We start from the raw sequence: 57671 nt of genomic DNA on the forward strand, positions 1-57671 counted from the left end.
CACAAGGTGCGCGACAATACCACCACCGCCCTGAGCCCTGCGGAGATTCACCGGATTGGCCTCGAGGAAGTGAAGCGCATCCGCGGTGAGATGGACAAGATCATCGCCAAGACCGGTTTCGAGGGCGACTTTGCCGCCTTCACCGACTTCCTGCGCAATGATCCGCAGTTCTACCACAATAGCCGCGAAGACCTGATGCGCGACTACCGGGATATCGCCAAGCGCATCGACGGCGAGCTGCCCAAGCTGTTCCGCACGCTGCCGCGCCTGCCCTACGGTGTTAAGCGCATCCCCAGCTACTCGGAAAAATCCCAGACCACCGCCTACTACCAGCCGGGCTCCATGGAAGCCGGCCGCGCGGGCATCTTCTACGCCAACACCTACAACCTGGCGAGCCGCCCCAAGTGGGAGATGGAAGCACTGACCGTGCATGAAGCCATGCCCGGCCACCACCTGCAGATCGCCCTGGCCCAGGAAATCGAGGACGTGCACCCGCTGCGCCGCCTGAGCATGTACACCGGCTTTGTCGAGGGCTGGGGACTCTACTCGGAGAGCCTTGGCTACGACCTGGGCCTGTATACCGATCCCTACAGCGAGTTCGGCGCCCTGACCTATGACATGTGGCGCGCGGTGCGCCTGGTGGTGGATACCGGTATGCACCAGCTGGGCTGGAGCCGCGAGCAGGCCATTGAGTACTTCATGAATAACAGTGCCAAGCCACGCCACGACATCACCGTGGAGATCGACCGCTACCTGGTGTGGCCCGGCCAGGCACTCGCCTACAAGCTGGGCCAGCTGAAGATCAAGGACCTGCGTGCCACTGCCGAGGAGCAGCTGGGCAACAACTTTGATGTCCGCAGCTTCCACGACCACCTGCTGGGTGCCGGCGCGCTGCCGCTCAACGTGCTCGAAAGCCGTATGAATGACTGGATCGTGGCCCAGGGCGGCGAGACGGCCGCCACGCCCAGCGAGCCGGCCCAGGCGGGCGAAGTGACGCCCAGCAACTGATCCTTTCTCATCTTTTCACTGCGTAGGGCGAACCTTGTGTTCGCCCTTTTTCGTTTTGCAGCTTTCCCGATCGCCGGTAGAGCTATATCCCCGATGCGAAGGCGCTGAAGCCGATAGGTGTTTGCCAGACCTTATGAGGCAGGGATGCCGATTAGAGCGCACAGGGACGTGTGTACAGCGTGTCTGGCAAACACCTATCGGCATCAGTGCCGCCACTGCTCCCACTGACGAGCCCCACGACCCGGAGCCAATCAAAAAAGTGTAAGGCTTCGCCTCTACATCGACAGCAGCTGCCCCACCATCGCCCCCAGTTGCATATCACTCAACGTACCGAAATGGCTGAAGCGGATATTGCCGGCGCGATCCACCAGTACCGTGGAGGGTGTGCCCTGCAGCCCCAGTTTGGCCATGGTGACCGGCACCGGGCCATTTTCTGCGGGCTGGTCGATCGCGATGGGGAACTGCAGACGGAACTCCGCCGCATAGACGCGCAGGGCATCAGGGGTCATGACGCTGTGATGTTCGAACACGGTATGCAGACCGATCAGCTGAAAGTCATCGCCGGCGAAGCATTCCGCAACCGCCGCAGCCTGTGGCGTGGCCTGGCTGACACAGGCCGGGCACAGCATCTGGAAGGCGTGCAGCATCACCACGTTGCCCTGCAACGCCTGCATGGAGAGCGGAACGTCGACGTTGAGCCAGGCAGCGGCGGTAATTTCGGGAGCGGCTGGGAAGTTCATCGCAAAGTGGCCTCCCGCACTAACGGAATGATGCATTCATCCCAATCAGTTTAGGCGGCCACGTTTGCCCGCTGCCTGTCAATCCCCGCCCTGCTTGCGCGACCTGGCGTGCCCCTGCACCTCCCGATAGAACTGCCCCAGGGCGCGATCGTCCGCGCGCTGTTCGGCCAGGGTCCGCTGGTTGCGGGCGATCTCCCGCAGCAGTTTGCGCCAGTTATTCAGGCGCCGTTCGTCCAGCTCACCACGCTCGAGGGCGGCCTGCACCGCGCAGCCGGGCTCTGCGCCGTGGGCGCAATCACTGAAGCGACACTGCTGTGCAAGCGCATCGATATCATCAAATGCCGCGGCAACCCCCTCTTCCCCGCTGGCCAGACCCAGCTCCCGCATACCGGGACTATCCAGCAGGAGGCCACCACCGGGGAGCACATAGAGTGCGCGTTGGCGGGTGGTATGGCGGCCCTTGCTGTCGTCCTCGCGAATGGCAGCGGTCTGTGCCTGCTCGGTGCCGGAAAGGGTATTCAGGAGTGAGGACTTGCCCACCCCGGAAGAACCCAGCATGGCCACGGTCTCACCGGGGGCCAGCCACTGGCGCAGGGAGGCAACACTGTCAGCCTGCAAAGCATTGACCGCCAGCACCGGCAGGTCGCGCAGACCGTGCAGTGCATCCAGGTATTGCCCGGTGTCGCCACAGAGATCGGCTTTGGTCAGCACCAGGTAGGCGCGGCTGCCCGCCGCACGGGTCAGCGCCAGGTAGCGTTCGATCCGCGACAAATTGAAATCCTGGTTGCAGGACGCGACGATCAGCACGCTATCCACATTGGCGGCGATCAACTGTACCCGCTCCGCACCCGGCGCCATCCGCTTGAACAGGCTGCTGCGTTCCAACAGCCGTACAAAGCCGCCACTCTCTTTTTCCAGCAGCAACCAGTCCGCCACCGTGGGGCGCAACTCCGCTGCCGCCGCCAAATTGACACCGTCCAGGGAAAGGGATTTCTCCCCACCTTCACCGGCGACTTCGAGACGGTTGCGATGCACAGCCATGACCCGCACCGGCTCACAGTGCTCGTATTCATGCAGGCTCAGCTGCTGCTGAAAGAAAGGTTTCCAGCCCAGTTTGCCCAGGGGGGACTGCTCGTGCGCTTCCGGGGTGCGCCCGGAAACAGTTTTGCCGCGCCCGAAGGGGGAGCGGCGAGAAATCGAAGATCGACTCACGGTACTTAACCTCATTGCGCTCACAGCGCACTGGTTGCCACTGTCCTGCTGACAATGGCAGAGGATAAATAGGATATAAGGCTTCCGGAGAGGGGAAACCCGACGTCAGGAAAAAACCGTAATGCCGGGCTCAGACGCAGTTCAGCGGGGAACCCGGCGAAGGTTACACACAATCATTTGCTGTCCTCCGCTGGTAATAAATTCTGGGGAGAATGTACCACCACCTTCGATGGTGGACAATTCTTCAAAAAGCGAAAAGCCGGCAAAAGCCGGCTTTCGTTATCCGACCTCCGCGAGTGCATCACCTTTCTCGACTCGCGACGATCTGATGGGTTTGAGTGTAGACGCTGGGAGAAGTTCCGTACGAGCTTCACTCGATACTCAGCATCACTCAGGCAGATTGCGACGCCGTGACGTTTTTATAAAAAATTTGTGACACACCTCAAACCTTCTGTGTGCCCCCGGCAAATTCTCGTCTCCCTCCCCCGGGGGTGGGAGGCCCGGTCATCACCAGTCGGGTTTCAATGGGCCGATAGGGAGAAATACGCGGTACCCCAATACCCGAACAGCAATAACGATAACCCCGGATTCCTATTATGCGATTGATGAAAACCCCGCTGGCAGCCGGCCGCCTGCCCTTTGCCCTGGGCGCGCTGGTGCTTGCCTTTCACCAGAGTGGTCATGCCGCCGACACGCCAGATCCCTCTGCCGTCAACATCCCCGGCACACTCCAGAGCCAGATCGGCTGCCTTCATAACTGGCAGCCGGAGTGCGCCGCCAGCATGCTCAGCTACGACAGCAATGACGACAAGTGGCAGGGCAGTTTTTTCATCCCCGCCGGCTACTGGGAGTACAAGGCGGCCTTGAACGGCAGCTGGGAAGAGAATTACGGCCTCGGCGGCTGGCGAGACGGCGCCAACATCCCGCTCAACCTGGATACGGGCCGTGAAGTGAAATTTATCTACGATCACGAAACTCACTGGATCACGGACAACGTCAACGCCACCATCGCCACCGTTGCCGGCAATTTCCAGGACCAGCTGGGCTGCCCCGGCGTCTGGCAGCCGGACTGCCTGCAGAGCTGGATGCAGGACGCGGACGGCGACGGTATTTACACATTTATCACCCGCGGCCTGAAAGCCGGTAATTACGAGTTCAAGGTAGCGCTGGATGAGGGATGGAGCGAAAGCTACGGCAGCAATGGCGGGAACGCGTCGTTCACCGTGGCCAATGACAACGACGAAATCTATTTCGCCTTCGACAGCATCAGTAAACAGGTCACCGTCAGCGCCGATGGCATCCCGCGCGGCGACCTAACCCTGGACAAGGCCCACTGGGTCGATGGCGACACCTTTGCCTGGAATATTCGCCTGCTAGAGGGCGAGACCGTCAAACTGCATTACAGTGCCGAAGCCGAGCTGCAACTCACTCCTGACGGTGTCAGCGGTGATGGCGAGGTAGTGCTGCAGTATCGCGCTGACAATCTGCCGGAAGAAGCCGCAGAGAAATTCCGGCACCTGAGCGACTTCACCAGCTTCGAGCTGCCGGCGGAAGCGCCTTCAGCGGCTGAGCTCGCCACCCAACAGCTGGCGCTCGCGGTTTACTCCGCCGACGGCAAGGTGCGCGACGCGACAGGTATCCAGATGGCGGGTGCACTGGATGACCGATTCTCCTACGACGGTGCATTGGGGGCCAGCGTTGGCGACGCCGATGTGGGCTTCAAACTGTGGGCGCCCACGGCCCGTTCAGTAAAACTGCACTTGTTCAGCGAAGCCGGGCAGGAAACCGCTGACATGGTTGTACCCATGTCTCGCGACGATGCCACCGGCACCTGGTCTGCCAGCGTCGGCAAGGACTGGGACCGCAAGTTCTACCTGTACGAGGTGGAAGTCTATTCCTACTTCAGCCGACAGCTCGAAACCAATCTGGTGACCGACCCCTACTCAATGAGCCTGTCCATGAACAGCGGCAAGAGCCAGGTGGTCAATCTCGATGACGCCGACCTGAAACCCGCGGGCTGGCAGCAGGTGAAAAAGCCGGCGCTCGCCAGTGCGGAAGACATTTCCATTTATGAGTTGCACGTGCGCGACTTCAGCATCGAGGATGAAACCGTCCCCGAAGATGCCCGCGGTACCTTTGCCGCCTTTGGCGAGCGTGACAGCCTCGGTATGCAACACCTGGGCAGCCTGGCCCGCGCCGGCCTGACGCACGTACACCTGCTGCCGGCCTTCGACTTCGCCACCGTCAACGAGGACCGCAAAGCCCAGGCGGAGACACCGGACTTATCCGCGTTCGCATCAGACAGCACCGAGCAACAGGCGGCGGTCAACGCCATCCGCGATGCAGACGGCTTCAACTGGGGCTACGACCCGTTGCACTTCACTGTGCCGGAGGGCAGCTACAGCACCGACCCTGACGGCGTTGCGCGCATCCGCGAGTTCCGCGAGATGGTGCAGTCCCTGAGCCGATCCGGCCTGCGCGTGGTGATGGACGTGGTCTACAACCACACCAGCTCCTTCGGCCAGTACCAGAACTCGGTGCTCGACAAGATCGTGCCCGGCTATTACCACCGCCGCAATCTGGAAGGCGGCGTGGAAATGAGTAGCTGCTGTGCCAATACCGCCAGTGAGCACATCATGATGGAAAAACTCATGGTGGATTCCATGGTGACCTGGGCCAAAGCTTATAAGGTGGACGGCTTCCGCTTCGACCTGATGGGGCATCACAGCCGCGACAATATCCTCAACACTCGCGCAGCCCTGCAAACGCTCACGCTGGAAGAGGACGGTGTCGACGGCGACAGCCTCTACCTGTACGGCGAGGGCTGGAATTTCGGTGAGGTAGCCGACGACGCGCGCTTTGACCAGGCGCGCCAATCCAACATGGCCGGCACCGGTGTGGGTACCTTCAATGACCGCCTGCGGGACAGTGTGCGCGGCGGCAATCCGTTTGGCGGCTTCGAGGAACAGGGCTTCGGCACCGGCCTCTTCACTGACTCCAATGGTAAGTTCGGAGGCTGGGATGAGCGCGGCACGCTGCTGACCCTGGCGGACAAGGTACGAGCCTCCCTGGCCGGCAACCTGCGCGACTATCCGTTGCAGGATTCCCTCGGCAACGTCATCACCGGCGAGCAGCTCATCTACAACGGCCAACCTACCGGCTACGTGGACGACCCGCAGGAATCCATCAACTACATCGCCGCCCACGACAACGAGACCCTGTTCGACGGCGTGCAGCTGAAAGCCAACAGCACGGCCTCGCTGAAAGAGCGGGTACGCATGCAGGTATTCAGCAATTCTCTGGTGCTGTTTGCGCAGGGCATTCCGTTTATTCACGCGGGCCAGGAATTTCTGCGCTCCAAGTCCATGGATCGCGACAGCTACAACTCCGGTGACTGGTTCAACGCGCTGGACTGGAGCTTCGAGAGCGGCAACTGGGGTGTGGGGTTGCCGGTCGCGGACAAAAACGAGGATAAGTGGCCACTGATGGCACCGCTGCTGGCGAACCCGGACATCGCGCCGCAGAAATCACACCGCCTGTGGACCAGCGCCATGTTCCGCGAGCACCTGGCAATCCGCAACAGCTCGCCGCTATTCCGCCTGCCCACAGGGATGGCCGTCATCGACCACGTCAGCTTCCTGAATACCGGACCGGAACAGATACCGGGGCTGATTGCCATGCAGCTGGACGACGCGGTGGGCACGTACGATGACAAGCATCGTCGCATTCTGGTCCTGTTTAACGGCGACGACGACCTGGTGGAATTCAGCCATGATGCCGTGGCCGGTCTAGCCTATCGCCTGCACCCGCTGCAACAGGACAGCGCTGATCCACGACTGGCTAATGTGGCCCTCGATAGCGAAACCGGCACCTTCTCCCTGCCGGGCCGCACCACGGCGGTGTTCGTACTGGGACGCAACCAGCGGGTGGAAAAGCTGCTGGCTGAGTAAACACTTCTCCCTGATGAGGAGGTATGGAGGGCGGCCCAGTGGCCGCCCTTTCTTATTATCGAAGCGCGAGTTTTGCTGTGAAGGCAGAGTGGCGGGGCAAGATTTTCGAAACCGTCGGCGACAGGGACGTCGTCGATGGAGCGTGCAGGGATGCATTCACAGCGTTTTCGAAAGTCTTGCCCCGGTGCTCTGCCGCCACCACACCGGTTCACAGCCAACCAACAAAAAAGGACGGCCATTGCCGTCCTTTTCTCTTACCCATCAAGACGCGAAGGCCTTACTCTTTCTTGCCGGCCTCGTCCTCATCCTCAAACAGGTGCCCCAGCTTGCCCTTCTTGGTGGACAGGTATTTCACATTGTGGGGATTGCGCCCGGTTTCGTGGGGCAGACGCTCGGTAACCTCGATACCCAGTTCCTCCAGCGCCTTCACCTTGCGCGGGTTGTTGGTCATCAGGCGGATGGATTTTGCCCCCAGATGCTTGAGCATTTCTCTCAGAATCGAGTAATCGCGCATGTCGGCACCGAAGCCCAGCTGCTCGTTGGCCTCGACGGTATCCGCACCACAATCCTGCAGGTGATAGGCGCGGATCTTGTTCAGCAAACCGATACCGCGGCCCTCCTGGCGCAGATAGAAAATCGCCCCGCGCCCCTCCATGGCAATGCGATGCATGGCGTGCTGTAACTGCGCACCGCAGTCACAGCGCAGTGAGAACAGCGCATCCCCGGTCAGGCACTCGGAGTGAATACGGGCCAGCAGTGGCTCGTCCGTATCCATGTCTCCCATAGTCAGGACGACGTGCTCCTTGCCGGTTTCTGTCTCCTCAAAACCGTGCATTTCGAACATGCCCCAGGGCGTGGGCAGTTTCGAGGATTCCACGAAACGTATGGTCAAATTCTTACCTCATTCACTCACTGGCGGCGCCGCAAAACTGCGCCAAGTTATTCAGTTGCGGGCGCGGAGAATCAGCACACCGCGCTGCTGCTGCATCTCCACCCGGCTAAGGAAGCTGTTACCCAGCAGGGTGATCTCCGGGAAGTCGCCGCCGTGCACTGTTGCGTCCACGTTATGCAATTTGATTCCCCCGATCGTTACACTGTCGAGGGTCAGGCGATATGCCCTGGCGATACCGCTGGCGGTGGAAACCCGGATCGGTTTCGCCCGCTCCAGGTTGAGCCCGAGCCGACGCGCCGTCGGATAGTTAAACGCGATACTGGTGGCTCCGGTATCCACCATCATATTGACCCTGCGCCCGTTGACCCAGGCACTGGTACTGTAATGACCACGGCTGTCGGGCATCAGGCGTACTTCCGCTCGCGAGGCTTCCGCATAGCGTGCCGCCACCGGTGCGTCGAGGGTCAGCTTCTGTTGGCGACCACCGACGCGAACCACGGCAAAGCCGGCATTAGCCTCCACCAGCTTTACCCCCTCGGGCGAGGTCTGCCCCGATTTGAGCAGTCGCTGCTGGCCGTCCACCTCAAGCATCGCACTGGTGCCAAACAGGGCCTTCAGTTGCACTTCCTGGGCCGCTGCAAGGGAAGCGAACAGCAGGGAAAACAATAGAAAAGCAAGTTTATGCATCGGTCTTTCCTAACCAATGAACCACGCGGTGAGCTGCAGGACCAGCGCCGCATAACCGGCCGCCAGTATATCGTCCAGCATGATTCCCACACCACCGTGCACCCGGCGGTCTACCCAGCCGATGGGCTGGGGTTTGGCAATATCAAAAATCCTGAACAACACGAAGCCATATAGTGCCCAGCCCCAACCTGCGGGCGCCATAAACATGGTGAGCCAGTAGCCCACCATTTCGTCCCAGACGATACCACCGTGGTCGTGCACGCCCATTCGGCGCGATGCCGCACCACAGAGGTAACAACCCAGGATGCCCGTGACGACCACTACGCTCAGATACAGGGCCGGCGACAAATGCTGCAGGGGCCACCAGAGGGGAATTGCAGCCAGGGTGCCGAAGGTACCCGGGGCTTTTGGCGAAAGACCCGAGCCGAAACCGAACGCCAGCAGCATGGTGGGGCTGCGCAGCAGCTGGGAAAAGGTTGGCTGATTCATGGAGATTTGCTGTTCCGTTTCCGCAGTGCGCCCACGGCGCAGGACCAATGCTTCAAAAATGCTGGTAGCCAGACTCTTTGGGCGACCAACTTTGCCCACGCCAGCGCGTCAGCACTTGCGGCTCGCCGGCGGCGTCCACCAGAGTCCCGATACGCACGGCGCCACTGTTCAGCTGTTCCAGCTCCGGCACCTGTGCTGCAGGCACGGTGAAACAGAGCTGGTAATCGTCGCCACCGGTGGCGGCCAGTTCCCGCGCGGACTCTCCGGCCAGCTCCCGCGCCAGCGCCGCCACCGGCAGCGATTCGAGATCCACTGTTGCCGATACACCGCTGGCGCGGCAGATATGCCCCAGGTCGGCAAGCAGCCCATCCGAAATGTCGATGGCGGCAGTGGCCAGCGGCGCGATGGACTGTGCCAGCTGCAGCTGGGGTTCCGGCCAATAGAATGCCGCCTCCGCCGCCTGCTGCAATTCGGCATCCACTTTCCGCTTCCGCTCCACCACCGGCAATGCCGCCGCCGCGGCGCCCAGCGGTCCGGAGACGTACACTGCGTCACCGACACTGGCGCCATCGCGGCGCAGCGGTTTTGCTGCATGTCCGGTCACCTGCACGGTGATCGACAGGGGACCAGCTGTGGTGTCGCCGCCCACCAGGGAAATCCCGTACTCCCGCGCGGTTTCCAGTAGCCCGTGGGAAAAACCCCGCAGCCACTTCCGGTCTGCAGACGGCAACGTCAGTGCCAGCGTGAACCACAGCGGCGCGGCCCCCATTGCCGCCAGGTCACTCAGGTTGACCCGCAGCGAGCGGCTGGCAACTTTGGCTGCATCGGTACCCTCGGGAAAGTGACGGCCCGCCACCAGGGTATCCACACTGGTGGCGAGTACCGACCCTGCCGGCGGTTGCAGCAGGGCGCAGTCGTCACCGATACCCAGCAACACACTCTCGCCCGTGGGGGCGCCGGCAAAATAGTCACGGATAATGTCGAATTCACCGACGCCGGCCATGCTGGCTTACTGCTTGTCCGCCTTGACTTCGGCGGCGCGGAGATCCGCGGCAGTCTTGTCGAGGATACCGTTGATAAACTTGAATGCATCGGTGGGACCGAACTTCTTCGCCAGTGCCACCGCCTCGTTGATCACCACCTTGTAGGGGACGTCGATACGATTTTTCAGCTCGTAAGTGGACATGCGCAGCAGGGCCCGAGAGACCGGGTCCAGATCATCGATATTGCGATCCAGGTGCGGCTCGAATGCCCCCTCCACTTCGTCGAGATTTTTTGCCACGCCTTGGAACAGGTCGTGGAAGTAGTCCACGTCAGTTTTGCTCATATCGTTATCAGTGCGGAACTCCGCCTCAATCGCATTGAGGCTGGCACCGGCCATCTGCCATTGATAGAGCGCCTGCATGGCGTAATGGCGCGCCTTACGGCGCGCAGATGCGGTAACGGTCATAACCTTCTATATCCAGTAAAAGCCGTCTTCAGACGGTTTAGATCTTGCCCAGCAGGGAAACCATCTCCAGCGCGGTTTCCGCTGCTTCGCAGCCCTTGTTACCGGCCTTGGTGCCGGAGCGCTCGATGGCCTGCTCTATGGAGTCAACGGTCAGCACGCCGAAGGTGACCGGGATGCTGGCGTCCAGGGACACCTGGGCCAGACCCTTGGTGCATTCGCCCGCAACGTATTCGAAGTGCGGGGTACCGCCGCGAATCACTGCGCCGAGCGCGATGATGGCGTCGAACTTGCCGGAGGCTGCCAGCTTCTTGGCCGCCAGCGGAAACTCGAAGGCACCGGGAGCGTAGTAAATGGTGATGTCCTCGTCCTTGATGCCCTTGCGGCGCAGTGTGTCCAGGGCGCCGTCTTTCAGGCTCTCCACCACAAAGCTGTTCCAGCGGCTCACCAGCAGTGCGTACTTACCGCCGCAGTTAACGAAATCGCCTTCGATGGTTTGGATATTGCTCATGGTCTGTTTTCCATTTCTCAGCGGGCGGGTTCAATATCAACCCTGCCCGGCGCGGTTCCCGCGCGGGGCTCAGGCGTCCCCGGCGTTGATGATTTCTTCCACTTCCAGGTCGAAACCGGAGATGGCGTTGAACTTGAACGGGGCGCTCATCAGGCGCATTTTGCGCACCTTCAGGTCCCGCAGGATCTGGGAGCCGGTGCCCACCTGCTTGTAAACCAGGTCGGAACTGGGCCGCTGCTGCTTGCCGCTGATCAGCCAGTCGATACTCTCCTCGATCTCTTCGGTAGTCTCGTTGTGGCAGATCACTACCACGACTCCCTTGCCCTCTTCAGCCACCCGCTTCATGGCGCGACGGAAGGTCCAGGGCTCAAATTTTTCGTCCCCGCGACGGATGGTGAGGATGTCCTTCAGGGTGTTGGCCACGTGCACCCGCACCAGGGTCGGCTCTTCCGGGGTCGGCTCGCCGAGGACAAAGGCAAAGTGCCGCTCGCGGCGGGCCTTGTCGAGGTAGGTGCGCAGTTTGAACTCGCCGAACTCGGTGTGCACCTGGCGCTCGTTGGTGCACTCGACGGTCTTTTCGTTGAGGGCGCGATAGTTAATCAGGTCGGCGATAGTGCCGATCTTCAGGCTGTGCTTCTTGGCGAAGGTCTCGAGATCCGGGCGGCGCGCCATGGTGCCGTCCTCGTTCATGATCTCGACGATCACCGCCGAGGGCTCGAAGCCTGCCAGGCGGGAGAGGTCGCAACCGGCCTCGGTGTGGCCGGCGCGGCTGAGGACGCCGCCGGGCTGCGCCATGATCGGGAAGATATGGCCCGGCTGGACGATATCGCTGGGCTTGGCATTGCGGGCCACCGCGGCGCGCACGGTGCGGGCGCGATCGGCGGCGGAAATACCGGTGGTCACCCCTTCGGCGGCCTCGATGGACACGGTGAAATTGGTACTGAACTGGGCGCCGTTATCGCGGGACATCAGCGGCAGATCCAGCTGCTCGCAGCGCTCGCGGGTCATGGGCATACAGATCAGGCCGCGGGCGTGGGTGGCCATGAAGTTGATGTCTTCGGCGCGCACCTGTTCCGCCGCCATCACCAGGTCACCCTCGTTCTCGCGGTCTTCGTCATCCATCAGGATCACCATCTTGCCCTGGCGGATGTCGTCGATCAGTTCTTCAACCGTATTCAGTTCCATAAAACTCTCTAGTCTGTGATTTTCTGCCTGCAGTGCAGGCCTTGGCGGCTCTGCTACCGGAGCTTGCTTGCGGAACACGCCGTAGATCCATCCCTGGTGGCTTGTCGGCGAGGTCCCTCCCGCCGAGAGTCCCGCAAGCAAGCTCCGGCATCAGCGCCTTCGCATCACCTGCGAGTGTTCGTTCAGGGTTTGTAAAACCCGTGTTGTGCCAGAAACTCCACTGTCATCCCCTCGCTCTGGGGCTCGGCGGCCTTGTCGCCCAGAAGCAGCCGTTCAAGGTAACGGGCAATCAGATCCACTTCCAGGTTCACCCGGGTGCCGGCCTGATAGCCGCCCATGATGGTTTCCTGAAGGGTGTGCGGCACGATCGTCAGCTCGAACTCGGTGCCTTCCACCGCATTCACCGTCAGGCTGGTGCCATCGACGGTAATGGAGCCCTTGTGGGCAATGTATTTTGCCAGCTCATCCGGGGCCCGCAGACGGAAGCGCTCGGCGCGGGCTTCCCGCTTGCGCCATACCACCACGCCAATACCATCCACGTGGCCGCTGACGATGTGGCCGCCGAGACGGGTCTGGGGCGTCAGCGCCTTTTCCAGGTTGACCAGCCCCCCCTGCTTCCAGTCGCCGACCGTAGTCACCGCCAGGGTCTCGCCGGAGACGTCGGCCCAGTAGCCGTCCCCCGGCAGGTCCACCACGGTCAAGCAGACGCCGTTGGTGGCAATGCTGTCCCCGAGCTGGACATCGGACAGGTCGAGCTTGCCGCTCTTCACTCGCAGGCGCAGATCGCCGCCCTGGGGCTTGAGCTCGGTGATTTGGCCGACGGCCTCGATAATGCCGGTAAACATCGCGGGCACCTCTGGGTTATTCGGTTACGGTCGGGCGCTAGCGCTCGATATCCGTAGTGGCGGTAATCCGCCAGTCGTGCCCGACGGCACGCATATCTGTAATGGTAATCGGCAACACCGAGCCCATACGTTCGATCGGCAGTTCAAACAGGGGCCGGGCGGTGCTGCCGAGCAGTTTGGGCGCCATATAAACGATCATTTCATCCACATGGCCGCGGTAAAGGAATTCACCGGACAACGTGGCGCCGCTCTCCACGAGCACCTCGTTACACTGGCGCCGCGCCAGCTCCTGCAGCAAAGCCAGCAGGTCCACACGGCCGTCGGCACCGGCCGGCAGCTCGATGACTTCGGCGCCGGCCTTTTCCAGGCGCTCGCGCCGCCCGGCGTCAGCGCCCGGTGTCGTGACCACCAATGTGGGGGCATCGCCCTGCAATATAAAGGCCCGCGCGGGCGTGCGCAGGCGGCTGTCTACGATGACCCGCAGCGGTTGCACTTCTGCCGCGGATTCTGCCGCGAGCAGCTCCAGCGCCATCTCGTCTGCGCGTACATTCAGATTCGGATTGTCGAAGCGCACCGTCTCCACCCCGGTGACAATGGCACAACTGCGGGCCCGCAGCCGCTGCACATCGGCGCGCGCCGCCGGGCCGGTCACCCACTTGGACTCACCACTGGCCATGGCGGTGCGGCCGTCGAGACTCATGGCGGACTTGCTCCGTACCAGTGGCAGCCCCAGGGTCATGCGCTTGATAAAGCCCGGGTTCAGGGCCCGGCACTGCTCTTCCAGCAACGGGCCCTCGACTTCGATGCCCGCCTCTTTCAGCTTCTGCAGACCACTGCCGGAGACAGCCGGATTCGGATCTTCCATGCCGTACACTACCCGGGCGACCCCCGCCTGGATCAGCGCGTCGGCGCAGGGACCGGTCTTGCCGGTGTGCGAGCAGGGCTCCAGCGTGACATAGACAGTGGCGCCGCGGGCCCGGTCGCCGGCATCCGCCAGCGCCTCGATCTCCGCATGGGGCAGCCCGGCACGGCGGTGCCAGCCCTCGCCGAGGATGTTACCTGCGGCATCAGCAACCACGCTGCCGACGCGGGGGTTGGGCATGGTGGTAAAAAGACCGCGCTCGGCCAGCTGGATTGCACGGGCCATCAATTCCTGTGGGGAAAAGCTCATGGTGTCTCCGTGCGCTTCTTGGTGGTCAGGCGGTCGATCTCTTCCGCAAATTCACTGACATCCTCAAACCGACGATAGACGGAAGCAAAGCGCACGTACGCGACCTGGTCCAGCTCCCGCAACTGCTCCATCACCAGCTCGCCGACGGTGCGGGCCGGCAGCTCACGCTCACCGGTGGCCTGCAGGGCGTGCTTGATCTGGGCCACTGCGGACTCCACGCGCTCGGTGCTGACCGGGCGTTTCTCTACTGCCCGCTGGATACCGGCGCGGAGCTTGTCCTCGTTAAACGGCTCACGCTGGCCGTTTTCCTTGATGACGCGGGGTAGCAACAGTTCGGCGGTTTCGAAGGTGGTAAAACGCTCGTGGCAATCGAGACACTCGCGCCGCCGGCGCACCTGGTCGCCCTCGGCCACGAGGCGCGAATCGACCACCTTGGTTTCTTCTGCGCCGCAGAAAGGACAGTGCATGGGAGTTAGGCCCTTGGGGAAATGGGCCGCAGTTTACCATAGCCGGCGCCCGACAGGGCGCCGATAGATCGCGGGCAAAAGCCGTGATTACAGGTTTTCGCGCTCGATGATGCGCTGCCAGAGCCGGTGGCGCAGGGCCAGCACGCGGCTCTTGGTTGGCTTGGGGATCCAGGAGTTGGCGAGACTCTGCGAATCCGGGTAGACAACGGGATTGCGCAACAGCTCTGGATCCACCAACCCGCGGGCTTCCAGGTTGGCATTGGCAAACTGGGTCTCATTGGTGATTTTGGCGATCACCTCCGGGCGCAGCAGGTAGCTGAGGAACTGGTAGGCGTCACTCTTGTTAAGGGCGTTACTGGGTATCGCCAGCACATCGATCCAGAGCGGGAAGCCCTCGCGCGGGGTGATGTAGCGAATATCAAACGGCTGGCCCGCCTCCCGCGCCATCTCCTGCGCTTCGAGAATGTCACCGTTCCAGCCATGCACCATGCAGTGTTTGCCACTGGCCAGGTTTTCCACGTAATCACCGGAGTCAAAATCCGTCACATGCAAGCGCACCTTGGCCAGCAGGTTAGCCACCATGTACTGGTGCGCCATGCTCATGCTGTTCGGGTCTTTGTCGAGGAACTTGAGGCCCACATCAAAAATCTCTTCCGGCGAGCGCATCAGGGTTACGCCGCAGTGGTCGAGTAGTGCGAGGCGATCAGGATCGAAGAGCAGATCCCAGCTGTCCTCGGGCAGGCGGCCACCAAAGGCTTTCTGCACTGCCTGCACGTTGTAACCAATACCTACTGTGCCCCACAGGTAGGGGAAGGCGTATTTATTTTCTGGATCTGAATAATGCAGCCGCTGCATGAATGAAGGGTCGTTACGCCCCCAGCCCGTCAAGCGGTTGCGATCGAGCGGCTCCAGCAGGCCGGCACTGATATAGCTGGCGATGTTGTCAGAGCCCGGCACAATCACATCGAAACGCTTGCCCTCGTCGATCCACATCTGCTCGAGCTCTTCAATATCATCGAACTCGGTGTAGTGGACTTTGATCCCGGTCTCCGCCTCGAACTCTGCCAGTGTGTCCTCGGCGATATAGTAAGACCAGTTCGCAACATGCAGCTCCCTGGCGTCGACCTGCAGGGCAGCAGCCAGTGTCAGCAGAAGTGCGTACGTGAGCAATTTCAGCGCTTGCATGATGTCCTCCTGTTTGCGGGCCAGCAAAGATTTTTCAGCGGCACCGCAACCGACCTCGGGCGCTCCGGCCGGTCGTCCAGTCCGAGTGAAAACGCCACTCGGCAGAAAAGCCTGTGGCCCTCACCCAGGTGAGAGCCACAGTTTACATCGTTTTTATTCAGGAGCTGCCAGCCGACGCCGGCAACTCCTGCCTCTCCCACTTCGATTGCGGGAGGCTGGTCAACCCTGGTGAATCTCCTGGGCAGCACGCTCACCGGTGCTGATGGCACCGTCGATATAGCCGAACATTTCCAGTGCGGTGTGCTCACCACAGAAGTGGATGTTGCCTTCCTTCAGGCCAGCAGCGCCCCACCATTCGGTGTAGTCACCGAAGGTCTGGGTTGAGTAAGAGCCCTTGGACCAGGGGTTGGCAGCCCATTTGGACAGCATGGCCTTGCCGGTAAAGGCGGCGCTGGTACCCGGGAATACGTTGTCGACGATTCCAAAGAAGTGATTCAGGTCCTCGGAGGACGGCGCCGCAAACGGGGTGTCACCGCCGATCTGCTTGCCATAGTCACCACCAAAGAAGTTCACCAGGATACCGTCGGTGGAACCGGTGATGGAGGTGGAATCCCAGGTGTCGAACAGCTCCGGACGGCCCACATAAGTGACGCCATTCGGGGTGAACTGCTGACCGTTGATCACGCTCGGCTGGGTCCAGGGTCGGGTGGCGCCGTGGATGGCCAGCTTACCGTTGGAACCAAACGCCATACGCTCGATGGCCATGCGCTTCTGCGGGCGGAAACCGTTATAGATGCGCGGATCGATATCCACGTCTTTCAATACGGAGAACGGCATCGCCAGCACCAGGCGATCGCAATTGTATTCGTAACCGTCTTCGAAGCTCAGCTGGTAGGGGCCGTCCAGGTCACCCTTGATGGCCACCAGCTTGCGACCGGTTTCGATGGTGCCCTCCGGCAGCTCCTCGACCATACGGGTTACCAGCTGGTCGTTACCGCCGGCAATGCGGAAGCGCTCATCGGTGCCCGCCAGGGGCAGTGCGGTATTGATAGGGTTCCATGCCAGCAGGTAAATCAAGTTCAGCGCGGTGGTGTGCTCCGGCTGAATGCCGTACTCGGCAACGATGTCCGCCTGGAAAACCTGGCCCATATTGGAGTTGGCACCGATACCCACGTGATCCAGCCAGCTGTTTACATCGATGTAGTCCAGCTCGCGGTGGAAGGCGTTATTCCACTCGTATGTCGGTACCCACGGCGCATCCTGCTGGGCGCGTTTGAAGATCTTGTAGACCTCGCGCCACTCCTCATTGAGCTGGTGCTCGGTATAGCGCTGGCCATTCACGTAGTAGAGCTCGTTGCCACCAGGCACCGCGTTGCCGTTTACGTCTTCGACATCCAGGCCGAGATTGTTGGCCAGGTTGCGGGCGTAGCTGTGCTCGGTAGAGATCAGCTCACCACCGCGCTCAACCGGGCGGCCGAAGATACTGCGGTTGGTATTCACGCGGCCACCGAGGCGAGTATTGCCCTCGAAAACCTTGGAGGTGGCACGGTTGTACTGGTAAAGGCGGTGGGCACAGCGGATACCGGCAATACCGCCACCGATAATGGCCACACGCCCAGGATCAGTGGCGCCCCCGGCAATCGCCTGTGCAGGACGGGATACCGTGCTCGCAGCGCCTGCAGTACCCAGCACCGCCGCACCCAGGCCCAGCTGCTTGAGGAACTGGCGACGCCCCTCTTCCGAGGCATTCTTGCCAGCGAACTTGGTACCCTCGTTGATGATGTCGAGACTCTCGTCGGCGGAGATGCCGGTCTTGTCGGAGAGTTCTTCGGCAGCGCTCAGACGGCGCAGGAGCCCCGCGATGGAGGACTGGGACTTTCGGCTCTTCATTTTCTTCTTCCTAAAGCCAGTAAGTTTCCGACCCCCGAACCGCGGGGCCGCTGGTGAATCTGATCCTTAACGCTGAGCACAAGCTGCGCGTCCGGGAGGAATAGCTTCCCAACGCCTCTGCAGTCATCGCGATATCAGGCTTATTTTTTATTCAGATTAGAAATATGTTGCGCTAGATTCTACATAACTGCCCGAAAAAATCGAACAATGATTCGAAAAAGTTCACAAATTGAAAAATTCCTGAGAACAGAAAACTCGTCGCGGGACGGCGGATAGCCGGCGGAAAGGGAGGCAAGATGGGCAGGGAAGCTTTGAGCAGCGGAAAGGCGGATGCGCCCAACAGGACAAAAAAAAGCGGCTCATTGAGCCGCTTTTTGACCGAACAGAAAAGGATCAGCCTTTCTTGTACACGGGGAACCTGGCGCAGACATCCAGGACCTTCTGCTTCACTTCCTCGATAGTCGCCTCGGCCTTACCTTGCTCCAGCGCGTCCAGCACATCACAGATCCAGTGAGTGAGCTGTTTGGTCTCTTCCACACCGAAGCCGCGGGTGGTGATGGCCGGAGTGCCGACACGCAGGCCGCTGGTGATAAAGGGCGAGCGCGGATCGTTGGGCACCGCATTCTTGTTCACGGTAATGTTGGCACGGCCCAGGGCCTCGTCTGCATCCTTACCGGTGTACTCCTTGCCGATCAGGTCCACCAGCATCAGGTGGTCGTCGGTACCGCCGGAAACGATGTTGATACCGCGATCCAGGAAGGTCTCCGCCATAGCGCGAGCATTTTCCACCACCTTCTTCTGGTAAGCCTTGTACTCGGGGCTCATGGCCTCTTTAAAGGCGACTGCCTTGGCGGCAATCACATGCATCAACGGGCCGCCCTGGCCGCCCGGGAATACCGCAGAGTTGAGTTTCTTCTCGATCTCGGCGTTGGCGCGGGCCAGGATGATGCCACCACGCGGACCGCGCAGGGTCTTGTGGGTGGTGGAGGTTACGACATCGGCGTAGGGCAGCGGCGACGGATACTCACCGGCGGCAACCAGGCCGGCCACGTGGGCCATGTCCACCAGCAGGTAGGCGCCCACTTTGTCCGCGATCTCGCGGAAGCGCGCCCAGTCCATGATGCGGCTGTAGGCGGAGAAACCACCGACAATCATTTTCGGCTTGTGCTCCAGCGCCAGGCGCTCCACTTCCTCGTAGTCGATCTCACTGGTTTCCGGGTTCAGGCCGTACTGGACCGCGTTATAGGTCTTGCCGGAGAAATTCACACGGGCACCGTGGGTCAGGTGGCCGCCGTGAGCCAGGCTCATGCCCAGCACAGTATCGCCCGGTTCGCACAGCGCCTGGTAGACCGCGGCGTTGGCCTGGGAGCCGGAATGCGGCTGCACGTTGGCGTAGTCGGCGCCAAACAGCTCCTTGGCCCGCTCGATCGCCAGCACTTCCACCTTGTCTACAAACTCACAACCACCGTAATAGCGCTTACCCGGGTAGCCCTCGGCGTACTTGTTGGTCATGGAGCTGCCCTGAGCTTCCATCACCATCGGGCTGGTGTAGTTCTCGGAGGCAATCAGCTCGATATGCTCTTCCTGGCGACGATTCTCTTCCTCGATGGCTCCCCAGACTTCCGGGTCAAAGGAGGAAAGTGTGACTGATGAATCAAACATGGTTTTCCCTCGGTAAAGCGAGCTGATGACTGACTGGATCTAACGGGAGCGGCCACACCACGGGGCCGGGATCGCAAGGGCCGCTGAATGCAGAGCCATGCGGGCCGGAGCCGCTACCGAAAACTTGGGTATTTTAGAAAGGCGCGCATTGTACACCAAGGTGGGGGCCAGTGCGCCAGAACGAAAACGCGGCCCGGAGGCCGCGTTGAGGGGGCAGTTTAGAAGGTCAGGGTCATGGTGCCGGACCAGAAACCGATGTCTTCCTCGATCATGGTGTACTCCAGCTCCACATTGGTATTCGGGCTCATGTCCAAGCCGATGCCACCACCCAGGGAGATGCCGGTGTCATCGCTGCTGGCGCTGCCGACAGTCACGTCTTCATACAGCAGGCCAAAACGGCCCTTGAAGTAGATATCGCCGTAGGAGCGGTAGGTGCCGTAACCGGCCAGGGTCTGCACGTCGACGTCCACATCGTTGTCGAATACGTCCGCTTCACCGCTGATCAGGGAGTTGGTGTATTCGGCCTCAAAGCCCCAGCCGGACGGCAGGGTGTAACCGCCACGCAGGCCGACGTTGATCGGGCTGTCGGCATTGCGGAAGTCGATATCCATCAGGCCGGCGGTCGCGCCCCAGTAAGCAGTGCCCTGGCTCTGGGCGTTGACGCCAGCAGAGCAGGCCAGCAGCAGCGCCGCGGCGCCAGTCGTAATCTTACGCATAGGATTTCCCCAATACTTGTTGTTCATGAAATTTGCGCGGATTCTAGCCGCGTTTCATCCCGCAGAACAGTTACCAGAGTCACAGTCGTGCGCAGTAATCGCCGCAGGGCACTCTCTGACTGCCCTCAGTCAGGATTGGTTCCCCCCGCCAAACTCCCTTTTCCGAACCCAAAATGAAAAGCCCGGGTACTGGCCCGGGCTTTAGGAAAAAGTTCCAGGCGATCAGAAGCGGTAACCGATACCCGCCATGTACACCAGGGGATCGACTTCTACATCCGCCCTGATAGAGCCCACACCCGGCACCTTCACTTCGGCGTCGGTGTCGATATCCATCCACCACACCGCCACATTGAACAACCAGCGCTGGTCCGCACCGAAGGCAAAGTCCACACCCGCTTCCGCCGCGAGGCCCACAGAGTCGCCGAGGGTCAGGTCTGCGCCGCCGCTTGCACCGAGGCCGGCAAACAGGTCGTTCGCTTCCCGGCTCACCTCTTCTTCAAAGAAAATCGTGTAATTAACTCCCAGACCGACATAGGGCTGCACACCGGCAAGCGGCAGATCCGGGTAGTACTGCAGCAGCAGAGTCGGGGGCAGGTGCGTGGCCTCACCGAGGTCAAAAGTTTCTCCCAGTCCGGACACCGACAGATCGTGACTGAACGGACTCGCGGCTACCAGTTCCACCCCCCAGCGATTATTCAGCATCAGAGTGGCGGTGATGCCCATTGCGGAGCCGTCGTCCACATCTGCCGCTGTACCGGCCAACTCGGTATCACCCAGGGAAAGTGTGCTGGAACTCACATCGGGGCTCACAGTGGCTGCGCCACTGCGCAGGATGACTTCGCCCGGCTGGTAGGCCAGCGCCGGCGCGGTCAGAAATACGGTTGCCAGTACAGCAAGAAATCTCATTGGGTTCTCCAGTAACCTGTTCAGGATCAATCTAAATAGATCGTCCCGCCCGCTCAGAGACACCCGTTATTTTTATGTCGATGCCATCGACCCGGGCGAGACAGGGCTAGAGTAATTCCGGCTGCGATATCGTTCTTGATGCAAATCAATGGCACGCCACCTCTGCAACAAATCTGCCATCAGGCAGTCACTTCCCAGCGCTCTCCTGTCACCGCCGCAATCTTAGCCATAAGACTCAGAGGGCTAGTCCGCGCTGACTGCGCGAACAAATGAAAAATAACATGATCAACAAAAGGTCCTGCCATGCGTATTGCCATCCCGTTGATTTCCGCCCTGATTTTTACTGCCTGTGCAGACAGCCCGGTTACCGAGGTAGTGACCATCAATGGCACTCTGACCGAGCGCAGCGGCCAGTGTTATGTACGCACCGATGAAAACGGAAGCAGCATCACCCGACTGGCTGCCATGCCACAGCTGGATTACAGCGACTACCTGGGCAGAGAACTCTCCGTTGAAGGAGCGAAATGTATCAGCCCCCTGCCGCAAACTGCCTGGAACCGCGAAAAGTCAGGCTGGTGAATGATGATCGACTGGAGCTGGTCTACGACTGGCAGCAGATCGACCTGGAAGACTACTTCTTTTAATTGCTCCAGCTGCCCAGCTGCCGGCACCACTTGGGGTACAAAACTGAAATGCGTACCAGCCGCCGCGGCAATGGCGGGTACAACTTCTCTCCTCAGCCATCGGGATTCGCTGCTTACGACCATGCCTGGCGCAAGGAACCTCGAGTGCCGGCATCACTGAAGCGCCGATCCAACGGTGAATTGATCCAGGTCAAGCGTGTCCAGCCCCGCTCTTCCAGAATGATGGTAAATCACTAGCGCTGACCTCTGGGGAGATCGCCATGCACACCCTTTACCGCCAACTCTGCGATGACCATCGCAACATGCAGCGCCTCCTCGACGCGTTCGACCAGCTACTGCGGGATCTTTCCCGCAGAGATCGGGATCCCGAAACACTGAGCCTGATTCTCGATGCACTCGATTACATCAGCATCTATCCCGACCGCTGGCATCATCCCGTGGAAGACCTGGCAATGAAACAGCTGCTGGGACATGCCGACGCGGATCGCGAGGCCATCGAAATCACTCAGCGGGAACACCGAAGCATCACCGCCACCACCCGCCGCATGAACGCACTTTTCTACGCCGTCGCCAACGATGCAGCGGTAGAGCGCAGCCAGCTTTTCCGCGCGACCCGGGATTACCTGCAACTACAACGTGCCCATATGCAGCGTGAGAACGAGCGTATTTTCCCGCAGTTTGCCAGCCTGCTTACCGCGGAGGACTGGGCGCTGGTGGAAGCGCAACTGAAACGCCAGCAGGACCCGCTGTTCAGCTCCGACCTGAAACGCCTCTATGAATCTCTGCATCACTACATTGTTGGTTTATATGAACCCAAACGGGCCAGCGCCTGAATTGCTGCGGTGCAACGCAGTTCACTCCCATCACAACCAGGAAAAGAAGCCATGACGACGAGCACAATAGAGAACCATGGACTGTCCATCGGCATCGAGCGTATCGGTGCAGATTTTTTCCTTTACATCAAAGTGGTGGGCAAGCTCACTCACGAAGACTACGAGATCATCACCCCCATGCTGGAAAGTGCGCTCAGCGCCGTGGCCAATCCCCGCGTGAAGGCGCTGGTGGATGTCACCGATCTGCGCGGCTGGGAACTGCGGGCAGCATGGGACGACCTGAAGCTGGGCCTGCGCCACGGCAGCGAGTTTTCACATATTGCCGTAATCGGAGACGAGGGCTGGCAGCAGCTGGCAACCAGGGTAGCCGGCTGGTTTACCGCAGCAGAAACCCATTACTTTGAGAATCGCAGCGACGCGCTGGAATGGCTGGCAGATCAGGAAAAGACCGGAGAGAAAAACGAACAGGAACAAGCCGGCGCTTAAGCGCCGGCATCTTCGTAGCTGCAGTGGGTACCGGCCAGTTCGCTCAGCGCAATCAGGTCGAGGATCTCCACCTCGCGACCGCGAACGGCGATCAATTGCTCGCGCTGGAACTTGCTCAGCAGTCGACTGACAGTCTCGGCAGTCAGGCCGAGATAATTGGCGATATCTGTCCGCGGCATCGACAGTACAAATGCGGTGGCGGAATAGCCACGACGGGAATAGCGGCTGGAGATATTCATCAATAATGCCGCCATGCGCGTCTCTGCCGAGCGCTTGCCCAACAGCAACAGCGTTTCATTTTCCTTCTTCAATTCTTCGGAAAATATGTTGTAGATCTGGTGCTGCAGAGCGGGCACTTCCTGGGCGAGGCTCTCCAGCTGGGCAAACGGCATTACGCACACGGAGCTGTCTTCCAGCGCTTCGGCAAAGCTGGAATGCATGCGGCCACTGTAGGCGTCCAGGCCAAGCAGTTCCCCCGGCAAGGCAAAATGCGTCACCTGGGTATCGCCGTCGGCGGCGATGACCGTGGATTTGAAACTGCCGGAGCGGATCGCATACAGGTTGGCGAACGGGTCGCCGGCCCGATAGAGGGTCTCTCCGGCCCGCAGCAAGCGCCGCTTGCCGGTAATGTTTTCCAGGCGGTCGATCTCTTCTGCAGACAGGTCCGCGGGCAGGCACAGGCGCCTGACCGAGCAGTTTCCGCAATTTACCGCTGAGAGTGACTCTTTCATGGGTGGGCCATCGACAGAGGGTGTAAAAGCGCCATTGTAACGCCTCGGCGCAGAGCTGTCGCAACCCATCAGATGACCTTCGAGTAGCGCGGTGTTTCATCCCGGCGAGCCAGGTGGGCATCGAACGCCGCCGCCACATGCCGGACAAACCAGCGCCCCAGAGGGGTTATCCACAGCCGGTCGGCATCCTCGTCGATCAGACCATCGGCCTTGAGGGGCGCCAGCCGGGCCCGCTCCAGGGCAAAATAGTCATCGAAAGCGGCACCCGCCCGGCGCGACACTTCAGCCTTGTCGAGACTCAGACGACACATCAGCTCAATGATCACGTACTGGCGCAGGCGGTCGTCCGCGGACAGCTGCCAGCCGCGGAACACGGCGGAACCCCGTTCGGCAATGGCAGTGTTGTAGTCCTTGAGGCGGTGATGGTTCTGCCAGTAGCCGTCGGCGCTGTAACTGATCGCCGAGGCACCCAGCCCCACCAGCGCATCCGCCGGCATCAGGGTATAGCCCTGGAAGTTACGCTGCAGCTCACCATCGCGGGCAGCCCGGGCCATGGTGTCCTCGCGGAGGGCGAAGTGATCCATCCCCAGATAGTCATAACCGGCCTCCTCCAGTGCCTGCACCGCCGCCAGCTGCATCTCCACCTTCTCCTGCGCGCCCGGCACCGCATCGGTGTCGATCAGGCGCTGGGCCTTGAAGCGCTCCGGCAGATGGGCATAGTGATACAGTGCGATGCGGTCCGGTGCCAGTTCCATCACCTGCTCGATGGTGCCGCGCAGGGTCTGCAGGTTCTGGTGTGGCAGGCCGTAAATCAGGTCGTAGGAGATGGACTCGAAACCCTGCCGCCGCGCCTCCTCGGTCAGCTCGCGCACCTGCTCGGCAGTACAGATTCGATTGATGGCCCGCTGCACAGTCAGGTCGAAATCCTGGATGCCCAAGCTGAGCCGGTTGAACCCCAGCTCCCGCAGGGTGGCGAGGCTCTCCAGCTCCAGGGTGCGCGGGTCAGCCTCGATACCATACTCGCGCCCCTCCCCACCCAGGTTGAAGGTCTCCCCCAGCCCCTCGACCAGCCGTCGCAAGTCGCCGTCATTGAGGAAGGTCGGCGTGCCGCCACCCAGGTGGAGCTGCACCACCGGCACATCGGCCACACGCCCCCGATAACTGCGCGCCTCCGCCAGCAGCTGCTCCAGGTAGCCGGACGCCAATCCGTACTGCTGGGTCACCACTTTGTTGCAGGCACAGAAATAACACAGCGAACGGCAGAACGGCACATGCACATAGAGCGAGAGCGCACGGATATCCGCCAGCGCCGCCCAGGGCTCGGCCCCGTCCAGGTCGCGGAACCGGTCGGCGGTGGGGTAGGACGTGTAGCGCGGGCAGGAGGCGCCGTAGCGATTGAGGAGCGCCGCGCTGGGTATGGAGTCGGCCTGCAGCATGTCTTTACACCTGTGGTAAATCGATGCGGCAAGCCTAAGCGGGGGAGGCGGGGCGGCTCTTGATACATATCAAGCCCCCGCAGAGTCAGTCCCCGGCGGGGCGGCGGAACAGGTTCTGGATACTGGAGAAGTCCAGCCGGCGATTGACTTCATCGCCGCCGTGCAGCTGGTACAGGTTTTTGGCCAGGGCACCCAGCGGTGTGGAGGTGGCACTACCGGCGGCAGTGTCCATGGCCAGCCCCAGGTCCTTCAGCATCAGTGCCACGGAGAAACCGCCACTGTAATCACGGGAGGCGGGCACGCCCTCCATCACCCCGGGATAGGGGTTGTACTTGTCCAGCGACCAGTTGTCGCCGGAGCTGGCTTTCATGATATCGGACAGCACCCCGGGGTCGAGGCCGTTATCCACGCCCAGTTGCAGCGCTTCCGCGGTGCCGATCATATGAATGGCCAGCAGCATGTTATTGCAGATTTTGGCCACCTGGCCGCAACCCGCTGGCCCGGCATGAAAGATGTTGGCCCCCATGGCCGCGAGCACCGGGCGTGCGGCCTCCACCGCCGGCGCTTCGCCGCCGCACATAAAGGACAGGCTGGCGCCGGCGGCGGCCGCGGTGCCGCCGGAGACCGGGGCATCGATGGCACGGATACCCCGTTCACCGGCGGCAGCGATCAGCTGACGGGCATCGCTGGCGGCGATGGTGGAGCAGTCGATCACCAGCGTGTCGGTGTCCAGCGCCTGCAGGATGCCGCGCGCGCCCAGGTAGAGCTCCTTGACGATAGCGCCACTGGGCAGCATTGAAATCACGGCGTCGGCACCGCCAACAGCATCGTGCGCACTGGCGACCGTTTCGCAACCATTCTGCCGCGCTTGCTGCAGCGCCGGCTCGGCGGGATCGAAAGCGGTTACGGTAAAACCCGCCTTCACCAGGTTCGCGGCCATCGGGCCACCCATATTGCCCAGGCCGAGAAATGCGATTTTTTCCATGAGGCTCCTCCTCGTTCTTTTATTCTTTTCTTCCTTCTCTCCGGCAGCTACGCCTGCGTGATGGAGTTTAAAGGTCAGCCAGCGGGTGCTCCCCCGGCCAGGGGGTGGCGAAACAGCGCTCCACCTCTCTCCATTCGATGTCTTTGAGGCTCGCCGGCTGCCACTGGGGCGAGCGATCCTTGTCAATCAGCAGCGCCCGCACCCCTTCGCGGAAATGCCCGCTGGCACACAGGTTCACCGCCAGCGACAGCTCCATGCGGAATACCTCCGCCAGGGACTGGTGCCGTCCACGGCGCAGCTGCTCCCAGACAACCCAGGGAGTCAGGGGAGAGCCCCCTGCGAGGGTTTTGGCCGCCTTTTGCAGCCACTCGTCGTCACCGTCATAGCCGGTGATGGAGTCGCACACCTCGGGCAGGGTGGAAAAGTCCGTGAGCGCCTGGATCTGGTCGTAGTGGGCGCGCAAATTGGATGCCGGCTGTCGGTCCTGGCGCAGCTCCTGGCCTTTCAGGCAGTCACTGACAAGCCGGTGATTTTCAGCAGCTTCTCGAGTAAACGGTAGGTCGGCCAGAACATCGAGGGTGGCCAGGCGCTCATTGTCGGCGATCAGGCGGTCGGCCAGCCCGGCAAACAGGGCATCGCTGCCATTGAACTGGGCCCCGCTCAGGCCGAGAAACAATCCCAGTCGACCGGGCATGCGATTCAGGAACCAGCTGCCGCCCACATCCGGGAACAGGCCAATTGTCACTTCCGGCATGGCCATGCGGGTGCGCTCGGTGACAATACGGTGGCTGGCGCCGGCCATGATGCCGATACCGCCACCCATAACAATACCGCCCCCCCAGACCACGACCGGCTTGGGGTAAGTGTGAATGCGATAATCCAGGCGGTATTCCCGGGAAAAGAACTCGGTGGTGTAGTCGGTTTGCGGCGCTTCGCCGTAGGCGCTGGATGCCTTGTACAGGGAGACCACATCGCCACCGGCGCAAAAGCCCTTTTCGCCGCTGCCCTCGATCCAGACACAGGCGACGCTGTCATCCTCTGCCCACTCCTGCAGCTGCCGGTCCAGCAGTTTGATCATCTCCAGGTTCAGCGCGTTGAGCGCCTTGGGCAGGTTGAGGGTCGCCAGCGCCATCGCGCCGCGGCGGGAAAACAGTACGGGGGAATCCTGATCCATCGCTCTTCATTATTCTCTGCTGTGGCGGGCAGAAGAGTTAAACATACATAGCCCCCGCCGTCAGCCGGGCACCATAGTCCGGGGCCGGACGGGGCCGGTTGCACTTTTCCCGCAACCTGATAAGTTGCGCGCAAAATCTGAGCGATTCCAACCGTCTTCTTATACGGAACCCCTATCAATGGCTGAATACGTATACACCATGAATCGGGTGGGCAAGGTAGTGCCGCCCAAACGCGAAATCCTCAAGGACATCTCCCTGTCCTTTTTCCCCGGTGCCAAGATCGGCGTGCTGGGCCTGAACGGCGCCGGTAAATCCACCCTGCTGCGCATTATGGCCGGTGTCGACCAGGACTATAACGGCGAAGCCCGCGCCATGCCCGGCATCAAGGTGGGCTACCTGCCCCAGGAACCGCAGCTGGACCCGGCCAAGACTGTGCGCGGCAACGTCGAAGACGGCATGCGCGAGGCCATCGATGCACTGGCCGGCCTGGAACAGGTCTATGCCGACTACGCCGAGCCCGACGCCGACTTCGATGCCCTGGCCAAGAAGCAGCAACAATATGAAGACGTGATCCAGGCCTGGGACGCCCACAACCTGGAGCACCGCCTGGAAGTGGCCGCCGACGCCCTGCGCCTGCCGCCGTGGGATGCCGATGTAAACAACCTGTCCGGTGGTGAGAAGCGCCGTGTGGCCCTGTGCCGCCTGCTGCTGTCCCGCCCGGACATGCTGCTGCTGGACGAGCCCACCAACCACCTCGACGCAGAGAGCGTGTACTGGCTCGAACGCTTCCTGCACGATTTCGACGGCACTGTGGTGGCCATCACCCACGACCGCTACTTCCTCGACAACGTCGCCGGCTGGATCCTGGAACTGGACCGCGGCCACGGCATTCCCTGGGAAGGTAACTACACCACCTGGCTGGAACAGAAAGAGAAGCGCCTGGAGCAGGAGCAGAAGGGTGAACAGGCCCGTGCCAAGGCGATGCAGAAAGAACTGGAGTGGGCCCGCCAGAATCCGAAAGGCCGCCAGTCCAAGAACAAGGCCCGCCTGTCCCGACTGGAAGAAATGCAGTCGCAGGAATTCCAGGCCCGCAACGAGACCAACGAGATCTACATTCCGCCCGGCGAGCGCCTCGGCGACAACGTGATCGAACTGGTCAATGTGAGCAAAGCCTTCGGCGATCGCGTACTGATCGACGACCTGTCCTTCCGTGTACCGAAAGGTGCCATTGTCGGTATCGTCGGTGGTAACGGCGCGGGTAAGTCCACCCTGTTCCGTATGATCAATGGCACCGAAAAGCCGGATTCCGGTGAGATCAAGATCGGTGAAACCGTACAGATCGCCAGCGTCGACCAGAGCCGCGAAAACCTGGACGACAACAAGACCGTGTGGGAAGCCGTGTCCGACGGTCACGACATGCTCAAGATCAACAACTATGAAGTGGGCTCGCGCAACTATATCGGCCGTTTCAACTTCAAGGGTTCCGATCAGCAGAAGCGCGTGGGCGAGTTGTCCGGTGGTGAGCGCGGCCGCCTGCACCTGGCCTACACCCTCAAGCAGGGCGCCAACGTACTGCTGCTGGACGAACCGTCCAATGACCTGGATATCGAAACCCTGCGCGCACTCGAAGAGGCCCTGCTGAGCTTCCCCGGCTGTGCCATGGTGATCTCGCACGATCGCTGGTTCCTGGACCGGGTAGCGACTCACATCCTGGCCTACGAAGGCGACAGCAACGTGGTGTTCTTCGAGGGTAACTACACCGAGTACCACGAGGACTTCGTCCAGCGTAAAGGTGAAGATGCGGCGCCGCACCGCATACACTACAAAAAGCTGAAGACTTAAGTCACCTCCCCTGGAAGCCCGCACACTGCGGGCTTCTTTTTATCCTCTGCTTTTTCGCTTTCTCGCCCTTCAAGCGCGCCCAGAGCTGCCTCCGGCCGATCGCTAACACCAATCAAAGTATCTGCGCACCGGACAGAGGGTTTAGGCGCCAGCAAAATCGGGATGCTGTCAGCGCACTGTCTGCCGCATTGCAGGGATTATTGAGTTTGGGTAGGGTTACCGGGTGGTACAAAAATCAACCTGCGCACGCCCCCCAACACAGGAGTGGTTGCCCCTTGCATCGTACCCGACTTGTTTTCGGGCCACTCTTTGTAGTCGCCGCAATAGTCCTTTTTGGCCTCGCCGAGTGGGGCATGCCTGCCTATCTGCCCCAGGAGCCGGGGTGGCTGGTTCCCACGTTCAGAATCTTACTGATGGGCCTTGTGGCCGGTGGCGGCTTTTACTTCGCGCTGCGCCAACAGCAACGCATTTACCACCAGCACCTGCAACAACTTGCGGAGCAGGAAGCTGCCCGCAAAGCCCTTACTGATCACCTGCAGTTTTTGCAGACTCTCATCGATTCCATCCCCGCGCCGATTTTCTACAAAAATGCCGAGGGAATTTACACCGGATGCAACCGCGCATTCGAGGCATTCCTGGGCAAGCCCCGCGAGGAGATCGTCGGCCGCTCGGTTTATGGGGTTTCCCCCGGGCCCCAAGCCAGTGTTTACCACGAGAAAGACCTTGAGTTGATGCGCGAACGCGGTCACCAGGTCTATGAATCCTCTGTGGTCTACGCTGACGGCAGCCTGCACGACGTCATCTTCCATAAAGGCGCCTATGAGCTGGAAGATGGGCGGCTTGGCGGGTTGATCGGTGTGATACTGGATATTTCCGAGCGAAAGGCACTGGAGCGAGAACTGGTACAGGCGAAGGAGCGGGCAGAATTTTTCAGTCGCTCCAAGACCCAGTTCCTCACCAACATGAGTCACGAAATCCGCACGCCGCTAAATGCGATCGTTGGATTCAGCGAGGTACTGCGCAACCGCAGCAGGGAAATGCAGCTGCCTGCGGATTTTCATGAATTCCTGCACAAAATCGACATCAGCGGCCAACGGCTGGCAGAGCTGGTCAACGATGTACTGGACATCTCCCGTATCGAGGCGGGCAAGATCGAGGCAAGCGAGGAGGACTTTCATCTACGCCGGCTGCTGGAGTGTATCCTCGTCTCCTGTGAAGTTCTGGCGAGCCGCCACAACATCACATTTGACTGGAAGTTAGACCCGGAGCTCCCGGCATTCATCCGTACGGACAGGGGCAAGCTATCGCAGGTTCTCATCAACCTCATTGGCAACGCGATAAAATTTTCACCATCCAATTCGTCAATCGACATCAGACTGGAGCGCCTCTCCGACAGGGAATTCACCATCGAGATTGCCGACAAGGGAATCGGTATCCCGCCTGAGCAACAGGCGATCATCTTTGAGCCGTTCGAACAGGTCGATAAATCAACCGACGGACAGTCACGGGGTACCGGCCTGGGCCTTCCAATAACCCGCAGCCTGGTACAACTGCTCGGCGGTGAAATTTACCTGGTGAGCCAGGAAAACGTCGGTACCCGCTTCCGCGTCAGCCTGCCCCTGCGAGAGGGCAAGGCAGTGACCCCCGGCACCACCGAGCTATCCATGTCATCGGGCCTTCTGCAGGGTAAACGGGCAGTCATTTTCGAGGACAATCCTCTCAACCAGGCTCTGATGCAGGCCTTCTGTGATGATCTGGAGCTTGATGCAGTTTTCGTGTCCGACGGGCGCACTGGCATCGAGCGGGTGCTGGAGATCCAGCCTGACTTGATCTTCATGGATGTCCAGCTGCCCGGTCTCAATGGCCTGGAAGCCACCGAACAAATTCGCAAACACCCGGCCATCAGTAATATACCGATCATCGGGCTGTCAGCCGCCGCTTTCAGCGAGCAGAGAGCAGCGGCTTTGCAAGCGGGGATGAACGACTACCTGAGCAAACCGGTCAGCTTGCCACAGCTGGCAGCTGCCATAGACAGGCAGCTTCGCGAGCCTGTCGCGGTGCTGGATGCGAACGACGAGAGCTGACGTGCTGGGAGTTGCGGCTGAGCACTAATGGCGCTTCGCGAGAACCAGGATGTTACGCGGTGTAAGCTCGCGATCACAGAATTCTCCCAGCTCAACCTGCGCACCGGATTCGCAGAGAAACAGTGCCCGGTCGAGAACCAGCCACAACTCCAACGGCCGGCGGAATACATGGGTTACCAACTCCATGCGTCGCACCTGACGCAGCCGCTGCAGGCCGCGAGCCAGCCAGCGTTGCTCGTCGATGACCGCCGGCAGCTCCAGTTCCTTTCGCGCTGCGGCCCAGCGGGCAAACTCCGAGAAGCTCCCCTTTAACAGGCTCTTGCGGATATTGGGCACCGGCAAATAGTGGTCTTCACCGCGGATCTCCCGCTGCAGCTCATCGAAGGCCAGTCGCCAGTGCAACTCGCTCTCCCTGAGTCGGCGTACGCCAGCCCCCGCGGTCACCGTTTCCTGCAGCGGCAGTTGCAGGTCTTCCCTGCCGAGACGCACTGCCGCCATTCCACCGGCCTGCGACATCGGTACGTACTCCTCTGAGCGGATCAGGTGATAACAACAGGGGGACAATGCCAGCTGCGCGCCGCCGTTTTCTGCCCAGTGTTGCATCAGGGTGGTGTGCAGGTCGCCGCAGGCGTGCAGGGCCACGGCGTGGCCGCCGGGCCTGACCCATCCGGAGGCATCGGAAGAAAAGGCATCACAGTGCACAAAGCGCATTGGTATTGCCAATCGCCGGGCCAACGTCTCGCCCTCTTCACAGAGGCGGGATTGCCATTCCAGGCTGGTGACCGGCCGCTGATCCAACGCGGCCAGCAAACGGCCCAGATGCCCCTTGCCCGCGCACCACTCCAGCAATGGGGCAGAACTTGGGGCGAGGCAACCAGCAAAGGCGAGGATCTGCTGCCACTTGCGCCCGGGGATACCGTGATCGAGTCGCTCGGGTGGGGAGACTTCACGGGTAGAGAGGCGCGGCAGTGCACAGAGCGCCTGCAATTGCCCGCCTTCCGCGATCCAGGGGGACAGCCAGCGCACGGCCGCCACCGGATCACGCTGCAGGCTCAGGAGCTCCGCATCCGGGAGGGCATCCAGCGTCTCGCACAGCTGCGGGTGACTGCCCTGCCAGCAATAGCCACGGTGATGGAAGGGGCGCACCTGCCACCAATGCGCACCGGCGGCCAACAGCGCATCCAGCTGCCGGAATTGTCGCAGTAGCGCCTGCGCTTGAGAGTCTCTCGCTGTCTGCCCCATCGATACCTCTGCCCCGAATACCCGGAGCGCTTTACAGGATTCTATTTTACCCGTCCACCGCTCACAGCGAGTATCCCACTCAACTTCATTGCTCGACACTCTTACTCTACAGTGATCGAAGCCATGGCTTACCGGGGCGCGAGGGCATACACTGGAGCCCTATCGACTGCCCAAAACTCAAGGCTGCGGAGGGAACCCGCCATGAGCATCAGCCGCTACTGTGTCGAACTTCTGGAGGCTGCGAGTGATTACCACGTGCGCTACGGGGACCGTCTCGCCAATCACCTGCCGATGGTGCTGATTGCACTGGACAAAATGGGCGCCAGCCGTGAACAACTGCAAGACGCCTTCGACCGCTCCGCCCTGCACCTGGAGCGCCCACAGCTAGAGCCCGCTGAGCAGCTCGAAAGTGGCGAGAGTATCGCCGACCTGCGCAACAATGAAGCGCGCTTCCCCAGCGCCCTGGTCTACTACCAGAACCAGCTGCGCCAGCACGGCATGACCGAGTGCCTGCGCAGGGAGCTGCCCCCCCTTCTGCCATCCATCGGTACCGCTGCGTTTCACGGGCTGATCCGCACCGCCTACGGTATCGATGCCGGTCACCTGCAGGAGGTTGCCACCGGCCTTGCCTACTGGAATATGGAATATCGGGAACTGCCTGCCAGCGAAGAGCGACTGTCCGTTGCAGCCGCCGAAATACCGGCCATAGTCGCAGAGCGATACCCGCTGATTTCCCTCGCACCAGGCAATATCAGTGACCATATGGCAGCCGTAAGCCGACAGGAGGGCTGGCAGGAAACAGCAATCCAACCAGAGCTGTTGGGCCTGCAGGACATCGCCGAGGTAGCGCTAGCAGCCTACCGCGGCACCGGTGACTTCACTCTGTTACACGGTATCACCGGCTGCCATGCGCTAAGGCTGGTATTGCCCTATTGTCCGGAACCTGAAGTGGCGCTGAGATATTTCTGGCGGGCTCTGGTGATTGCCTACTTGAGCACCGGCCCCAAGGATATTGGCGAACCCGATCAACCCCAGTCCAATAGGCCGGAGTGGGACACGCTGCTCAAGCAGGCCTGCCGCAGTGACGACGACCACGTCATCAAGCTCTGCTATAGCTGCTGGCGGGAAGCGGAGCATTACGGCAACGACGACTACCGCGCGGCGGCGGAGATGACCGTCCTCAATTAGGGCCTGGCCACAGCAGAAGCACTTCAGTTAGCGAACCCCCAAAGACGAGAGAGCTCCCGATCCATGGCACTGACTCCATCCAACATGACTCCCCTGGGTACATCGATGCCCTCCTTCTCCCTGCCGGATGCCTCCGGCACCCCGCTGAGCAGCAAAGACCTGCCCAGAGGGCCGGTGCTGGTGGCCTTCATCTGCAATCACTGCCCGTTCGTGAAGCATCTGGCAGCGGAGTTCTCGGAGTTTGCGCGGGAGTATCAAGAGGCCGGACTCACCGTCATTGCCATCAACAGCAACGATTACGCTAATTATCCGGACGACAGCCCGGACAAGATGCAGGAGGAAATCGCAGCGCGGGGCTATGTCTTTCCGTATCTGGTGGACGAGAGCCAGGAAGTTGCGAGAGCCTTCGGCGCTGCCTGCACACCGGATTTCTTTCTGTTCGACGCAGAGCGCCGACTCGTTTATCGCGGGCAGTTCGATGATAGCCGGCCGGGCAATGACGAACCGATCAACGGCAAAGATCTACGCGCAGCGACAGACCTGGTGTTGGCGGGAAAAAAACCAGTTGAGAATCAGAAGCCCTCGGTGGGCTGTAACATCAAGTGGAAGTAGGAGGGGGGTATGTCATTCGCTAGCGAGAGCGGCAGAGGCCGCTCTCGACTTTGGACACCTGCTTATCAACGGCGCAGGAACTCCAGCATCCACCTGGCGACCGCACTCTCGTGGATGTCGTTTTGCAGGGACGCTTTGCCTTTCTCCACCAGCTCCTCGCCAAACACCTCGCCTCGCAGCTCCATCAGGCTGTTGGAGTAGGGCTTGGTGAATTCCGGATGGGCCTGCATGGTGAGGATGTGGTCGTCCACCTGCACCATGGCGTGGGGGCAGAAGTCGCTGGCCGCCAGCACTCTGGCACCTTCCGGTAGCTCTTCCACCTGATCCTGGTGACTCACCAGCAGACTGAAGCCGTCGCGGGGTTCGGACATCCAGGCCGGCATCTCCTGCATCTCGTAGCTGTGCACACCAATGCCCCAGCCCTTGCCAGATTTGCGGGTCTTTCCCCCCAGCGCTTCGGCAATCAGCTGATGACCGAAGCAGATACCGATGGTGGGCTTCTTCTTGTCGTGCAGCTTGCGCACGAAATCCATCAGCGGCGGGATCCACTCTTTGTCCTCGTAGACACCGGTTTTGCTACCGGTCATGAGGTAGGCATCCACCTCATCGATATCCTCGGGGTAATGCCCGCGCTGGACCTCGTAGGTCACGAATTCCAGGGTCGGATCCTGGGCGCGCAGCAGATCGGCAAACATCTCCGGATATTCGCCGAACTCTCCCACCAGTTCCTTGCGTACGTCGTCGGTTTTCAACACACCTATTTTCATTATTCCACCGCTGGTTGACTGCAGAGTGCGCGGATTATGGCATATTCCAGGCGCGTTTCAGCCCCCCAGAGCGGTATGGCGAGTAGACGCCCCGGTCCTCTTGTGGCCCCCGGGAGGGTCTAGACTCAAATCAGGAATCCCACCTTTTCATGGAGCGAATCCAATGAAGCCAGCCCTCTCCTGTCTCCTTCTGCTCGTCGCAATATTCACCGCTGCAACAGCCGCTGCGGAGCATCGCGGTGGCGACTTCATCGTGCGAATCGGATATGGGGAAGTGAACCCTAATGATGACTCCAGCTGGATTCGCCTCGACGGCACTGCGCTGGAGGACACCCGCGTCTATGTGGATAGCGGGCAGAGCGCCACCTTCACTGGCACCTGGCTGTTCGCGGACCACTGGGGTGTGGGATTACTGGCCGCCCTGCCATTTGAGCACGACCTCGATGTACGCGGCCTGCCGAACCCGGAAGGAGGGCCGGCGCTGGGCAAGGTGTCACTGGGGGATATCGAGCATCTGCCGCCAACGGTGACACTGCAGTGGTTCCCGGTCTGTGTCGAATCCTGGATCCAGCCCTATGTGGGCCTAGGGGTGAACTACACCACCTTTATGGACGAGAATATCTCGCGGACTGCGAATGACTATTTCAGCAGTGTGCTGGGTGCAACCAGAGGCGCCAGCCTGGACCTGGATTCTTCCTGGGGCCTGGCCGGTGAACTCGGCGTCGACATGGAACTGGGGCGGGGCAATCAGTGGTTGTTCAACGCGGCACTCTGGTACCTGGACCTGGATACCGATGCCTCCATTCGCTTTCCTACGGCGTCCGGGGTCAGTCGCATCAAGGCCGACGTGGATATCGACCCCTGGGTGTACACGGTCGGTATCGGCTATCGATTCTGAAGGAACAGCACATCCATTGCGCATACAGGGGGAAAAAACACCCCCTGTTGCACACCTGGCAGAAAAACTACATAAAGTTGCTGCGCCGGGACAAAAAGTTACAAAAAATTTCGTTCTAACACTGCCTGCCATTCCTGACGCGATTAAAGTTTAACCACTCCAGGCCACACCTTTGTTCTTAGCCTCCACGCTTTAAGGGGAAACTTTTCCAATCCGGCCTTTCGCACCGCCCCGTGACCGGTGAACCGTGTCGCGTAGTGCCAAAACAAACGCCAGAAAAGTTATTAGGATTGCCGCCCTTCAACGCTTATGCCCTATTCGCATAAGCATGGTTCATTCTGGACATAGATCGGCAGCAGTCTGTGTTGTTTTCTGGAGGTTGGTACATGACTCCCTTTCTGCACGCTGAGGTTCTCGGCGGCACCGGTTGGATTCCCGCAATTCGCTCTTCCCTGATTCCCAGCGTTCATCGCTGTGGCTCTCACGTGCGTATTTTGAGAATGGAACCAGCGAAAAAGTCATGACACTGCTTATCAGAACCTCCTCCCTGACCGGCTACCAGGAATTGGCCAGAGAACTTGGTGGCGACCCGGATGCACTGCTGCGCCGCAGCAGGATTGATCCCGACAAGGCACGCAGTCTGGAGGGATTCATCCCTCTTACAGCCCAGGTGGCAGCGCTCGAGCTCGCCGCGGACACGCTGAACTGCTCTGACTTCGGGCTGCAGCTCTCCCAGCGCCAGGGGCCCACCATCCTTGGTCCGATGGCAGCTATTGCGCTGGAGGCAGGGACCGTGGGCGAGGCTCTGGAGAGCCTGACAGACTACCTGCATCAATATTCGCCGGGTTTGAACCTCAAGCTGCTGCCCTGCCCGCGCACGGGTGGCGCCAAGGTCGCTTTCTCCTTCGATCCGAGCCTGAAGAAGACTCGCCAGGCACTGGAACTGGCTCTGGGAGTCACGCAGAACTCTCTGCAGATGGTGTGCGGCGCCGACTTTCGCGCCGCAGCGCTCGTGATGCGCGCCGCCGGGCCCCTGCCCCACGGACGCTATCAGGAGTTCTTCCAGACCGAAGTGCGCTTTGGAAGTGACTGCGATGCACTGGTACTGGCCCCGGAACACCTCTCCAGCCCGCTGGATCAGGAACGAGCGGAGCTGCAGCTACCCAAGAAAATGTTCATCGACAGCGTCACTCTCGACGGCTCGCTGCCGGTGATCCAGCAGGTCACTCACCTGATTCACCAGCTGCTGCCCGCTCAGCGCTGCAGCCTGCTGGAAATTGCCGGTTTCCTGGGGCTCAACAAGCGCACTTTGCAGCGCCGCCTGGCGGAGCAGGGAGTTGTGTTTGAGGAGGTGCTGGACAACATTCGCCGCGAACTGGCCGATGGCTACCTGGCGAACTCAGATATGCCGATGACTCAGGTGGCAGGACTACTGGGCTACCGGGAGCAGAGCTCTTTCAACCGCGCCTGCCGCCGCTGGTATGACTGCACCCCACTGCAAAAGCGACGGGAGCTGTCCCAAGCAGCGAAACATCATGACGTGTGCCTTCAGGGCTGACTGATCGGCTGCTGCCTGCCGGATACCATGTCACTCAGCGGCTGGTGGCGACACCCCAGTAGTTGAAGCCCGCAAACCGTGGCGACAGCAGGTAGTCGCTCTCCAGTTCCCGCAGGCGAAAGCCGCCATTCTCCAGCAGGCGGGGTACCGGCCGGTTCAGGTTGCAACCGCCAAAGGCACGCCGCCAGAGTGGGTTGATGCGGTCCTGCCAGTGCCGAACCCCCTCATCTGGCGCTGCGCCGTGCTCGGAGAACAACAGCACACCCCCCGGCTTCAGCACCCGCCGCATCTCTTCGAGGGCCCGCTGCCAGTCGGGAATGGTACACAGGGTGTAAGTGAGGAGTACCGTGTCGACACTGTCGTCCTCGAGGGGTATCTCCTCGCTGGGCAGATCCAGCCAGCGCACGGGCACCCCGGCATCTGCCACCCGCCGCGCCGCCCGCGCGCGCATCCCCGCAGAGGGCTCAAGGCCCCAGACGAACTCCACCCGCGCGGCATCATAGAAAGGCAGGTTGAGCCCCGAGCCCAGGCCGACTTCCAGCACCCGCCCCTGCGCCGCCGGTACCACCCGCCGTCGCTGCTCCTCAATTGGCCCCATGCCGCAGGCGAAGTCCAGCAACCGGGGTAGGCAGTGCTCGCTGTAAAAGCCCATGCTGTGCTCCTCCTGCTAAGTATTTTGGATGTTGTGCAGGAGAGGCTACCACTCAATCCCGCGACGTGCCGCAATGCCGGCCTCGAAGGCATGTTTCAGGGGACGCATCTCAGTGACCGTATCCGCCAGATCGCGCAGATACTGTTTGGCCCCGCGACCGGTGATAATCACCGTCTGTTCTGGTGGCCGTCCCTCGATAGCCGCCATCACTTCATCACGATCCAGCCAACGATAGTTGAGGGCATAGGTCAGCTCGTCGAGCACCACCAGATAGACACTGTCGTCGGTCAGCGCTGCCTTTACCTTTTCCCACAGATTTTCCGCCGCCGCTTTGTCGGCCTCGAAATCTTGGGTTTCCCAGGTGAAATCTGTTCCCATCTGGTGCCACTGCAGCGGAAACTGGTCGGCGGGTAGCTGCTCCAGCAGATTTTTCTCGCCGCAGTCCCAGGCCCCTTTGATGAACTGAGCCACAAAGGCACTGTAGCCATAACCCAGTGCGCGGGTCACAGTGCCCACTGCCGCAGTGGTCTTACCCTTGCCATCGCCGGTGTAGAGCAGGACGATACCGCGCTCCGTCAGCGCGCGGGCAACCCCCTCATCGACAATTTTCTTCCGCTGCTCCATGCGGGTTTTATGACGCGCCTGCTTTTCCTGTGATTGTCCTTCCTGTTCGGATTTCCTCATTGCTTCACTCCAGTTCTTCCCGGTTTTTTTCACGCGGCATTCTTACGGGAAAGTCGTGCGTGTCGATGCATCAGAAGCCCGCCGCAGCTTACGCTGCAGCGGGCTTCTGTCACAGCCGGACTTCGAAACCGGCGTACAGCGCAGCGCCGGTGGTGTTATAACCGGCGACTTCGCGGTAGTCCGTGTTCAGCACATTCTCGCCGCGCAGACTCAGCAGCAGCGCTTCAGACCACCGGTAGCGGGCATTGAGATCCAGCTTGCTGTAATCATCCAGGCGCTCACTGGCAGCCCCCCAGTTCGACGGGGGGCTAATCCGGTCTTCCACCCGCTGCCAGTTGCCGCCCAGCGTCAGGCGACCATCAAGCAGGTCATGGGCTAAACCCAGGTTGAATACCCGCTGTGGAACCAGCAACCGCTGCTCACCGCTGGAATCCGTGGCATCCAGCCAGGTACCGCTGAAGTTCCACTCCAGCTGCGCTCCCAAAGCGCCCGCCAGCGACAGCTCCGCGCCGCTGGATTCGCTCTCCCCGTCATCCTGACCATAGGCACCCCAGCCGCTCGTGCCGAGGCTGTAGTCGTAAACAATGGTATCGGTTACCCGCTGCTGGAACAGGACCAGCTCGGCGCGCAGTCCCTGTGCCCGACGGTACTCCGCCCCCACTTCGATTCCGCGGCTGCGCTCCGGCCCCAGGGGTGCTACTCCCTCAGCCAGGTTGTAAGCCACCTCAAAGGGACTGGGGGCGCGAAAACCGGTGCCGACACTGCCTCGCAACTTGAACTCGCCACCGTCAGGGAGCGACATCGGGTAGCCCAGTGTCGCCCGCCAGGTGCTGTGGTCTTCATTCTCCAGCTGGTCCCGGCGTACCCCGACGGTGTAGAACAGAGCCCCGGCAAACTCACCGCGCCACTCACCAAAGACGCCAATACTGTCCAGGGCAAGGGCGCTGGCACTGCCGCGATAACCCTGCTGTTCAAATTCAGCACCCCAGGAGAACTCACCGGCAGCCAGTGTCGTGTGGCCCAGATAATTCAGCTCGTCAATCCGGCCGTTGACGGCAAAGCTGCTTACTCCCTCACTGAGACTATCGCGATCAATTTCCTGTCGAGAGGCAGCGAACTCCTGGTCCGTTTGCCCCTGGCGATATTGCGCTGCGAGGCGCACGCTCTGCTGAGTAAATAGGTCGAGGCAATCGTTGGAAGTTAGGAATCCACTGTAGCAACTATCGAATTCAGTCTCCGCGTCCTGGTGGCGCAACTGGGCCTCCAGGTTGAGGGCATCGCTCGCAACAAAGTTCAGCCGGGCACTGGCAGACTGGTTGTAATAGCCATCCCGCTCACCGTCAGTGTCGCTCTCGCGACTATTGAATCCCGCGCTATCGTGCTGTGCCAGATCGACAGCGTAATGCAGCCGCTCGCCTTTGCCGGCAACCCTGACACTACCCTGCCGGGTGTCGTGGCGACCGGCCTCGATGGCGGCTTCGATTTCCAGTGGTTCATTCGCCCGGCGGGTAATGATATTGATCACACCGCCGGCACCGGCGCCGTACATCATGCCCTGCGGCCCCCGCAGCACTTCCACCCGTTCAATGTCACGGGCACGAATATGCTGAAATTGCGCCGCCACCTGGGTATTGGCCGGATCGGCGATATTCACACCATCCAGCAAGACCAGGGTTCTGAACTGGCTCTCGCCGCGCAGGTAGACCGCGCTGACCTTGCCGGGTCCACCATTGTTGCTCACGGAAACACCGGGCAGGGTGCGAATCACATCGAGCAGACTCGCGTAACCGAGCCGTTCGATATCAACTCTCGTCAGGACGCTCACGGACACGCCCAATTCCGCTTTGGGAATTTCCGTGCGACTGGCGGTAACGGAAAGCTGCTCCAGCGGCTCTGCAGACGTAGCGGCAGCGGCGGGTGCGATTGCGGCAGTTATTGCCGTCGCATAAAGGATTTTATTCACAGTAGGTTCCCCAATCTCGAAAAAGAAGACGGATTGAGGGAGGGTGAGTGCAATCAGCACGCGAAAAGACAACCATCTGAAAGATGGCAGTGAGAAGCGCACAGACCAGACAAAGCCCTCCGCTTTATCCTCGAACTTGCTGAGGGCCGGTATCGGGCTTGCCTTCAATTCAATGAATTGGCTCACCGTTGCGGGGGCAGCGCCGGACTGGTCGATAGACGTCACCGGACTTCCCGTTTAACCCAGCCAAGTGCAATTGCACTACTGGGCACCCAAAGCGCGGGGGAGTATATCAGGCCGGGGGAGCGATGACCCGGCCAAAGAGGTGAAATGCCGGCTCAATAATTTTCTGAGGTGTTGCAGCGCGGCAATTCTGCCGGAAATCAGATCAAATCAAAAACCACAAATTCCGCTTCGCCATCGCGCCAGCGAAATTCACAGCTGACACCATAAACCTCACCGATCATGGCGGGAGTAAAAACGTCCCGGGGCGTACCCTGGGCGCGCAGGCGGCCGCCTTCAAGCAACAGCACGCGATCGCAATACCGTGCCGCCAGCGAGAGGTCGTGCAGCGCCAGGACCACGGTCTTTCCACTGTCGGCAATGCCGCGCAGTGTCTGCAACAGCTGTAATTGATGGCGAATATCCAGCGCTGCAGTGGGTTCATCCGCGATCAAGAGCGGGGCCTGCCCCACCAGTAATCTTGCCAGCTGCACCCGGCGCAACTCGCCTCCGGAGAGCTGGGTGACAGGCCTCTGGGCAAAGTCTTTTCCATCCACCCGCTCCAGGGCCGTGCGCACTCGCTCGTCGCGATCGGGTACCCGCCCCCATGGCAACAGTCCCAGCGCCACCAGATCCGCACCACTGACACTCCAGGACGGCAGCTCGGATTGCGGCAGAAAGGCACAGAGACGTGCACGCTCCGCGGCGGGAATACTTTGCGACGGCTGCTCATTGATGGAAACCGTACCGCCCGAGGCATCCAGCACACCGGCCAGCACCTGCAGCAGGCTACTCTTGCCGGCCCCATTGGGGCCCACCACCGCGGTCAGCTCTCCCGGCCGGAAGGCACAGGTGATATCGTCCAGTACCCGCTGGCCGTGGCGCAGGAGACCAAGTTCGCGGCAGGTCACATCGGCGGAAAGCGTCATTACAGTGCCCCTCCCCTGCGCGCGCTGACAATCAGCCAGAAGAAAAAAGGTGCCCCCAGGAATGCCGTTACGGCGCCGATGCGCAACTCCTGCGCGCCGACAAAATTCAGCACAAAGATGTCAGCCATCAACAACAGCAGAGCACCACATAAAGCACTGGCCCAGAGCAGCCGCGCCGGGTCCTGACGCACCAGCGGCCGCACCAGGTGTGGTACTACCAGGCCGATAAATCCGATCGTGCCGGCGACCGCCACCGCAGCGCCCACCGCCGCGGCGATACCCAGCAGCAGCGCCAGGGGATAACGTCGCCCGCCGAACCCCAGCGATACCGCCGTGGCCTCCCCCAGGGTCAAAGCCCGCAGGTAGTTGCGGCTGGCAAACAACAGCAACCCGCCCGCCAGAATAAAAGGCAGTGCCAGTAGCAACTGATCCCAACCGCGGTTGGCCAGAGAACCCAGGAGCCAGAAAACAATTTCCTGCATGGCAAACATGCTGGGCGCATAGTTGAGGGCCAGTGCCATCAGCGCTGACAGAAAGGCGTTGATGGCTACACCGGCCAGCACCAGGCGACTGGCACTGGCACCCCGGCCCGCCAGCAGCCAGACACTGAGCACCGCAATAAAAGCACCGCCAATGGCGAGCAGCGGCAGCCACCAGCCGGACTGCCAGGCGAGGCCGTAATACAGCAGCAGGATGGCCGCGAGCGCTGCACCACTGCTCACCCCGAGCAGCGCCGGCTCCGCCAGGGGGTTGCGTAACATGCCCTGCATGGCAGCCCCGCCCATGCCCAGGGCGGCGCCCACCAGAATTGCCAGCAGTGCCCGCGGCAGGCGCAACTGCCACAGAATGACGGCATCGCTGTTTTCGCTGCGCCAGCCCTGCTGCAGTGCTGCGGCAAAGTCGATATTCACCGGGCCACTCAGCAGCGCCGCGACCAGCGCCAGTGGCAGTGCGCCCGCCAGCAGACCTAGCGCGATCTTATTGTTATCGAACAAGGCTCTCTCGCTTCTGTTTGAGGGCTTCCAAAACGTCTGCAGCCACCAGCGCGGGGCAGAAACCCAGTTCCGCCGGCAGTGTGAACACGCGGCCGCTATCCACATAGCGGCGAATGACCGGATGGCGAGCGGCCAGGTGTGCGAGGGCGAAAGCCTGCTCCCCACCGTAAAGCACCAGCAATTGCGGCTCTGCGGCAATCACCTCCTCCAACATCACCCGCCGCAGTTGCTCACCTGCACCTTCAGCAGTCCCCGCCGCTAGGTTGCGAAAACCCGCGCGCTCCAGTAATTCGTGCTCCAGCATGCCGCTGCCGTAAGTGATGTTGTTGGCCGACAGGATCATCGCGGAAACCGGCTCGCCCGGAACCGGCTGCTGCAGGATACGCTCCAGCCGACGGGCCTGGTGGAGTAGCTCGGCACTCTCACCCAGCTCAGTCCCCAGCGCTTGCAGCTGCTCTTGCAGCTGCGCCAGGTTGTAGGCGTCGGGGATGATCACTACCCGCATCCCCAGTTCCTGCAGGCGCGCCGCTGCACGACCGGCACCGAATTGCCCCGCCAGGACCAGGTCCGGGGAGAGGCTCAGCAGCTCCTCGGCCCGTCCGCGATTCAGGGTTACGTGATCCGGCAGGGGCGCGCGGCGATAGTGTTCGTTGGCGGAGAGCCAGGTCACCGACACGATGCGCCGGTGGTCTACCCAGTCCAGCAGCAGCTGGTCGAGACACAGATTCAGTGATGCGATCCGCTCAGCCGCTGCCACCGGCATGGCGGCAAGCAATACCAACAGGCCCAGCCAGCGAGTCGCGCGCGCGGGGGCCCTGTCGACAGAGTCCTCAGGCGGCATCGATGGCCGCCAGCGCCTCCGCCAGCGTCTTCACCGGCACCATTTCCATGCCATCGATATCGTTCTTTAGGCGATTGGCGGCGGGTACGATGGCCTTGCGGAAACCGTGCTTGGCCGCTTCGCGCAGGCGCTCCTGGCCGGAGGGTACCGGGCGGATTTCACCGGCCAGGCCCACCTCACCGAACACCATCAGGTCCCGAGGCAGCGATCGGTTGCGGAAGCTGGATACCACCGCCAGCAACAGCGTCAGGTCGGCGCTGGTCTCCATGACCTTGACCCCACCCACCACATTGATGAATACATCCTGGTCACCCACCAGCACGCCACCGTGGCGGTGCAACACTGCGAGCAACATATTCAGCCGGTTCTGGTCCAGGCCCACGGCGACTCGGCGCGGGTTGCCCAGACTGCTGTCGTCCACCAGGGCCTGCAGCTCCACCAGCAGCGGGCGCGTGCCCTCCCACACCGAGGTCACCACCGAGCCGGCCGCCACTTCCTCGGCCCGCTGCAGGAAAATCGCGGAGGGATTGGAGACCTCCTTGAGGCCCTGCTCGGTCATGGCAAAGACACCGAGCTCGTTGACTGCGCCAAAGCGATTCTTGTGGGCGCGCAGGGTGCGAAAGCGGGAATCGTGAGTGCCCTCCAGCAGAATGGAGCAATCGATAATGTGTTCCAGTACCTTGGGGCCGGCGAGGCTGCCGTCCTTGGTAACGTGGCCGACCAGAATCAGCGCGGTTCCGGTCTGCTTGGCATAACGGGTCAGGTAAGCGGCGCTCTCGCGCACCTGGGCCACCGAGCCCGGTGCGGACTGCACCTCACTCATGTGCATCACCTGGATGGAGTCCACCACCATCACCCTGGGCTGGACCTCCTTGGCGATATGGCAGATACGCTCCACATCAGTCTCGGAGAGCATCTGCAGCTGGTCTGCAGGCAGCCCCAGGCGCCTGGCCCGCATGGCCACCTGTTGCAGGGATTCCTCACCGGTGATGTAGAGGGCCGGCATCTGCTGGGAGAGATGGCAGAGGGTCTGCAGCAGAATGGTGGACTTGCCGGCGCCCGGGTGGCCGCCGATCAGGACCACGGAACCGGGCACCAGGCCGCCGCCCAGGACCCGATCCAGCTCCCCGGCGTTGGTGGGGATACGGGGCAGCTCGCTCAGGTCGATTTCGGAGAGCTTCTGTACCTTGCCGGCGCCGGCGGCGCCCGCATAACCCGCCTGGGCATCGGTGAAGTTGGCCGCACGGCTGTCCTTGTGTTCGGTGCCCAGGCGCACCTCGCTCAGGCTGTTCCAGGTACCACAGGCACTGCACTGGCCGGCCCACTTGCTGTAATCAGCCCCGCACTCATTGCAGACATAGGCGGTTTTGCGTTTGGCGGCCAAGGGAGCTCCTCCGGTTCGACGTTCTTACGGGACGGGTCACAATCGCCGCACAGTCTACCAGCCCGTCGCGCTGCAGACACCGCCCCGTGTGCCCCTCCGCAGGCTTACAACTCGTGCAGGCGGTTGGCCCCCTGCGCCATGCGCCGGGTCTCACTCTCCTCCAGCTCACGGATGTCATGCAGCAGTGCCCGGGTTGGTTCCGTATCGGCCTTGGCGTGCAGCCTCTGGAAAAGTGCCACCAGCTCACCGTGAATGCCCACTACCTCTTGCAGGAGGCCCTCATCGGTTTCCACCTCGCCCGCGGAAAAGCGCTGCGCCATCCTGTCGATGGAATGCGAGCGCAAGTATTCATAACACCAGGTGTTGAGCGCCCGGTCGGCGGCATCGCGCCCATGGGCCTCCACCAGCCGCGATAGATTGCCTTCACTTTGCGCCAGATACTCACGCAGCAGGTCGATGCGCTCACCCGCTCCCGCGGGACTGCCACTGCGCAGCTCGGAAGCCAGGTTGCGGTGCAGCCTGCCGGTCTGCTGAATAACATCGCTGAGTGTCTGCGCTTGCATAAAACCCTCCGTTCGCCAAACTCTGGTTTGCAGCTCGATGACCGACCGGTGTCCGGCGACCATTGAACTGCCCGTACACCAGACCTGATGGTGCAGAGGAAAATTTCAACCGTTGTCAGGGGGCGATTTTGCCGCTCAGCAGGTGCCGGCCATCGTAGGGAAAGACAATGTCGGAATCCGGCAGATCCTCCCGCCTGTCGTGCTCGGGGCACTCGACGGTGGCCAACAGGTGCCTGATGACGTTGAGCCGTGCCGTTTTTTTGTCATTCGCCCTCACCACATACCAGGGCACCAATTCACTGTGGCTTTTGGCAAACATCTCATTGCGGGCAATGCTGTACTCATCCCAGTGTGATACGGCCGTCTCATCGATGGGGCTGATCTTCCACTGCTTGAGCGGATCCGTATGGCGCGCCTCGATCCGCGCTTTCTGCTCTTCCCGATCGATGTCCAGGTAGTACTTGATGATCTGGATGCCGGAGCTGGCCAACATGCGTTCGAAGGGCACCACTGACGCCATGAACTCCCGGTATTCGTGGTCGCTGCAGAAGCCCATCACCCGCTCCACACCGGCGCGGTTGTACCAGCTGCGATTGAACAGCACCATCTCCTGCTTCGATGGCAGATGTGGCACATAGCGCTGAAAGTACCAGCTGTTGCGATCGCGATCCGAGGGCTTGCCCAGCGCCACCACCCGGGTCTCCCGTGGGCTCAGGTGCTCCACAATACGCTTGATGGTGCCGTCCTTGCCGGCCGCGTCGCGGCCCTCGAAGAGAATCAGGATCTGCAGATCGCAGGCAATCAGGTGTCGCTGCAGCTTGACCAGCTCAATTTGCAGGTGACGCAACTCTTCCTTGTAATTGCCGCCCCCGCCCTTCCGTTTTGCCATCCTTTTCACCTACGGTATCCACGGACTCACACGGCAACGCCCAAGCAGACCTCCGCGGCATTGCCCCTACCAGCCTGACTATAGCTCCCGCTAGCCTCCCTCTGCGATGAATGCATCACCTTCTGATCACGTTACGGCTGCCCCGGCATGACTTTTCACATCGCGCCGCGCGAGGGGTATGATCGTTTCAATAGGCGCCACGCGCCCGTGCCCGATTCATCCAGAGAGCAACCATGAAGCTGGCATCCCGCCTCAGAAAACTCCACCAGTGGATTTTCCTCGCCATTGGCCTGCAGGCCCTACTCTGGGTCGCCAGTGGCTTTTATATGGTGGTGGTGAACCTGGACTTTATCCACGGCGACCACCTGGTGCGGAACCTGCGCGAGCCCCTGCCCGAGTTCTCCCGGCCACTCTACCCCACCGCCCAGTTGATCAGCCGGAGCGACGGGGTGAAATCAGTGAAACTGAAAGCGATTCAGGGGCAACCGTTTTACATTATGCAAAACAGCCAGGGCGAGCACCTGTACGACGCATTTACCGGCAACAAAGCGCCGACCATCGATGCCCCACGCGCATCCCAACTGGCCCGGCACTTCTACGCGGGTGAGGGAATGGTGACCAGCACGCGCCTGATTACCGAAAACCCACCTACGGAAATTCCCGCGAGGATACTGCCGGTCTGGCGCATCGATTTCGATGATCGCTTTGGCACGAGCTTTTACATCGATCCGGATACCGGAACGCTGATCACACGGCGCCACGACTACTGGCGGGCTTTCGACTTCTTCTGGATGTTGCACATCATGGATTATGACGAGCGCGCCGACGTGACCAACCCGGTGTTACGCCTGTTGATCCTCTCCAGTCTTGTGGGGGTTCTAAGTGGTGCAGCGTTGCTGCCCTACAGCTTTCGCCTCGTCCGCGGGAAAAGGGCGCGCAGGGGAAGAGTACGCAGGAGGGCAGCCGCGTGATTCGTATTGTCGCCCGCGTACACAAGTGGCTTGGGCTCCTGGTCGGGCTGCAGTTGCTGGTGTGGCTCATCAGCGGCCTGGTATTCAGCCTGCTCGACCCCAGACTGGTTAGCGGTCGGCATCTGGTGGCCGAAGAACCGCAGGCAAAGAGCCTGATGGCCCCCAGGGCGCTGCTCGGCCACGAGGCCATGGCCGCCCGCTACCCTGCCGACACCGTGCTCAGCATTGAACTCACCCACCAGCTGGGGCGGCCGCTGTATCGCATTGAAACGGCCCGCTATATCGAGCTACGCGACGCCCGCAGTGGTTTCCTGTTCGAGATCGACGCTGAGATGGCCGCGAGGGTCGCAGCCAGGGACTACGCCGGTGATGAGCGGCTGCTTGGCAGCCCGATCCGACTGGAAGCCCCTACCCTTGAGACCCGCAAGCATACCGGTCCCCTCTGGCGGGTGAACGCGGATGATGAGTTCGGTACCTCACTGTACCTGTCGGTGGAAGACGGCCAGATCCTGGAGCGCCGCACCGACACCTGGCGACTGTTCGACTTCTTCTGGATGCTGCACACCATGGACTACCGGGGGCGTGACAACTTCAACAATCCCCTGATCATCCTGGTGGGGTTTGCCAGCCTGTGGCTGGTGCTTTCCGGGGTGTATATGCTCGTGCGCTTGGTGTCCCGCCTGCGTGCTGCGAGGCGAAACAAACGCGCCGCCGCGCAAACCGCTTAGCGGGGGACCAGCCCGGTAGCTCCCTGCAGAAACCGCCGGCAGCCACCGCTATTTTATTTCCAGTAGCCCGCGGTACATCTGCATCTGGCAGGTAAACGGATATTTGCCCGGCCCCGCCGCCGGCAGCTGCACCTCGGTCACCTCATGCACCGCCAGTTGCGCACTGACCTCCAAATCCGGGAAAAGCACATACTCCGCACAGGGGCTGGGATCCTCCCGGCGAAACTGCAAGGTGGCCGCGCTACCGGCGGGCAGGGTGATGTGGTCCGGGTCGTAAACGCCGTCTTTCACCAGGATTTCCACGGAGGTTGCGGGAACCGGGCCGGCGGCAGCCGCATCACCAGTGCGTCCGGTTAACCAGAACCACCATACGATGGCCGCGATCAATAACAATCCGGCAAGATTCACTATCAGTGTCAGCATCAGGCAGTCTCCTCCGGTTTGAACCAGCGCAGCCGGTTCGCATTACTCACCACGGTCACCGAGGAAAAGGCCATGGCCGCGCCGGCAATCACGGGGCTCAGCAGTGCGCCGGTGAATGGATAGAGGACGCCGGCGGCAATGGGAATCCCCAAGACGTTGTAAATAAAGGCCCCGAACAGGTTCTGCTTGATATTGCGCAGGGTGCCCCGGGACAGCTCGATCGCATCGGCCACTCCCTGCAGCGACGAACGCATCAGGGTCACATCTGCGGTTTCGATAGCCACGTCAGTACCGGCACCAATGGCAAAGCCCACTTCGGCCCGCGCCAGTGCGGGCGCATCGTTGATGCCATCGCCGGCCATGCCGACATGGGCACCCCCGTCCTGCAGCTCGCCGACGATGCGCTCCTTGTCTTCCGGCTGCAGTTCCGCGTGAACGCTATCGATCCCCAGCTGACGCGCCACCGCGTTGGCCGTGCCCTCGTTGTCACCAGTGAGCATGTGAATCTGGAGGCCCAGCTTTTGCAATCGCGCAATTGCTGAAGCAGCGTCCTCCCGCAACGGATCGGCTACCGCAATCACACCGGCCATTTTGTTATCGACGGCCGCATACATTGCGGTGCTGCCTTTCTCCCCGAGCTCCCGCACCCTCGCCTGCCATTCACCAATGTCGATGCTTTCCCGCGCCATCAACTTGCGATTGCCAAGCAACAACTTTCTGCCGTTGACCACACCGCTGACACCGTGGGCCGTGATTGCCTCGAAGTCCCTGGTTTCCAGCAGTGTCAGGTCTTGTTCCCGTGCTGCGGACAGCACCGCTTCCGCCAGCGGGTGCTCAGAGCCCTGCTCCAGGCTGGCCAGCAGTTGCAGCAGGTCTTTTTCACTACCAGCAAAAGCCGCATCAGTCTCGATGCTGGTCAGGCGCGGGGCGCCCTCGGTCAGGGTGCCGGTCTTGTCCACTACCAGGGTATCGAGCCCACTGGCCTGCTGGAGCGCCTTGCCGTTGCGGATCAGCACGCCGTATTCGGCCCCTTTGCCCACCCCCACCATCACGGACATGGGCGTGGCCAGGCCGAGAGCGCAGGGGCAGGCGATGATCAGTACAGAAGTGAGCACCACCAGAGTGTGAGCGGTGCGGGGATCAGGACCGAAGTTGAACCACACCAGCGCCGCCAGCACCGCGATAATCATGACGGTCGGCACAAAGATCGAGGAAATTTTATCGGCGAGTCGCGCAATGGGTACCCGCGAACTCTGGGCGTTTTTCACCATCTCGATGATTTGCGCCAACCGGGTTTCCGCCCCCACCTTTTCGGCCCGAAACAGCAGCGTGCCGTTTTTGTTGAGGGTACCGGCAGAAAGGAAATCCCCCTCCGCCTTTTTCACTGGCAGCGGCTCCCCGCTGAGCATGGATTCGTCCACCAGGCTGCTGCCGTCTTCAACGGTGCCATCCACCGGGATCTTTTCACCGGGACGAACCCGGACCAGGTCCCCCACCACAACCTGCTCCAGCGGCAGGTCCTGTTCCTGTCCGTCGCGCACTACCCGCGCGGTGGGGTCCTGAAGATCAAGAAGCTTTTCTACCGCCGCACTGGTGCGACCGCGGGCTCGCAATTCCAGCGCCTGCCCCAGGTTGATCAGGCCGATGATCATGGCGCTGGCCTCGAAGTAGACGTGGCGCGCCGCCTCCGGCAGCAACTGTGGAGCGATCACCACCAGCATGGAGAAAGCCCAGGCGGTACCGGTGCCCAGTGCCACCAGGGTATCCATATTGGCGTTGTGGTGGAGAAACGCCCTCCAGGCGCCGGTAAAGAAATGCCCCCCGCAATAAATGAGCACTGCCAGGGTCAGGAGCCCCACAACACCCCATGCCAGTTGTTGGCCGGGGGAGCTGACCATCATTTCACCCCCCAGAAGCCCCCAGGCCATAAGGGGAATACCCAGTCCCAGGGCGATAGCACAGCGCTTCAGCAGATCGCGGTAATGGCGGTGCTCCTCGGCTCGCTGTTGCTCCCGGCGCTCGCGTTCGCTGACACGCACCGGTTGCGCGCCATAGCCCGCATTCTCCACCGCAGCAACACAGGCTTCCGGCGAGGCCTCGCCGTGCACGATCAGTGTCTTGTCGGCGAGATTGACCCGCGCATCCTCCACGCCGGCTACTGCCGCCAGCGCGCCTTCAATCTTGCGCACACATCCGGCACAGGAGGCGCCTTCAAGAAGAAAAGTTTGCTTGGCCTCAGACATGCCCTCTCCGAATCCTTGTGTGGATCTGAAGGATAACGCCAAAAGCCCCCTCGATTGCAATCGAGGTCGAGTCAGACTGGTAGCAGAGTGCCAATTACCAACCAGGTGATTGCCAGCGTCGCCAAGGCCAGAAGGATTCGTTCTGAGAGGCTGTCAGTTTTCAGGCCCGGCAAACCCTTATCCCGCCAGCGCCAGATCAGGAAGAAGACGCCGACAGCCGCAAATAAAAGGTTCAAAAACAGGGTGTAATCGACCTTGAAGAACTCGCGGTCGGCCATCTTTTTCACGCTGTCGTGGCTCGGCAACAGATCGAAAAAAGCAAAGCCGTAATGGAGCATCAATGCCGATGAGACGAGGATGACCAGGAATACCCCGAGGATGTAGAGGGCCATCTTCCAGCCATAGTACTGCGCCTGGATGCGCAGCACCGGCAGCACCACCAGGTCGCTGAAAATGAATGCCATGATACCGGCGAAAGCCACGCCGTTATCGAACAGCACTGCTGCCAGGGGAATATTGCCCATGGAGCCAATAAAGGTGAAGAAGGCGGCAACCGGGCCCACCAGGCACTGCAACAACACTTCCCAGAATGCCGGGTCGGGCTCCCCGGCACCGACAAACAGGCTCTGGAAAAAGGACTTGGGCACAAACACGGCAATGATGCCGGCGACGGTGAAACCCACGGTGACGTCCTTCCACACCATGTGCCATTCCATCACATAGCGGTTCGCCACCCGACGCCAGCCCTTGCGACTCTGGATGAGTTTTTTCCAGTCAGGAATATCCTCATCTCCATCGCCGCCGCCCTCTGCCTCCCGTGCCCGTTCACGGGCTTTTTTGACCAGCTTGTCTGGCACAGTGAGCCGCACCAGCAGCCACATCAACAGAATCAGGAGAACACCTCCCAGGTATTCCCCCACCACGAACTGCCAGCTCAGGAACACAGCGATCACGATACCCAGCTCGATCACCAGGTTGGTGGAAGCCAGCAGGAAAGCGAGGGAAGGCACCAGTCCGGCGCCCTTGGCGAACAAAGCACGGGTGGTGGCGAGGGCGGCAAAGGAACAGGAACTGGAGATAAAACCGAAGAAGGAGGCCAGCCCGACACTTTTTGCCCCCGCCTGGCCCATGCTCTTCTTCATTCGCTCGCGGGTGACGAACACCTGGATCATGCTGCTGATCAGGTAACCCAGTCCGAAGGCCCAGAAAGCCATCCAGAACAGCCCCAGGGTGGTAATGGCGGCCTGGTGCCAGTTGTCGAGGAATGCCTGCATCTTTCCCTTGTCCCTGTTCCTGCCTGGTTGCCCATGGCGGCGTTGATTCCGTCCAACTCTGGAGTCGCCTCCTGGAGAGGCATTCCTGAAGAGCGTAGCAATACCCTGAACCGGCGGTCAGTCACGCCAGCCTGGCAACCGCCGCGCCCCCCGCGCAAAGGCAGTGCCGGGGTGTTAGAATCGCGCCATGAAACACCCCCTGCTTCCGGAACGCCCGCTCTGCCTGTCTCCCACTCTGGCCGCCACACTCGGCCTGGAGGAGGCAGTGCTGCTAACCGCACTGAGCGACATGCTGCCGTTTCTGGCGGTGGAGCCCCACCCGGGGCGCGACTGGTACAGCGTTGAAGCGGAACAGTTGCAGCAACAGCTGCCCTTCTGGCAGCCGGCGGATATCCAGCGGGTGGCCACCAGCCTGCGCAATCACGGCGCCCTGCTGCTGGGTTCAGCCCCCTACGGTAGCAGCGGCCTGCTGAAGTTCGCCCTCCCCGGCGAGCACCGCGCGCCGGAAGCCGTGCCCTCCGCGCCTCCTGCGCCCCCCGCGCAAGCCAGCCGCAGCGCCAATAGCATCGGCCCCAACTGGCAGCCGGACCAGGAGACCATGGCGCGGATCGCCCAGCTGGGTGTGCCGGAGCACTTCGTGCGCGAGCAGTTGCCCGAGTTTGTCACCTACTGGCGCGAGCGCGGCGAGTCCCGCCACTCCTTCGGCTCCCTGTTCCTGAAGCAGGTGAAGAGCAAGTGGGAGGCCTACCGGGCCACCGCCCAGCGCAAGCAGCCCCTGCCGGAAGGCTGGTACCCGGGTGAGGACACCCTGCGCAAACTGGCGGACGAAGGGGTGCCCAGCACTTTCGTACAGAGGGGCCTGCAGCGCTTCCTCGACTACCACCGCTCCAGTGGCAAGCAGTCCATCTCCTGGGACCTGGAATTCAATGACTGGATCACGGAGGACTGGGAGAAGCAGGACACCCCCTTTATCGAGAAACGCAAACCGACGGCAATGACCCGCGACTGGCAGCCCAGTGAGCACACCTGGGAGCAGCTGCGCCGCCTGGCCATCAACCCCAACTTTGCCGCAGAACTGCTGCCCGAGTTTATTTACAAGTGGCTGGAGCGCGGCGGCCACAGCGCCCGCTGGGGGGAACTGTTTATCGAGTATGCCCGCGAGGAGTGGGCCTATTACTGCCAGGGTATTGAAAAGAACCCGGTGGCCAAGCCCATCTCCCGCAACTGGCAGCCCAGCAGTGACTGCTTGAGTCACCTGGTCAACCAGTGTGAAATAGACCGGGACTTCGCCCTGTCCCTGGTACCCGAATTCATCATTTACTGGCGCGGCCAGAACGCCGCGCGCAAAAGCTGGGACGCCATTTTCGTGCGTCACGCGCGCTACCAGTGGGCAGAGCGCAACAAGCTGGCGATAGGACAATCTCATGGCAAGCAGCAACACACCAACAACGACAACCAGCGTACCCGCGACAGGTCAGTCATCGACATCGTCACGGACACAAACTGGTAGCGGTGACGCCAATCCTCAGCTGAGCGAGCGCAAGCGCGCGTTGAATGAGGTATTCGGATTGCTGAAACTCAGCTACCACAACCAGTTCAATGCCGCCTTCCCCGATACCGAGACCCTGCACCTGGCCAAGCGCCTGTGGCTGGAATCCCTCGAGGCCTTTACGCCGGAGCAGATCGTCGCCGGTGCCAAGCGGGCCATCAAGCAGAGCGAATACCTGCCCACCGTGCACAAGATGCTGCAGTTGTGTGCCGCCGGGGACAATGGCCTGCCGGAGGCGCGCGCCGCCTACCGCGAGGCCTGCAATGCCCCCAGCCCCAAGGCCAACTACAACTGGAGTCACCCGGCGGTCTACCACGCCGGCCGCGAGGCCAACTGGTTCTTCCTCGCCAATAACGCGGAGTCCGTCGCCTACCCGGTGTTTGCCGAGCACTACCGCAAGATCTGCGCCCGCGTTCTTGAAGGTGAAAAGCTCCCGGCACCGGAACAACTGCGTCTGGAAGACAACCCGGGCAAGCCGCTCTCCAAGGAAGAAAATGCCGAGAAACTGGCGGCGCTGCGGGCGGAACTGGATCTGTAACGCGCCTCGATTCCCGGGTTCATCTTTTTTACCGGCGGCGGCGTAAGGAAACCAGACCGGGCGCGACTGTCGCCCCACAATAACAACTCATCCTCGAGCCAGCAGGTGACGCCATGAACCGGCCAACTTTTCTGCTAGCGGTACCCCTGATGGCGCTGCCCAACCTGGCCAGCGCCGACTTCTACTCTCACCGGTATGCCGGTATCAGCTTCGGCAATGCCGAACAGCAGGGCTTCTGCACATCGGTGGACGCCCAGATCAGCCGCTTCGATACCGACACCCAGGACGTCCCCGAGCGCAGCTGTGAGGGCGCCGGCAACCTGATCAAGCTTTACGGCGGCTGGCGCTGGACGCCGAACCTCGCCGTCGAAGCCAGTGTGCGACAGCTGGACGACAACCGTGTCGGCTTCACCCTCACCAATGACCGGGGCGAGTTCCTGCAGGTGGAGGATGAGATCAAGACCCGGCTCGCCACGGCTTATGTCGTGGGTCACCTGCCTTTCTTTGGCGGCGCCAGTTTTTTCGCCAAGGCCGGCGGCGGTTTCTGGATGGGGGAACTCTCCGGGCGCCAGCGGGGTGAGGTGCTGGTGGCCGTTCAGGAGGATGGTGTGATCCGGGAGGTGCCGGTAGAGGTCCGCGGCCGCGGGGCGGAAGCCGATAATGGCTTTCACTGGAGCTATGGCGCCGGTATCAGCTACCGCAACCACAACAACTGGACCGTGAGAGCGGAGTGGGAAACCTTCCAGGATATCGGCTCTGAAGACCTGCGGGGCAGCTACGACCTGGAAACCGTCTCGCTCGGCTGGAGCCTGCACTTCTGACCCACCAATGGCGGGACGGCCGTCGTCACCACTTCATCATGGGCGCGGGGTTGAGCGGGTGCTTCAGGAACCAGCGCCAGCCACGCTTGCCCAGATTGCGGTGGAAACCGGCATTGGGGAAGGCGGCACGCAGGCTCTTCAATTCCTGTTTGTCGATCCCAAACGAGACCAGTCCACCGGAAAAATCCACCAGGTCGCCGCGACGGAACAATTCCACCAGCCGCTCGTGCTCGCCGTGGTACGGCCGGACTTTGTGGTGCTCGGTGATCATCAGCCGAATCTCATCGCTCCACGCCTCCAGATCATTTTCGCGCAGATACGCCATGGCAGGTGGCACCGACGGCTCGATATAGTCCACCGTGTCCTCGATCCAGATACCGATATCGTGAAAGGCAGCGGCAATCAAGATTTTCTGCCGCTCCTCCTCGCTGCAATCCCCCAGCCTCAGGCAACAGTGCGCCATCCGGTACACATGATTGCGATAGCCGAGATACTCATCCCCGATGGTGGCCTGCCAGGGGGCCAGCAATGCATCCAGAAACGGAATTTGTGTTTCGATCTTCATAGGGGAATCAGTTTTGCTATCCAATGCTGGCATTGTATGCCGACCCGCCTCAGTAACAAGCAGCTGGCAATGCCTCCAACATCCTGGCATCGGGCAACTCCCCCGTTGCCTCGGAATTCAACAACGCAAGTGCCGTCTTCGGTAGGCCGACAAGTGCGAACTGATTGCATCGTTTGTCCATGACGCCCCGTTGCCTTGTATGTCGAGCGCTTTTTGTTGGGCCCGCAGAATAAACGTGGCTGATAAGCCCACAGTGGCGTTTTTTGACGAGGGTCACATGCCTGTGGCGCTCCTTTATTTTCATCTGGCTGTCACTGCCCGCGGTCAAAATCCGGGGCCACTAAACTATCAGTACGTTGCCACATCGTTATGGCGACAAGGCACCCCACCGCACAACAGCCAGAGCGATAATGAAAAAGACGCCGATCAATCCGTCCCGCCGTACACTGTTCAAAGCCGTTGGCGCGTTGACTGCCAGCACTGCTACCGCGAGCCTGTTTTCCGCCTGCAGCCGCGATCCACAACGCCAAAACAGCGCGCTTTCGTTCAAGGAAATACCCCACGGTCTGGATGCCCATCACCATCTCCCCGAAGATTATCAGGCGGAAGTGCTGCTGCGCTGGGGCGACCCACTACACCAGGGCGAAGAGGAGTTTGAGCCGGCCAGACTCGATGCAGAATCCCAGGCGCGGCGCTTTGGTTATAACAATGACTTTATCGCGTTTATGCCGCTGGACACCGATGCGGGACCGGGAGAAAACATACGCCACATGGCGAGCGGAAACAGCGAGCGGGGTTTGCTGTGCGTGAATCATGAATACACCCAGCCTCACCTGATGTTTTCCGGCTACAACGATGAACACAGCGCCACTCGCGGTGTCAGTGCCAAACACGTGGCCATAGAGCAGGCCGCCTGCGGCCATGCCATTACCGAGATCGAGAAAACCGCAAACGGGTGGCAGCCGGTGCTCGACAGCCCCTATAACCGCCGTATCACACTGTCTACTGCCATGAACATCGTCGGCCCCGCCGCCGGCGACCGCCGGTTACAGACCGCGGCCGACCCTGCCGGCAAGACTGTGCTCGGCACTGTGGGTAACTGCGCCGGTGGCAAGACGCCCTGGGGCACGGTGCTGATAGCCGAGGAGGGTTTTGGCGGCGCCTTCCAGGGGGATCCGGACAATATTGCCGATCCGGTGGAGGCACTGAATCACCATACTTTTGGTATTTCTCCGGAAAACCGCAATTGGGGCGATTACGATCATCGTTTCGATATTGAGCGGGAGCCCCATGAGCCCAACCGTTTCGGCTGGATGGTGGAATTCGACCCCTATGATCCACAGTCACAACCGCGCAAGCTCACAAGCCTGGGCCGGTTCGAACACGAGGGCTTTACCCTGGTGTGCAAGCCCGGCCAGCCAGTAGTCGCCTACGGTGGTGACGATGATGAACACCAGTTCGTCTACCGCTATGTCTCCCGGGACAATTACGAACCGGGCAACGACGGCCACAACCGCTCCCTGCTGCTGGAGGGCACCCTGTTTGCCGGCCAGTTCAATGAGGACGGTTCCGGCGAGTGGTTGCCGCTGGTGTTCGGTCAGGGACCACTGACGCCGGACAATGGCTTCCACAACCAGGCGGATGTGCTGATCGATGCGCGCCGCGCTGCGGCACTGCTGGGAGCGACCCCCATGGATCGCCCCGAGGACGTGGAAACCAATCCGGTCAACGACTGCACCTACGTGATGCTGACCAAGAACAAGCGGCGCATCGTGGCCAATGCAGCCAATCCAAGACAGAAAAACGCCACGGGCCACGTGCTGGAAATCGTACCGCCGGGCCAATACGGCCAGCGCGATCACGCCAGTGATACCTTCCAGTGGACAACCTTCCTGCTCGGTGGCAACCCCAATGCCGAAGAGCCAAACCAGCGCGGCGCCTACGGGCAGCAGACACCCGGTGCCATCTCACCCCACGGCTGGTTCGCCAATCC

At 61.2% G+C, this 57671-nt stretch carries 53 protein-coding genes and 1 riboswitch (2 of these 54 running past the window's edge); of the genes, 17 read left to right on the plus strand and 36 right to left on the minus strand.

The annotated features are described in order from the left end of the window. Positions 1-1008, plus strand: partial view of a DUF885 domain-containing protein gene (locus tag AWR36_RS06605; RefSeq protein WP_231745269.1) — the 3' portion only. It extends 852 nt beyond the left edge of the window; the window shows 1008 of its 1860 coding nt (coding positions 853-1860); the start codon falls outside the window, past its left edge; the stop codon is at positions 1006-1008. 275 nt (positions 1009-1283) lie between these two features. On the opposite strand, the gene AWR36_RS06610 is transcribed toward AWR36_RS06605, so the two are convergent. Together AWR36_RS06610 and rsgA are read right to left on the minus strand one after the other, a co-directional pair. Then, the gene (locus AWR36_RS06610; protein ID WP_067082886.1) at positions 1284-1748 is read right to left on the minus strand and encodes a TlpA disulfide reductase family protein; all 465 of its coding nucleotides are present in this window, start codon (positions 1746-1748) and stop codon (positions 1284-1286) included. 78 nt (positions 1749-1826) lie between these two features. Further along, a complete protein-coding gene (gene rsgA, locus AWR36_RS06615) occupies positions 1827-2960 on the minus strand; it encodes a ribosome small subunit-dependent GTPase A (RefSeq protein ID WP_231745270.1) in 1134 nt (377 codons plus the stop codon). A gap of 596 nt (positions 2961-3556) precedes the next feature. On the opposite strand from rsgA, the gene pulA reads away from it, so the two are divergent. Beyond that, complete coding sequence (gene pulA, locus AWR36_RS06620) at positions 3557-6910, plus strand: pullulanase-type alpha-1,6-glucosidase (RefSeq protein WP_067082889.1); 3354 nt, start codon at positions 3557-3559, stop codon at positions 6908-6910. Positions 6911-7187: 277 nt separating this feature from the next. Here the strand turns inward: pulA and ribA are convergent, their stop codons facing one another. The 15 genes from ribA to AWR36_RS06695 form a co-directional block, all read right to left on the minus strand. Beyond that, complete coding sequence (gene ribA, locus AWR36_RS06625) at positions 7188-7802, minus strand: GTP cyclohydrolase II (RefSeq protein WP_082679449.1); 615 nt, start codon at positions 7800-7802, stop codon at positions 7188-7190. A gap of 51 nt (positions 7803-7853) precedes the next feature. Next, the gene (locus tag AWR36_RS06630) at positions 7854-8489 is read right to left on the minus strand and encodes a retropepsin-like aspartic protease family protein (RefSeq protein ID WP_067082894.1); all 636 of its coding nucleotides are present in this window, start codon (positions 8487-8489) and stop codon (positions 7854-7856) included. A 9-nt stretch (positions 8490-8498) separates the two neighbouring features. Further along, positions 8499-8978 (minus strand): phosphatidylglycerophosphatase A family protein, encoded by a 480-nt coding sequence (locus AWR36_RS06635; RefSeq protein WP_067082898.1) that lies wholly within the window; start codon positions 8976-8978, stop codon positions 8499-8501. A gap of 52 nt (positions 8979-9030) precedes the next feature. After that, complete coding sequence (thiL, locus tag AWR36_RS06640) at positions 9031-9981, minus strand: thiamine-phosphate kinase (RefSeq protein ID WP_067082901.1); 951 nt, start codon at positions 9979-9981, stop codon at positions 9031-9033. A 6-nt stretch (positions 9982-9987) separates the two neighbouring features. Next, positions 9988-10428, minus strand: coding sequence for a transcription antitermination factor NusB (gene nusB, locus AWR36_RS06645; RefSeq protein ID WP_067082904.1), 441 nt, complete (start codon positions 10426-10428; stop codon positions 9988-9990). Positions 10429-10465: 37 nt separating this feature from the next. Then, on the minus strand, positions 10466-10936 hold the full coding sequence (ribH, locus tag AWR36_RS06650) for a 6,7-dimethyl-8-ribityllumazine synthase (RefSeq protein ID WP_067082907.1): 471 nt from the start codon (positions 10934-10936) through the stop codon (positions 10466-10468). A gap of 69 nt (positions 10937-11005) precedes the next feature. Next, positions 11006-12121: a bifunctional 3,4-dihydroxy-2-butanone-4-phosphate synthase/GTP cyclohydrolase II gene (gene ribBA, locus AWR36_RS06655; RefSeq protein WP_067082910.1), complete on the minus strand. Its 1116-nt coding sequence runs from the start codon at positions 12119-12121 to the stop codon at positions 11006-11008. A 182-nt stretch (positions 12122-12303) separates the two neighbouring features. Beyond that, positions 12304-12966, minus strand: a complete 663-nt coding sequence (locus AWR36_RS06660; protein ID WP_067082913.1) for a riboflavin synthase — start codon at positions 12964-12966, stop codon at positions 12304-12306. A gap of 37 nt (positions 12967-13003) precedes the next feature. Next, positions 13004-14137: a bifunctional diaminohydroxyphosphoribosylaminopyrimidine deaminase/5-amino-6-(5-phosphoribosylamino)uracil reductase RibD gene (gene ribD / locus AWR36_RS06665; RefSeq protein ID WP_067082916.1), complete on the minus strand. Its 1134-nt coding sequence runs from the start codon at positions 14135-14137 to the stop codon at positions 13004-13006. After that, positions 14134-14604: a transcriptional regulator NrdR gene (gene nrdR / locus AWR36_RS06670; protein WP_067082919.1), complete on the minus strand. Its 471-nt coding sequence runs from the start codon at positions 14602-14604 to the stop codon at positions 14134-14136. The genes ribD and nrdR overlap by 4 nt, the downstream gene beginning before the upstream one ends. A gap of 87 nt (positions 14605-14691) precedes the next feature. After that, a complete protein-coding gene (locus AWR36_RS06675; protein ID WP_067104598.1) occupies positions 14692-15789 on the minus strand; it encodes an extracellular solute-binding protein in 1098 nt (365 codons plus the stop codon). Positions 15790-16008: 219 nt separating this feature from the next. Further along, positions 16009-17679, minus strand: a complete 1671-nt coding sequence (locus AWR36_RS06680; RefSeq protein ID WP_067082925.1) for a flavin monoamine oxidase family protein — start codon at positions 17677-17679, stop codon at positions 16009-16011. A gap of 393 nt (positions 17680-18072) precedes the next feature. Beyond that, positions 18073-19341 carry a serine hydroxymethyltransferase gene (gene glyA, locus AWR36_RS06685; protein WP_067082928.1) on the minus strand — a complete coding sequence of 423 codons (1269 nt, stop codon included), beginning with the start codon at positions 19339-19341 and terminating at the stop codon, positions 18073-18075. 218 nt (positions 19342-19559) lie between these two features. Then, positions 19560-20057, minus strand: a complete 498-nt coding sequence (locus AWR36_RS06690; RefSeq protein WP_067082930.1) for an outer membrane beta-barrel protein — start codon at positions 20055-20057, stop codon at positions 19560-19562. A 222-nt stretch (positions 20058-20279) separates the two neighbouring features. Continuing rightward, a complete protein-coding gene (locus AWR36_RS06695; protein ID WP_067082934.1) occupies positions 20280-20963 on the minus strand; it encodes an OmpW/AlkL family protein in 684 nt (227 codons plus the stop codon). Between the two features lie 303 nt (positions 20964-21266). On the opposite strand from AWR36_RS06695, the gene AWR36_RS06700 reads away from it, so the two are divergent. The 3 genes from AWR36_RS06700 (at position 21267) to AWR36_RS06710 (ending at position 22926) form a co-directional block, all read left to right on the plus strand. Further along, on the plus strand, positions 21267-21542 hold the full coding sequence (locus tag AWR36_RS06700) for a hypothetical protein (protein ID WP_067082938.1): 276 nt from the start codon (positions 21267-21269) through the stop codon (positions 21540-21542). 325 nt (positions 21543-21867) lie between these two features. Next, positions 21868-22440: a hemerythrin domain-containing protein gene (locus AWR36_RS06705; RefSeq protein WP_067082943.1), complete on the plus strand. Its 573-nt coding sequence runs from the start codon at positions 21868-21870 to the stop codon at positions 22438-22440. A gap of 51 nt (positions 22441-22491) precedes the next feature. Beyond that, a complete protein-coding gene (locus AWR36_RS06710) occupies positions 22492-22926 on the plus strand; it encodes a SpoIIAA family protein (RefSeq protein WP_067082946.1) in 435 nt (144 codons plus the stop codon). Here the strand turns inward: AWR36_RS06710 and fnr are convergent. The 4 genes from fnr to AWR36_RS06730 form a co-directional block, all read right to left on the minus strand. Beyond that, on the minus strand, positions 22923-23657 hold the full coding sequence (gene fnr, locus AWR36_RS06715) for a fumarate/nitrate reduction transcriptional regulator Fnr (RefSeq protein ID WP_067104545.1): 735 nt from the start codon (positions 23655-23657) through the stop codon (positions 22923-22925). The two genes, AWR36_RS06710 and fnr, sit on opposite strands and share 4 nt — an antisense overlap. 68 nt (positions 23658-23725) lie before the next feature. After that, the gene (hemN, locus tag AWR36_RS06720; RefSeq protein WP_067082949.1) at positions 23726-25093 is read right to left on the minus strand and encodes an oxygen-independent coproporphyrinogen III oxidase; all 1368 of its coding nucleotides are present in this window, start codon (positions 25091-25093) and stop codon (positions 23726-23728) included. A gap of 85 nt (positions 25094-25178) precedes the next feature. Then, positions 25179-26264, minus strand: coding sequence for a 3-hydroxyisobutyrate dehydrogenase (mmsB, locus tag AWR36_RS06725; protein WP_255353972.1), 1086 nt, complete (start codon positions 26262-26264; stop codon positions 25179-25181). Then, positions 26146-27252, minus strand: a complete 1107-nt coding sequence (locus AWR36_RS06730; RefSeq protein WP_067082956.1) for an enoyl-CoA hydratase/isomerase family protein — start codon at positions 27250-27252, stop codon at positions 26146-26148. Before AWR36_RS06730 ends, mmsB begins: the two co-directional genes overlap by 119 nt. Before the next feature lie 178 nt (positions 27253-27430). On the opposite strand from AWR36_RS06730, the gene ettA reads away from it, so the two are divergent. Continuing rightward, positions 27431-29095, plus strand: coding sequence for an energy-dependent translational throttle protein EttA (gene ettA / locus AWR36_RS06735; protein ID WP_067082959.1), 1665 nt, complete (start codon positions 27431-27433; stop codon positions 29093-29095). Between the two features lie 353 nt (positions 29096-29448). Next, positions 29449-31179 carry an ATP-binding protein gene (locus AWR36_RS06740; protein WP_067082962.1) on the plus strand — a complete coding sequence of 577 codons (1731 nt, stop codon included), beginning with the start codon at positions 29449-29451 and terminating at the stop codon, positions 31177-31179. Between the two features lie 24 nt (positions 31180-31203). Here AWR36_RS06740 and AWR36_RS06745 read toward each other — a convergent pair whose 3' ends face one another. Beyond that, positions 31204-32421, minus strand: coding sequence for a methyltransferase (locus AWR36_RS06745; protein WP_067082965.1), 1218 nt, complete (start codon positions 32419-32421; stop codon positions 31204-31206). Positions 32422-32622: 201 nt separating this feature from the next. Here AWR36_RS06745 and AWR36_RS06750 point away from each other — a divergent pair, with 201 nt between their 5' ends. Together AWR36_RS06750 and AWR36_RS06755 are read left to right on the plus strand one after the other, a co-directional pair. Continuing rightward, positions 32623-33609 (plus strand): questin oxidase family protein, encoded by a 987-nt coding sequence (locus tag AWR36_RS06750; RefSeq protein ID WP_067082968.1) that lies wholly within the window; start codon positions 32623-32625, stop codon positions 33607-33609. Positions 33610-33672: 63 nt separating this feature from the next. Continuing rightward, positions 33673-34221, plus strand: a complete 549-nt coding sequence (locus AWR36_RS06755) for a thioredoxin family protein (protein WP_067082971.1) — start codon at positions 33673-33675, stop codon at positions 34219-34221. A 65-nt stretch (positions 34222-34286) separates the two neighbouring features. Here the strand turns inward: AWR36_RS06755 and AWR36_RS06760 are convergent, their stop codons facing one another. Continuing rightward, positions 34287-34988, minus strand: coding sequence for a glutamine amidotransferase-related protein (locus AWR36_RS06760; RefSeq protein WP_067082974.1), 702 nt, complete (start codon positions 34986-34988; stop codon positions 34287-34289). A 163-nt stretch (positions 34989-35151) separates the two neighbouring features. On the opposite strand from AWR36_RS06760, the gene AWR36_RS06765 reads away from it, so the two are divergent. Both AWR36_RS06765 and AWR36_RS06770 read left to right on the plus strand, forming a co-directional pair. After that, the gene (locus AWR36_RS06765) at positions 35152-35886 is read left to right on the plus strand and encodes an OmpW/AlkL family protein (RefSeq protein ID WP_067082977.1); all 735 of its coding nucleotides are present in this window, start codon (positions 35152-35154) and stop codon (positions 35884-35886) included. 520 nt (positions 35887-36406) lie between these two features. Beyond that, positions 36407-37444: an AraC family transcriptional regulator gene (locus AWR36_RS06770; protein ID WP_067082980.1), complete on the plus strand. Its 1038-nt coding sequence runs from the start codon at positions 36407-36409 to the stop codon at positions 37442-37444. 34 nt (positions 37445-37478) lie between these two features. On the opposite strand, the gene AWR36_RS06775 is transcribed toward AWR36_RS06770, so the two are convergent. From AWR36_RS06775 to ppk2, 9 genes are all read right to left on the minus strand, one after another. Further along, a complete protein-coding gene (locus tag AWR36_RS06775) occupies positions 37479-38096 on the minus strand; it encodes a class I SAM-dependent methyltransferase (protein ID WP_067082983.1) in 618 nt (205 codons plus the stop codon). A 45-nt stretch (positions 38097-38141) separates the two neighbouring features. Continuing rightward, positions 38142-38780, minus strand: coding sequence for a cob(I)yrinic acid a,c-diamide adenosyltransferase (cobO, locus tag AWR36_RS06780; protein WP_067083961.1), 639 nt, complete (start codon positions 38778-38780; stop codon positions 38142-38144). 109 nt (positions 38781-38889) lie between these two features. Next, entirely contained in the window at positions 38890-40743 is a 1854-nt protein-coding gene (locus tag AWR36_RS06785; protein WP_176491107.1) for a TonB-dependent receptor plug domain-containing protein, read from the minus strand. 127 nt (positions 40744-40870) lie between these two features. Continuing rightward, positions 40871-41034, minus strand: a riboswitch (cobalamin riboswitch). A 92-nt stretch (positions 41035-41126) separates the two neighbouring features. Then, complete coding sequence (locus tag AWR36_RS06790) at positions 41127-41894, minus strand: ABC transporter ATP-binding protein (protein WP_067082985.1); 768 nt, start codon at positions 41892-41894, stop codon at positions 41127-41129. Next, entirely contained in the window at positions 41894-42889 is a 996-nt protein-coding gene (locus AWR36_RS06795) for a FecCD family ABC transporter permease (protein WP_067082989.1), read from the minus strand. Before AWR36_RS06795 ends, AWR36_RS06790 begins: the two co-directional genes overlap by 1 nt. Further along, positions 42879-43730: an ABC transporter substrate-binding protein gene (locus tag AWR36_RS06800; RefSeq protein ID WP_067082993.1), complete on the minus strand. Its 852-nt coding sequence runs from the start codon at positions 43728-43730 to the stop codon at positions 42879-42881. Before AWR36_RS06800 ends, AWR36_RS06795 begins: the two co-directional genes overlap by 11 nt. Beyond that, on the minus strand, positions 43720-45114 hold the full coding sequence (radA, locus tag AWR36_RS06805; RefSeq protein ID WP_067082997.1) for a DNA repair protein RadA: 1395 nt from the start codon (positions 45112-45114) through the stop codon (positions 43720-43722). The genes AWR36_RS06800 and radA overlap by 11 nt, the downstream gene beginning before the upstream one ends. A 104-nt stretch (positions 45115-45218) precedes the next feature. Then, positions 45219-45677: a hypothetical protein gene (locus tag AWR36_RS06810; RefSeq protein ID WP_067083001.1), complete on the minus strand. Its 459-nt coding sequence runs from the start codon at positions 45675-45677 to the stop codon at positions 45219-45221. Between the two features lie 115 nt (positions 45678-45792). Next, positions 45793-46566, minus strand: a complete 774-nt coding sequence (ppk2, locus tag AWR36_RS06815) for a polyphosphate kinase 2 (RefSeq protein WP_067083004.1) — start codon at positions 46564-46566, stop codon at positions 45793-45795. A 233-nt stretch (positions 46567-46799) separates the two neighbouring features. Here ppk2 and AWR36_RS06820 point away from each other — a divergent pair, with 233 nt between their 5' ends. Continuing rightward, a complete protein-coding gene (locus tag AWR36_RS06820; RefSeq protein WP_067083009.1) occupies positions 46800-47537 on the plus strand; it encodes a hypothetical protein in 738 nt (245 codons plus the stop codon). After that, positions 47534-48265, plus strand: coding sequence for a PepSY domain-containing protein (locus tag AWR36_RS06825; protein ID WP_067083012.1), 732 nt, complete (start codon positions 47534-47536; stop codon positions 48263-48265). The genes AWR36_RS06820 and AWR36_RS06825 overlap by 4 nt, the downstream gene beginning before the upstream one ends. A gap of 48 nt (positions 48266-48313) precedes the next feature. Here AWR36_RS06825 and AWR36_RS06830 read toward each other — a convergent pair whose 3' ends face one another. From AWR36_RS06830 to AWR36_RS06840, 3 genes are all read right to left on the minus strand, one after another. Then, positions 48314-48688, minus strand: coding sequence for a cupredoxin domain-containing protein (locus AWR36_RS06830; protein ID WP_067083014.1), 375 nt, complete (start codon positions 48686-48688; stop codon positions 48314-48316). Continuing rightward, positions 48688-50931 (minus strand): heavy metal translocating P-type ATPase, encoded by a 2244-nt coding sequence (locus tag AWR36_RS06835; protein ID WP_067083017.1) that lies wholly within the window; start codon positions 50929-50931, stop codon positions 48688-48690. The genes AWR36_RS06830 and AWR36_RS06835 overlap by 1 nt, the downstream gene beginning before the upstream one ends. 71 nt (positions 50932-51002) lie before the next feature. Continuing rightward, on the minus strand, positions 51003-52205 hold the full coding sequence (locus tag AWR36_RS06840; RefSeq protein ID WP_067083020.1) for a permease: 1203 nt from the start codon (positions 52203-52205) through the stop codon (positions 51003-51005). Positions 52206-52392: 187 nt separating this feature from the next. On the opposite strand from AWR36_RS06840, the gene AWR36_RS06845 reads away from it, so the two are divergent. The 3 genes from AWR36_RS06845 (at position 52393) to AWR36_RS06855 (ending at position 55113) form a co-directional block, all read left to right on the plus strand. After that, complete coding sequence (locus AWR36_RS06845; protein WP_067083023.1) at positions 52393-53715, plus strand: DnaT-like ssDNA-binding domain-containing protein; 1323 nt, start codon at positions 52393-52395, stop codon at positions 53713-53715. After that, positions 53630-54292, plus strand: coding sequence for a replication protein P (locus tag AWR36_RS06850; RefSeq protein WP_067083026.1), 663 nt, complete (start codon positions 53630-53632; stop codon positions 54290-54292). Before AWR36_RS06845 ends, AWR36_RS06850 begins: the two co-directional genes overlap by 86 nt. A gap of 113 nt (positions 54293-54405) precedes the next feature. Continuing rightward, entirely contained in the window at positions 54406-55113 is a 708-nt protein-coding gene (locus tag AWR36_RS06855) for an outer membrane beta-barrel protein (RefSeq protein WP_067083028.1), read from the plus strand. Between the two features lie 25 nt (positions 55114-55138). Here the strand turns inward: AWR36_RS06855 and AWR36_RS06860 are convergent, their stop codons facing one another. After that, entirely contained in the window at positions 55139-55678 is a 540-nt protein-coding gene (locus AWR36_RS06860) for an HD domain-containing protein (protein ID WP_067083030.1), read from the minus strand. A gap of 410 nt (positions 55679-56088) precedes the next feature. Between AWR36_RS06860 and AWR36_RS06865 the strand changes: the two genes are divergently transcribed. Further along, positions 56089-57671 carry the 5' portion of a PhoX family protein gene (locus AWR36_RS06865; protein ID WP_067083032.1) on the plus strand. It continues 340 nt past the right edge of the window, so 1583 of the gene's 1923 nt are visible here — the first part of the coding sequence; the start codon lies at positions 56089-56091; the stop codon falls past the right edge of the window.

It is taken from the genome of Microbulbifer flavimaris (assembly GCF_001641755.2).
Lineage (GTDB): Bacteria > Pseudomonadota > Gammaproteobacteria > Pseudomonadales > Cellvibrionaceae > Microbulbifer > Microbulbifer flavimaris.

Coding starts and splice junctions, on each gene's coding strand:
- fnr (WP_067104545.1), bottom strand. CDS start 23,657: ATGAAAGAGTCACTCTCAGCGGTAAATTGCGGAAACTGCTCGGTCAGG.
- AWR36_RS06855 (WP_067083028.1), top strand. CDS start 54,406: ATGAACCGGCCAACTTTTCTGCTAGCGGTACCCCTGATGGCGCTGCCC.
- AWR36_RS06630 (WP_067082894.1), bottom strand. CDS start 8,489: ATGCATAAACTTGCTTTTCTATTGTTTTCCCTGCTGTTCGCTTCCCTT.
- AWR36_RS06700 (WP_067082938.1), top strand. CDS start 21,267: ATGCGTATTGCCATCCCGTTGATTTCCGCCCTGATTTTTACTGCCTGT.
- AWR36_RS06845 (WP_067083023.1), top strand. CDS start 52,393: ATGAAACACCCCCTGCTTCCGGAACGCCCGCTCTGCCTGTCTCCCACT.
- AWR36_RS06755 (WP_067082971.1), top strand. CDS start 33,673: ATGGCACTGACTCCATCCAACATGACTCCCCTGGGTACATCGATGCCC.
- ppk2 (WP_067083004.1), bottom strand. CDS start 46,566: ATGGCAAAACGGAAGGGCGGGGGCGGCAATTACAAGGAAGAGTTGCGT.
- AWR36_RS06800 (WP_067082993.1), bottom strand. CDS start 43,730: ATGCCGCCTGAGGACTCTGTCGACAGGGCCCCCGCGCGCGCGACTCGC.
- AWR36_RS06810 (WP_067083001.1), bottom strand. CDS start 45,677: ATGCAAGCGCAGACACTCAGCGATGTTATTCAGCAGACCGGCAGGCTG.
- AWR36_RS06610 (WP_067082886.1), bottom strand. CDS start 1,748: ATGAACTTCCCAGCCGCTCCCGAAATTACCGCCGCTGCCTGGCTCAAC.
- AWR36_RS06830 (WP_067083014.1), bottom strand. CDS start 48,688: ATGCTGACACTGATAGTGAATCTTGCCGGATTGTTATTGATCGCGGCC.
- AWR36_RS06850 (WP_067083026.1), top strand. CDS start 53,630: ATGGCAAGCAGCAACACACCAACAACGACAACCAGCGTACCCGCGACA.
- AWR36_RS06680 (WP_067082925.1), bottom strand. CDS start 17,679: ATGAAGAGCCGAAAGTCCCAGTCCTCCATCGCGGGGCTCCTGCGCCGT.
- pulA (WP_067082889.1), top strand. CDS start 3,557: ATGCGATTGATGAAAACCCCGCTGGCAGCCGGCCGCCTGCCCTTTGCC.
- ribD (WP_067082916.1), bottom strand. CDS start 14,137: ATGAGCTTTTCCCCACAGGAATTGATGGCCCGTGCAATCCAGCTGGCC.
- AWR36_RS06790 (WP_067082985.1), bottom strand. CDS start 41,894: ATGACGCTTTCCGCCGATGTGACCTGCCGCGAACTTGGTCTCCTGCGC.
- AWR36_RS06835 (WP_067083017.1), bottom strand. CDS start 50,931: ATGTCTGAGGCCAAGCAAACTTTTCTTCTTGAAGGCGCCTCCTGTGCC.
- hemN (WP_067082949.1), bottom strand. CDS start 25,093: ATGCTGCAGGCCGACTCCATACCCAGCGCGGCGCTCCTCAATCGCTAC.
- AWR36_RS06745 (WP_067082965.1), bottom strand. CDS start 32,421: ATGGGGCAGACAGCGAGAGACTCTCAAGCGCAGGCGCTACTGCGACAA.
- AWR36_RS06705 (WP_067082943.1), top strand. CDS start 21,868: ATGCACACCCTTTACCGCCAACTCTGCGATGACCATCGCAACATGCAG.
- AWR36_RS06690 (WP_067082930.1), bottom strand. CDS start 20,057: ATGCGTAAGATTACGACTGGCGCCGCGGCGCTGCTGCTGGCCTGCTCT.
- cobO (WP_067083961.1), bottom strand. CDS start 38,780: ATGAGGAAATCCGAACAGGAAGGACAATCACAGGAAAAGCAGGCGCGT.
- AWR36_RS06775 (WP_067082983.1), bottom strand. CDS start 38,096: ATGGGCTTTTACAGCGAGCACTGCCTACCCCGGTTGCTGGACTTCGCC.
- AWR36_RS06860 (WP_067083030.1), bottom strand. CDS start 55,678: ATGAAGATCGAAACACAAATTCCGTTTCTGGATGCATTGCTGGCCCCC.
- AWR36_RS06675 (WP_067104598.1), bottom strand. CDS start 15,789: ATGCAAGCGCTGAAATTGCTCACGTACGCACTTCTGCTGACACTGGCT.
- glyA (WP_067082928.1), bottom strand. CDS start 19,341: ATGTTTGATTCATCAGTCACACTTTCCTCCTTTGACCCGGAAGTCTGG.
- AWR36_RS06730 (WP_067082956.1), bottom strand. CDS start 27,252: ATGGATCAGGATTCCCCCGTACTGTTTTCCCGCCGCGGCGCGATGGCG.
- ettA (WP_067082959.1), top strand. CDS start 27,431: ATGGCTGAATACGTATACACCATGAATCGGGTGGGCAAGGTAGTGCCG.
- AWR36_RS06760 (WP_067082974.1), bottom strand. CDS start 34,988: ATGAAAATAGGTGTGTTGAAAACCGACGACGTACGCAAGGAACTGGTG.
- nusB (WP_067082904.1), bottom strand. CDS start 10,428: ATGACCGTTACCGCATCTGCGCGCCGTAAGGCGCGCCATTACGCCATG.
- AWR36_RS06660 (WP_067082913.1), bottom strand. CDS start 12,966: ATGTTTACCGGCATTATCGAGGCCGTCGGCCAAATCACCGAGCTCAAG.
- ribH (WP_067082907.1), bottom strand. CDS start 10,936: ATGAGCAATATCCAAACCATCGAAGGCGATTTCGTTAACTGCGGCGGT.
- AWR36_RS06740 (WP_067082962.1), top strand. CDS start 29,449: ATGCCTGCCTATCTGCCCCAGGAGCCGGGGTGGCTGGTTCCCACGTTC.
- ribBA (WP_067082910.1), bottom strand. CDS start 12,121: ATGGAACTGAATACGGTTGAAGAACTGATCGACGACATCCGCCAGGGC.
- AWR36_RS06635 (WP_067082898.1), bottom strand. CDS start 8,978: ATGAATCAGCCAACCTTTTCCCAGCTGCTGCGCAGCCCCACCATGCTG.
- AWR36_RS06695 (WP_067082934.1), bottom strand. CDS start 20,963: ATGAGATTTCTTGCTGTACTGGCAACCGTATTTCTGACCGCGCCGGCG.
- AWR36_RS06770 (WP_067082980.1), top strand. CDS start 36,407: ATGACACTGCTTATCAGAACCTCCTCCCTGACCGGCTACCAGGAATTG.
- AWR36_RS06710 (WP_067082946.1), top strand. CDS start 22,492: ATGACGACGAGCACAATAGAGAACCATGGACTGTCCATCGGCATCGAG.
- thiL (WP_067082901.1), bottom strand. CDS start 9,981: ATGGCCGGCGTCGGTGAATTCGACATTATCCGTGACTATTTTGCCGGC.
- AWR36_RS06840 (WP_067083020.1), bottom strand. CDS start 52,205: ATGCAGGCATTCCTCGACAACTGGCACCAGGCCGCCATTACCACCCTG.
- AWR36_RS06820 (WP_067083009.1), top strand. CDS start 46,800: ATGAAGCTGGCATCCCGCCTCAGAAAACTCCACCAGTGGATTTTCCTC.
- nrdR (WP_067082919.1), bottom strand. CDS start 14,604: ATGCACTGTCCTTTCTGCGGCGCAGAAGAAACCAAGGTGGTCGATTCG.
- AWR36_RS06765 (WP_067082977.1), top strand. CDS start 35,152: ATGAAGCCAGCCCTCTCCTGTCTCCTTCTGCTCGTCGCAATATTCACC.
- AWR36_RS06750 (WP_067082968.1), top strand. CDS start 32,623: ATGAGCATCAGCCGCTACTGTGTCGAACTTCTGGAGGCTGCGAGTGAT.